Source organism: Pseudomonas rossensis (assembly GCF_039888995.1).
GTDB classification, from domain to species: Bacteria; Pseudomonadota; Gammaproteobacteria; order Pseudomonadales; family Pseudomonadaceae; genus Aquipseudomonas; species Aquipseudomonas rossensis.
Genome location: NZ_JBBWCB010000045.1, coordinates 1 through 43237, shown reverse-complemented (window position 1 = coordinate 43237; position 43237 = coordinate 1). Strand labels below are relative to the sequence as shown.

Annotated in this window: 44 protein-coding genes, 2 tRNA genes and 2 pseudogenes; 16 read left to right on the top strand and 32 right to left on the bottom strand. The window is 59.4% G+C overall.

Going from position 1 to position 43237, the window contains the following annotated elements; translation table 11 throughout:
• Positions 1 to 605: carbonate dehydratase (can, locus tag WLY71_RS14405; RefSeq protein ID WP_347804075.1), on the top strand; the 605-nt coding region annotated here is incomplete at its 5' end.
• A 6-nt stretch (positions 606 to 611) separates the two neighbouring features.
• Here the strand turns inward: can and WLY71_RS14400 are convergent.
• From WLY71_RS14400 to WLY71_RS14385, 4 genes are all read right to left on the bottom strand, one after another.
• A complete protein-coding gene (locus tag WLY71_RS14400; RefSeq protein ID WP_149628911.1) occupies positions 612 to 1136 on the bottom strand; it encodes an SET domain-containing protein-lysine N-methyltransferase in 525 nt (174 codons plus the stop codon).
• Between the two features lie 144 nt (positions 1137 to 1280).
• Entirely contained in the window at positions 1281 to 2453 is a 1173-nt protein-coding gene (locus WLY71_RS14395) for a hypothetical protein (RefSeq protein ID WP_347804074.1), read from the bottom strand.
• Between the two features lie 184 nt (positions 2454 to 2637).
• Positions 2638 to 2958, bottom strand: coding sequence for a hypothetical protein (locus WLY71_RS14390; RefSeq protein WP_008153466.1), 321 nt, complete (start codon positions 2956 to 2958; stop codon positions 2638 to 2640).
• Between the two features lie 213 nt (positions 2959 to 3171).
• A complete protein-coding gene (locus WLY71_RS14385; RefSeq protein ID WP_134423164.1) occupies positions 3172 to 4590 on the bottom strand; it encodes a short-chain fatty acid transporter in 1419 nt (472 codons plus the stop codon).
• 201 nt (positions 4591 to 4791) lie between these two features.
• On the opposite strand from WLY71_RS14385, the gene WLY71_RS14380 reads away from it, so the two are divergent.
• From WLY71_RS14380 to WLY71_RS14370, 4 genes and pseudogenes are all read left to right on the top strand, one after another.
• The gene (locus tag WLY71_RS14380) at positions 4792 to 6105 is read left to right on the top strand and encodes an MFS transporter (RefSeq protein ID WP_347804073.1); all 1314 of its coding nucleotides are present in this window, start codon (positions 4792 to 4794) and stop codon (positions 6103 to 6105) included.
• 129 nt (positions 6106 to 6234) lie between these two features.
• Positions 6235 to 6963, top strand: a pseudogene (locus WLY71_RS31350) (PAS domain-containing protein); the annotation flags it as partial.
• Complete coding sequence (locus tag WLY71_RS31345) at positions 6943 to 7551, top strand: methyl-accepting chemotaxis protein (protein WP_425589927.1); 609 nt, start codon at positions 6943 to 6945, stop codon at positions 7549 to 7551. The pseudogene WLY71_RS31350 and the gene WLY71_RS31345, both read left to right, overlap by 21 nt.
• Before the next feature lie 57 nt (positions 7552 to 7608).
• Positions 7609 to 8208 (top strand): flavin reductase family protein, encoded by a 600-nt coding sequence (locus WLY71_RS14370; RefSeq protein WP_347804071.1) that lies wholly within the window; start codon positions 7609 to 7611, stop codon positions 8206 to 8208.
• A 12-nt stretch (positions 8209 to 8220) separates the two neighbouring features.
• Here the strand turns inward: WLY71_RS14370 and WLY71_RS14365 are convergent, their stop codons facing one another.
• On the bottom strand, positions 8221 to 8589 hold the full coding sequence (locus tag WLY71_RS14365; RefSeq protein WP_111451254.1) for a cupin domain-containing protein: 369 nt from the start codon (positions 8587 to 8589) through the stop codon (positions 8221 to 8223).
• 76 nt (positions 8590 to 8665) lie between these two features.
• Positions 8666 to 9475, bottom strand: coding sequence for an AraC family transcriptional regulator (locus tag WLY71_RS14360; protein WP_347804070.1), 810 nt, complete (start codon positions 9473 to 9475; stop codon positions 8666 to 8668).
• Positions 9476 to 9625: 150 nt separating this feature from the next.
• On the opposite strand from WLY71_RS14360, the gene WLY71_RS14355 reads away from it, so the two are divergent.
• The 3 genes and pseudogenes from WLY71_RS14355 to WLY71_RS14345 all read left to right on the top strand — a co-directional run.
• The gene (locus WLY71_RS14355; RefSeq protein WP_347804069.1) at positions 9626 to 10267 is read left to right on the top strand and encodes a LysE family translocator; all 642 of its coding nucleotides are present in this window, start codon (positions 9626 to 9628) and stop codon (positions 10265 to 10267) included.
• Positions 10268 to 10277: 10 nt separating this feature from the next.
• The gene (ddlA, locus tag WLY71_RS14350) at positions 10278 to 11372 is read left to right on the top strand and encodes a D-alanine--D-alanine ligase (protein WP_347804068.1); all 1095 of its coding nucleotides are present in this window, start codon (positions 10278 to 10280) and stop codon (positions 11370 to 11372) included.
• Positions 11373 to 11594: pseudogene (locus WLY71_RS14345) on the top strand (TOBE domain-containing protein); the annotation flags it as partial.
• A 24-nt stretch (positions 11595 to 11618) separates the two neighbouring features.
• Here the strand turns inward: WLY71_RS14345 and WLY71_RS14340 are convergent.
• The 3 genes from WLY71_RS14340 to ggt form a co-directional block, all read right to left on the bottom strand.
• Positions 11619 to 11990 carry a helix-turn-helix domain-containing protein gene (locus WLY71_RS14340; RefSeq protein ID WP_347804067.1) on the bottom strand — a complete coding sequence of 124 codons (372 nt, stop codon included), beginning with the start codon at positions 11988 to 11990 and terminating at the stop codon, positions 11619 to 11621.
• Positions 11991 to 11993: 3 nt separating this feature from the next.
• Positions 11994 to 12296 (bottom strand): type II toxin-antitoxin system HigB family toxin, encoded by a 303-nt coding sequence (locus WLY71_RS14335; protein ID WP_347804066.1) that lies wholly within the window; start codon positions 12294 to 12296, stop codon positions 11994 to 11996.
• A gap of 275 nt (positions 12297 to 12571) precedes the next feature.
• Positions 12572 to 14404, bottom strand: coding sequence for a gamma-glutamyltransferase (gene ggt / locus WLY71_RS14330; RefSeq protein WP_347804065.1), 1833 nt, complete (start codon positions 14402 to 14404; stop codon positions 12572 to 12574).
• A 165-nt stretch (positions 14405 to 14569) separates the two neighbouring features.
• Between ggt and WLY71_RS14325 the strand changes: the two genes are divergently transcribed.
• Positions 14570 to 15679 carry a DUF2817 domain-containing protein gene (locus WLY71_RS14325; protein WP_347804064.1) on the top strand — a complete coding sequence of 370 codons (1110 nt, stop codon included), beginning with the start codon at positions 14570 to 14572 and terminating at the stop codon, positions 15677 to 15679.
• Here the strand turns inward: WLY71_RS14325 and WLY71_RS14320 are convergent.
• From WLY71_RS14320 to WLY71_RS14310, 3 genes are all read right to left on the bottom strand, one after another.
• Positions 15583 to 16491, bottom strand: coding sequence for a bestrophin-like domain (locus WLY71_RS14320; protein ID WP_347804063.1), 909 nt, complete (start codon positions 16489 to 16491; stop codon positions 15583 to 15585). The two genes, WLY71_RS14325 and WLY71_RS14320, sit on opposite strands and share 97 nt — an antisense overlap.
• A 144-nt stretch (positions 16492 to 16635) precedes the next feature.
• Positions 16636 to 16712 (bottom strand) — tRNA-Met (locus WLY71_RS14315).
• Positions 16713 to 16828: 116 nt separating this feature from the next.
• Complete coding sequence (locus WLY71_RS14310) at positions 16829 to 18886, bottom strand: methyl-accepting chemotaxis protein (RefSeq protein WP_347804062.1); 2058 nt, start codon at positions 18884 to 18886, stop codon at positions 16829 to 16831.
• Between the two features lie 332 nt (positions 18887 to 19218).
• Here WLY71_RS14310 and WLY71_RS14305 point away from each other — a divergent pair, with 332 nt between their 5' ends.
• Positions 19219 to 20436: an MFS transporter gene (locus tag WLY71_RS14305; RefSeq protein WP_347804061.1), complete on the top strand. Its 1218-nt coding sequence runs from the start codon at positions 19219 to 19221 to the stop codon at positions 20434 to 20436.
• Between the two features lie 107 nt (positions 20437 to 20543).
• Here the strand turns inward: WLY71_RS14305 and ychF are convergent, their stop codons facing one another.
• The 8 genes from ychF to WLY71_RS14265 all read right to left on the bottom strand — a co-directional run bounded on the left by ychF (position 20544) and on the right by WLY71_RS14265 (position 27465).
• Entirely contained in the window at positions 20544 to 21644 is a 1101-nt protein-coding gene (gene ychF, locus WLY71_RS14300) for a redox-regulated ATPase YchF (protein WP_347804060.1), read from the bottom strand.
• 23 nt (positions 21645 to 21667) lie between these two features.
• Positions 21668 to 22252, bottom strand: a complete 585-nt coding sequence (gene pth, locus WLY71_RS14295; RefSeq protein WP_008153430.1) for an aminoacyl-tRNA hydrolase — start codon at positions 22250 to 22252, stop codon at positions 21668 to 21670.
• A gap of 169 nt (positions 22253 to 22421) precedes the next feature.
• The gene (locus tag WLY71_RS14290) at positions 22422 to 23024 is read right to left on the bottom strand and encodes a 50S ribosomal protein L25/general stress protein Ctc (RefSeq protein ID WP_129445115.1); all 603 of its coding nucleotides are present in this window, start codon (positions 23022 to 23024) and stop codon (positions 22422 to 22424) included.
• A gap of 141 nt (positions 23025 to 23165) precedes the next feature.
• Positions 23166 to 24107, bottom strand: a complete 942-nt coding sequence (locus WLY71_RS14285; protein ID WP_003208392.1) for a ribose-phosphate pyrophosphokinase — start codon at positions 24105 to 24107, stop codon at positions 23166 to 23168.
• Between the two features lie 45 nt (positions 24108 to 24152).
• A tRNA-Gln gene (locus tag WLY71_RS14280) sits at positions 24153 to 24227 on the bottom strand.
• A gap of 37 nt (positions 24228 to 24264) precedes the next feature.
• Positions 24265 to 25116, bottom strand: a complete 852-nt coding sequence (gene ispE, locus WLY71_RS14275; protein WP_123365634.1) for a 4-(cytidine 5'-diphospho)-2-C-methyl-D-erythritol kinase — start codon at positions 25114 to 25116, stop codon at positions 24265 to 24267.
• Between the two features lie 2 nt (positions 25117 to 25118).
• Positions 25119 to 25736, bottom strand: coding sequence for a lipoprotein insertase outer membrane protein LolB (gene lolB, locus WLY71_RS14270; RefSeq protein WP_347804059.1), 618 nt, complete (start codon positions 25734 to 25736; stop codon positions 25119 to 25121).
• Positions 25737 to 25740: 4 nt separating this feature from the next.
• A complete protein-coding gene (locus WLY71_RS14265; protein ID WP_347804058.1) occupies positions 25741 to 27465 on the bottom strand; it encodes a tetratricopeptide repeat protein in 1725 nt (574 codons plus the stop codon).
• 282 nt (positions 27466 to 27747) lie between these two features.
• Here WLY71_RS14265 and hemA point away from each other — a divergent pair, with 282 nt between their 5' ends.
• The 6 genes from hemA (at position 27748) to WLY71_RS14235 (ending at position 33112) form a co-directional block, all read left to right on the top strand.
• Positions 27748 to 29037 (top strand): glutamyl-tRNA reductase, encoded by a 1290-nt coding sequence (hemA, locus tag WLY71_RS14260; protein WP_347804057.1) that lies wholly within the window; start codon positions 27748 to 27750, stop codon positions 29035 to 29037.
• Complete coding sequence (gene prfA, locus WLY71_RS14255) at positions 29034 to 30116, top strand: peptide chain release factor 1 (RefSeq protein ID WP_347804056.1); 1083 nt, start codon at positions 29034 to 29036, stop codon at positions 30114 to 30116. Before hemA ends, prfA begins: the two co-directional genes overlap by 4 nt.
• Positions 30117 to 30947, top strand: a complete 831-nt coding sequence (prmC, locus tag WLY71_RS14250; RefSeq protein WP_347804055.1) for a peptide chain release factor N(5)-glutamine methyltransferase — start codon at positions 30117 to 30119, stop codon at positions 30945 to 30947.
• Complete coding sequence (locus WLY71_RS14245; protein WP_008153418.1) at positions 30941 to 31696, top strand: molybdopterin-synthase adenylyltransferase MoeB; 756 nt, start codon at positions 30941 to 30943, stop codon at positions 31694 to 31696. The genes prmC and WLY71_RS14245 overlap by 7 nt, the downstream gene beginning before the upstream one ends.
• The gene (murI, locus tag WLY71_RS14240) at positions 31689 to 32480 is read left to right on the top strand and encodes a glutamate racemase (protein ID WP_347804054.1); all 792 of its coding nucleotides are present in this window, start codon (positions 31689 to 31691) and stop codon (positions 32478 to 32480) included. The genes WLY71_RS14245 and murI overlap by 8 nt, the downstream gene beginning before the upstream one ends.
• A 113-nt stretch (positions 32481 to 32593) precedes the next feature.
• Complete coding sequence (locus tag WLY71_RS14235) at positions 32594 to 33112, top strand: acyloxyacyl hydrolase (RefSeq protein WP_347804053.1); 519 nt, start codon at positions 32594 to 32596, stop codon at positions 33110 to 33112.
• A 58-nt stretch (positions 33113 to 33170) separates the two neighbouring features.
• On the opposite strand, the gene WLY71_RS14230 is transcribed toward WLY71_RS14235, so the two are convergent.
• From WLY71_RS14230 to WLY71_RS14175, 12 genes are all read right to left on the bottom strand, one after another.
• Positions 33171 to 33476, bottom strand: a complete 306-nt coding sequence (locus tag WLY71_RS14230; protein ID WP_008153413.1) for a YkgJ family cysteine cluster protein — start codon at positions 33474 to 33476, stop codon at positions 33171 to 33173.
• A 53-nt stretch (positions 33477 to 33529) separates the two neighbouring features.
• Positions 33530 to 34033: a DUF2878 domain-containing protein gene (locus WLY71_RS14225; protein WP_347804052.1), complete on the bottom strand. Its 504-nt coding sequence runs from the start codon at positions 34031 to 34033 to the stop codon at positions 33530 to 33532.
• Complete coding sequence (locus WLY71_RS14220; protein ID WP_347804051.1) at positions 34026 to 35297, bottom strand: class I SAM-dependent methyltransferase; 1272 nt, start codon at positions 35295 to 35297, stop codon at positions 34026 to 34028. The genes WLY71_RS14225 and WLY71_RS14220 overlap by 8 nt, the downstream gene beginning before the upstream one ends.
• On the bottom strand, positions 35284 to 36099 hold the full coding sequence (locus WLY71_RS14215) for a DUF1365 domain-containing protein (protein WP_347804050.1): 816 nt from the start codon (positions 36097 to 36099) through the stop codon (positions 35284 to 35286). The genes WLY71_RS14220 and WLY71_RS14215 overlap by 14 nt, the downstream gene beginning before the upstream one ends.
• On the bottom strand, positions 36096 to 37343 hold the full coding sequence (locus tag WLY71_RS14210; RefSeq protein ID WP_347804049.1) for an NAD(P)/FAD-dependent oxidoreductase: 1248 nt from the start codon (positions 37341 to 37343) through the stop codon (positions 36096 to 36098). The genes WLY71_RS14215 and WLY71_RS14210 overlap by 4 nt, the downstream gene beginning before the upstream one ends.
• Positions 37340 to 38122, bottom strand: a complete 783-nt coding sequence (locus tag WLY71_RS14205; protein ID WP_347804048.1) for an SDR family NAD(P)-dependent oxidoreductase — start codon at positions 38120 to 38122, stop codon at positions 37340 to 37342. Before WLY71_RS14205 ends, WLY71_RS14210 begins: the two co-directional genes overlap by 4 nt.
• Positions 38119 to 38541 (bottom strand): nuclear transport factor 2 family protein, encoded by a 423-nt coding sequence (locus WLY71_RS14200; protein WP_347804047.1) that lies wholly within the window; start codon positions 38539 to 38541, stop codon positions 38119 to 38121. The genes WLY71_RS14205 and WLY71_RS14200 overlap by 4 nt, the downstream gene beginning before the upstream one ends.
• Positions 38534 to 39979, bottom strand: coding sequence for a deoxyribodipyrimidine photo-lyase (phrB, locus tag WLY71_RS14195; protein ID WP_347804046.1), 1446 nt, complete (start codon positions 39977 to 39979; stop codon positions 38534 to 38536). The genes WLY71_RS14200 and phrB overlap by 8 nt, the downstream gene beginning before the upstream one ends.
• Before the next feature lie 20 nt (positions 39980 to 39999).
• Positions 40000 to 40941 carry a MerR family transcriptional regulator gene (locus WLY71_RS14190; protein ID WP_347804045.1) on the bottom strand — a complete coding sequence of 314 codons (942 nt, stop codon included), beginning with the start codon at positions 40939 to 40941 and terminating at the stop codon, positions 40000 to 40002.
• Between the two features lie 10 nt (positions 40942 to 40951).
• A complete protein-coding gene (locus tag WLY71_RS14185; protein WP_347804044.1) occupies positions 40952 to 41911 on the bottom strand; it encodes a YbgA family protein in 960 nt (319 codons plus the stop codon).
• Positions 41912 to 41991: 80 nt separating this feature from the next.
• The gene (locus WLY71_RS14180; RefSeq protein ID WP_347804043.1) at positions 41992 to 42255 is read right to left on the bottom strand and encodes a TIGR02450 family Trp-rich protein; all 264 of its coding nucleotides are present in this window, start codon (positions 42253 to 42255) and stop codon (positions 41992 to 41994) included.
• On the bottom strand, positions 42252 to 43237 hold a 986-nt coding region (locus WLY71_RS14175), incomplete at its 5' end, for an NAD(P)/FAD-dependent oxidoreductase (protein ID WP_347804042.1). The genes WLY71_RS14175 and WLY71_RS14180, both read right to left, overlap by 4 nt.

Below are 43237 nucleotides of genomic sequence, written 5' to 3'. Positions count from 1 at the left end.
GGGCTGACGCAATCACCAAAGAAGATCCTGATTTCTTCGCCAAGCTGGCCCGTCAGCAAACCCCGGAATACCTGTGGATCGGTTGCTCCGACGCCCGGGTGCCGGCGAACGAGATCGTCGGCATGCTGCCCGGCGATCTGTTTGTACACCGCAACGTGGCGAACGTGGTGCTTCACACCGACCTCAACTGTCTGTCGGTGATTCAGTACGCGGTCGACGTGCTCAAGGTCAAACACATCCTCGTGACCGGTCACTATGGCTGCGGCGGCGTGCGCGCCTCAATGCAGGACCGTCAGCTGGGCCTGATCGACGGCTGGCTGCGCTCGATTCGCGATCTCTATTATGAGAAACGCGAAGAACTCGCCAAATTGCCCACTGAAGAAGAGCGGGTCGACCGCCTCTGCGAATACAACGTGATCCAGCAAGTGGCCAATGTCGGGCACACCAGCATTGTGCAAAACGCCTGGCATCGCGGGCAGAGCCTGTCTGTTCACGGCTGCATTTATGGCATCAAGGACGGTCGCTGGAAAAGCCTGAACGCCACCATCAGCGGTTTCGAGCAATTACCGCCGCAATACCGTCTGCGTCCGGTCGAGGCGTTGTAACGCCCTTCAGCATAGACTTCGCCGGCGCCAGTGCTGCAGAAACAACTGGCCGTCGGCGTTCGGCGATTCATCGTAGCCGGTGATCCAGCCACGGCAGTCGAACGAGCCACACTGGCAGGCGAACTGACGCATGAGTTTGTCTTCGGTGGTGGCGTAGTCCATCGTCAGTCGGTCGCCTTTTTTGATGTCCTTCAGCGCCCATAGCCACAGCTCGCTCATGTCGAGAAATACGTTTGGGTCGCAGGAGTGTCGCAGCAGCCCGCAGAAGCGCGGGTCGTAGACATGGATGCCACGGGCCAGTTGCCGGGTATGCCGACACCGATAAGGCAGCAGATGCCCCGACGCCCGACAAATTCGGCTGATGCGTGGAAAGTCCCGAAGTACTGCGACGGCTGCCGCCGATCCGTTGGTGTTGTCGATAATCTCGAAGTCGGCCCTGGAGGGGAATCCAAGGCGAACGGGCAGCTCCGCAAATGGATAAATCCCATCGGGAGGTTGTGCAAGCGTCTCGTGCAGGGCGTGGGTTTTCATAACGATCCTTGTCGGCTGGGTGCTGCGACCTCCATCAGCTGACAATCCTGTCAGCACTGCAACACATGGGAACGACTCAAGCCTCTCGCAAATGAAACGGCGGGTCTACTGTCAGTTATGACAGTAGACCCGCCGGTCATCGTTTTACAGAGGCGGGACAGGGATCGCAGTCGCAGGTACCGGGGCTTTCAGCTGTTTAAGCTGAGCTTTGATCGGTGCCGTCGCGCACTTGGCCATGGCTTTTTCGGGAGTCAGGTTGCGGATCGAGGTATAGAACAGCTCGCAGGTTTTTTCTGCCTGGGCCGCTTGCCAGGTTTGGGTGCAACTTTTCAGTTCAACGTCGGGATTACTGTCCGGTTGGCGGCCCATGGCGGCCTGCCAGCACGCGGCACTCAAATCCTGGCCCATGACTTTAAGGCCAGCCGCGTCGGCCTTGGCCTGGGCATCGTTGCCGGTATAGCTTTCCGGGTCGGCGGCGTACCAAATGTAGCTTGGGTGGTTGGAACCCAGCACTGGCACTTTCACTCCGTCGCTCGGACTGATGCTGACCAGGCCCAGCACGTTCACGGTCGGCCCGTATTGCTGCTTGATCCAGTTACGCACTGGCGCGCCGAAGGCGACCATCGGCAACGCCGCACCACTGGCGTTCTGGCTGAGTTGCTTGACCATGGTGGTCTGGTAGTCCTTGAAATAGTCGTAGACGCCTTCGAGATCCTTGCCGGCGTTGGACGGCGCGGCAATCGGTGCGATGTCGATGATGGTCTGGTAGCCCGGCGTCTGGTCGCCAGGAATACCGTTGGCGGTCAGCAGCGTGGCCCAACGGTCGGTGGTCTTGGACTCCAGATAGTCTTGGGCCTGGGTCAGCGAATAATCCGGCGGGAAGTGCAACAGTTCAACGCTTTTGCGGTTTTCCAGGGCCATGCCCAGTGGCAGGAACAGATACCAGCTGTAAGCCCACTTGCCATCGGCATTCAGCTTGCTGGCGCCGGTATAGGCCAGATCACCGGCATCGAGCAACGCCGCCAGCGGTTTTTCATAGCCACGGGGTACGCCGCTGATTTCGGCGTAGAGCTGATCGTTATCGGTTTTGACCAGCACTTTCGCCGCGCTGTAACCATCGCGCTGCACGCTTTGGGTCAGGTAATGCTCGACCGTTTGCTCCAGCGTCCAGTTGCGAAAGCAGATCACGTTGCAGTTGTTGGGATAGGCGAACAGGCGGGTGACGCGTTCGGTACTGCCCAGCTTCAGGTCGACATCAGCATGGGCGGCGGCGCTCAGGGTGAGGGCCGCGAGGGTGAGTCCTGCGAATTTGAACATGCTCAGATCCTTTTCAGCGTGGTCCCGTTGATTGGGTTACGCGCCATACTGGATCAGCGGCGTTACACAGAACAGTGTTTGCGTGTAGTTTTTTGCGTAGAGCCTGCGGTGTGTATGCCAGGAACTCTCGGTTATGGAGTCCGGCCCGGGCTTAATGTCTATGGGCCGGACGGAGGTTGAAGCGTTACAACAGTTTTAGTGCCAGATGAGTACCGGCGCGCAAGTACTCGACCTGTGCAAATACGGCATCCTTGACGATGGCCTCTCCTGTATCGGTCAGTTTGGCTTTTTTGGCATCAATGATGGACGTTTGCGTTAATTGCATTACTACATCCATCGCTTTTTGAAGGGCGGTCAAATTGTTGTGCTGGCCGAACTCGCGGACGACAGCGTCCATACGGCGATCTGCATCATCACGCAGCTTTTTATATTCAACGACTGAAACCCTACCGTCCTGGTAAATCTCGTTAATCATCTCTTCCAGCGTTTTCGATATTAAAGACATGTGTTTGTTCATCCTTGGTCAGTGCTGTCTTGCTTTAAAAGTTTGTGAGCTGTCGGAGTTTACTCAGCGATTTATAGGTTGGAGATAAGAACTCTCCGGGTTTCATGTCAGGCGCAATCGAGCCTGTATGTAGGATAAATCTAGGCGTTTGTTTCATGCTCAAGCAGGGTGAACGGATTGCACCTGCCCGCAGCGGGTGCAATCACTTACGTGTTACGGCATGACCGGTGCCGTATACGTCAGCGTCGTCCCCAACGCCCACAGCAGAAACAGCACCAGCGGCGTGTGCACCAGCAGTTGCACGAACGAAAACCCGATCAAGTCCCGCGCCTTCAACCCGAGCACACCCAGCAGCGGCAGCATGTAGAACGGGTTGATCAGGTTCGGCAGGGCTTCGGCGGCGTTGTAGATCTGTACGGCCCAGCCCAGGTGGTAGTTCAGGTCGGTGGCCACTTGCATGACGTACGGCGCTTCGATGATCCATTTGCCGCCGCCGGACGGGATGAAGAAACCGAGGATCGCCGAGTACACGCCCATCAGCAGTGCGTAGGTGTCGTGGGACGCGATTTGTACGAAAAAGGTCGAGATGTGGTGAGCCAGCGTCTGAGCGTCAGTGCCTTTGACGGTGGTCATCAGCGCCGCGATCGAGCCGTACAGCGGGAACTGAATCAGTACGCCCGTGGTGGTCGGTACCGCGCGGGACACAGCGTCAAGGAAGCTGCGCGGGCGCCAGTGCAGCAGGGCACCGAGCATGATGAACAGGAAGTTGTAGGTGTTCAGCCCGGAAATCGCGCTGATAGCCGGTTTGGTCGAGAACTCGTGGAACAGCCATCCGGCCGCCAGCAGCACCAGCAAAATCGTCAGCAGCGGGCTGTGCTCCAGCCATTCGCCGGGTCGGGTGCGCGGTTGCAACGGCGGCAGGTTAAAGCTCGGATCGATGCCGCAGGCTTCGGCATCGCGGGCCGAGTTCGGGCCGGGTGCAGTGGCGTAGGCGATGATCAGCGAGATCACGATCAGCGCCAGCAACATCACGCCGGATTGCCAGAGAAAGATTGTTTGCGTGAAAGGAATCACCCCGGTGATCGACAGAATCGACGGCGGCAGACTGGCCGGGTTGGCCTGCAATTGCGCGGCGGACGAGGACAAGCCCAAGGCCCACACCGCGCCGAGACCCAGATAGGCGGCAGCACCGGCAGCGCGGTAGTCCATTTTCAGATCGGTACGGCGGGCGAGGGCGCGCACCAGCAATCCGCCAAACACCAGCGACAGCCCCCAGTTCAGCAGCGAAGCGACCATGGAGATCAACGCAACCCAGGCCACGGCCGAGCGGCCGTTTTTCGGGATCCGCGCCAGCCGGTCGATCAGTTTCACTGCCGGTGGCGAGCTGGCGACCACATAACCGCCGATCACCACGAAAGCCATCTGCATGGTGAACGGGATCAGGCTCCAGAAGCCGTCACCGAAGGCCATGGCGGCGTCGGTGGGTTTGGCGCCCATGAACAGGGTGGCCACGGCGACGATAATCACCGCCAGTGCGGCAAACACCCAGGAGTCGGGGAACCAGCGTTCGGCAAAACTTGAGCAGCGCAGGGCAAAGCGGGCAGAGCGGGTATCTTCGATATCAGCGGCCACGGGTGTACCTCGAATTTTTATGTTTGTTGTGGTCTTCAGGACCGCAAAGGCCCGTCTAGACAGGTGGCAACAGTAAAACAATCGGTTCTATTTTGTGACGAGGTTTTACGCGTCTAGGACTTTGGTCTAACGGGTTGTCCGTTGGCGCGTTTGCGTAGACCATGGGCGCCTTGGTTTTTTGCCTATGCCAGAGTTCTTTTCATGACCGCCAACACCCACTCGCGCCCGGCGCCGTTCACCCGCTCGGATTACAAGACCCTCGGCCTTGCAGCCCTTGGCGGCGCGCTGGAAATCTACGATTTCATCATTTTCGTATTTTTTGCCCTGACCCTCAGCCAGCTGTTCTTCCCGCCGGAAATGCCCGAGTGGCTGCGACTGCTGCAAAGCTTCGGGATCTTCGCAACCGGTTATTTGGCGCGGCCGTTGGGCGGGATTCTGATGGCGCATTTCGCCGACCGGCTGGGCCGCAAGAAGGTCTTCAGCCTGAGCATCCTGATGATGGCGCTGCCGTGCCTGTTGATCGGCATCATGCCGACCTACGCCCAGATCGGTTATTTCGCACCGCTGCTGCTGTTGGCCCTGCGAATCCTCCAGGGCGCGGCGGTGGGCGGCGAAGTGCCGAGCGCCTGGGTATTCGTCGCCGAACATGCACCGGCCGGGCATCGCGGTTATGCCCTCGGTTTCCTGCAGGCCGGGTTGACGTTTGGTTACCTGATCGGTGCGCTAACGGCGACTTTTCTGGCACAGGCGTTCTCCCCGGCAGAAATCCTTGATTACGCCTGGCGCTACCCGTTCCTGCTGGGCGGCGTGTTCGGCGTAATCGGCGTCTGGCTACGCCGCTGGCTCAGCGAAACCCCGGTGTTCATGGCCATGCAGGCCCAGCGGGATGCAGCTGTCGAACTGCCGCTGCGCACGGTCTTGCGTGAACACCGTCTGGCCATGCTACCGGCGATGATCCTCACCTGCGTACTGACCTCGGCGGTGGTGGTGTTCGTGGTGATCACCCCGACCATGATGCAGAAAACCTTCGGTATGACCGCCAGCCACACCTTCGCCCTGAGTGCCTTGGGCATTGTCTTTTTGAACATCGGCTGCGTACTCGCCGGGCTGCTGGTCGACCGCATTGGCGCCTGGCGCACGGTGATGCTCTATAGCCTGCTGCTGCCACTGGGCATCGGCGTGCTCTATACCTGCCTGATCATCGGTGGCAACTGGATCGGCCTGGCGTACGCGGTGGCCGGTCTCGGTTGTGGGGTGGTCGGCGCGGTGCCGTCGGTGATGGTCAGCCTGTTCCCGGCGCGGATTCGTGTCTCGGGGATTTCCTTCACCTACAACATTGCCTACGCCGTCTGGGCGAGTATCACACCGTTGTTGCTGATCGGCCTGATGCCGTGGAGCCCATGGATCTGCGTGATCTTCTGCGCGGTGATGGGGGCTGTGGGTGTGGGCAGTGCCGCGTATTTCGGGACGCGGATGCCAAGAGTTGGCAGTTGCTCGACTGCTGGCGCGATGTAATCGAAGGTAGCACCGTACGTGTAGCAACTATTTTTGTAGGACAACCCTGAAACACTCTTCAGAAAATATCCCCCAGGCCGATGGTTAGGCTGCATACCGCTTTCTATCCCTGTCCATCGGTGTATCCCCATGTTCAACAAACGCTTGAAGCAGGAGCTGTCGGCTCTTCGCGAAGAACTCTCCAGCCTCCAGCAAGTGAAGGAAAGTCTGGAAAGCGAGATGCTGGTCCTGACCCTCGATGTCGATGGGCGGATTCAATCGGTCAACCAGAACTTCATCGGCGAGATGCTCTACAAAAGCAGCGACCTGATAGGGCGACACATCGAAGACATCGTCCCGGCCCATGTGAAGTCGGACGAATTCCACCAGCGCTTCAAGGTCGCGTTGACCCGTGGCGAGCACTTTGCCGGCACGGTGCGTTTGTTGCGCGGCAATGGCCAGGAAGCCTGGCTGCGCTCGATCGTGCAGCCGGTTCGGTCCGCGGACGGCCGAATCAAACACTTCTCGATTTACTCCAGTGACCTGACCCGCACCATCGAGGCGTCACGTGAGCATGAGAACCTGATCGGCGCGCTCGTGCGTTCCACGGCAGTGATCGAGTTTGACCTCAATGGCAACGTGCTGGCGGCCAACGACCGGTTCCTCAGTGGCATGGGTTGCAGCCTGGCGCAGATCAAGGGCAAACATCACCGCACCTTCTGCGAACCCGAGGAATACAACAGCGCCGGGTATCAGGACTTCTGGCGCCGCTTGAATGCAGGCGAGTTCGTCGCTGGCCGTTTCAAGCGCATCGACAGCCACGGTCGCGTGGTCTGGCTGGAAGCTTCCTACAACCCGGTGGTCGATGCCAACAACAAGCTCTACAAAGTGGTGAAGTTCGCCACGGTGATTACCGATCAAGTCAATCAGGAGCAAGCCGTCGCCGAAGCGGCCAACATTGCCTATAGCACCTCGCAGCAAACCGACAGCAGCGCGCAGCGCGGTAACGCTGTGGTGACTCAGGCGGTCAACGTGATGCGTGACCTTGCCACGCACATGCAGACCGCCGGTGAAGGCATCGAAGCGCTGAACGAGCAGTCGCTGGTGATCGGCACCATCGTCAAAACCATCAGCGGGATTGCCGAACAGACCAACCTGCTGGCGCTCAACGCGGCCATCGAAGCGGCTCGGGCCGGGGAACAGGGGCGTGGTTTCGCGGTGGTGGCGGATGAGGTCCGGCAATTGGCTTCGCGCACCAGCCAGGCAACCGATGAAATTGTCGGCGTAGTGCGTCAGAACCAGGACATGGCGCGCAACGCCGTGGCGCTGATGACCGAGGGCAAACTCCAGGCTGAACAGGGGCTGGCGCTGGCGGCAGAGGCGGGGACGGTGATTGTCGAGATTCAGGACGGGGCACAGAAAGTGGTGAATGCGGTCGGGCAGTTTGCCAATCAGTTGACGACTTGATGACTGCCATCGCGGCGTAAATCGCTACAATCGGCGTTTTCTCCAGGAGCAGCCATCATGAGCGTTTCTCACCGCCGTCCGGTTCCCTTGGCCAAGGCTTATCGTCTGCTCAATCACGGCCCGACCGTGCTGGTCAGCGCGGCTCATGACGGCCAGCGCAACATCATGGCGGCGGCCTGGGCCATGCCGCTGGATTTCGAGCCGCCGAAAATTGCCGTGGTGCTGGACAAGTCCACCTGGACACGGCAATTGCTGGAGGCTTCGGGCACGTTTGTGCTGAATGTTCCCTGCGCCGCCCAGGCCGATATCGTCCAGACCGTGGGTTCGACGTCGGGACTGGAATTGACCCGGGACCAAGGCCGGGACAAATTCCAGGTCTATGGCTTGCCGACCTTCAGCGCTGAATTGATCGATGCGCCGATGCTCGAGGGCTGCGTCGCCTGGCTGGAATGCCGACTGCTGCCGGAGCCCGACAATCACCAGCAGTACGATCTGTTCCTGGCCGAAGTGATTGCCGCTCAGGCAGACGAGCGGGTGTTCAGTGACGGTCGCTGGCACTTCGAAGGGCAAGACGCGTTGCGCACCTTGCACCATGTGGCGGGCGGGCATTTCCTGAAAATCGGCGATCCAGTGGACGGCAAGACCTTGCAGCCGTAAGCAGCCCGCCTTTCACACCCAGACGTCATTCTGCGCAGTGCGCTCGCCACCTTCGTTGCCTGTGTTCAGCACACCCTTGGGTTCGATCAGCAGGAGTTTCACCTCCTGCTCGGCGAACGGTTTGTGCTCGACACCTTTTGACACCACATACATTTCGCCAGCGTTCACCAGCACGTGGCCATCGCGAAAGTCGATGCGCAGTTGTCCTTCGAGGACGATGAAGGTTTCGTCGGTATCCAGGTGATCGTGCCAGATGAAATCCCCCAGCAGTTTCACCACCTTGAACTGATAGTCGTTCATCTCGGCGATGACCCGAGGCGTCCAGTACGGGCCGATCCTGGCGATTTTTTCAGCGAAATTCAGGCTTTCGTAAGCTTTCATGAAGCAGCTCTCGTGGTTGATCGTAAATCCACGATAGCCCGCGCATCGGCGTGCTTCTTGAACGATTGTGCGTGGCTCAGCGGCGGTGCATTTTCATCCAGCGGGCCGGTGACAGGCCGTAGGTTTTGCTGAACTGCCGGGTCATGTGGCTCTGATCGGTGAAGCCGGCGATCAACGCGGCGCTGACCAATGACTGGCCCTGGATCAGCAGCGAGCGGACCAGGTCCAGGCGGCGCATGGTCAGGTATCGATAAGGGCTGGTGCCGAACAACAGGCGAAAATCCCGTGACAGGCTCCAGCGATCGCGACCGCTGTGTTGCGCCAGTTCTTCCAGCGTCACGGTGCGATCCAGCGCGCTGTGGATGAATTCCCGCGCGCGTTCGGCGGCCACGTAGTCGAAGCTCTGGCGGGTAGCAGGCACTCCGGAAACGCCGTTCAAGGCTTGGGCCAGATCGAACAGCGCATCCTGCTCTTCGAGAGGGTCGAGGGGACAATCGAGGCTTCGCAGCAGCACGGCAGTGGCGGCGAACAAACGTGGATCCGTCGACAGACCGGTCTTGATAAATGGCAGTGGCTGGCCGCCGAGCATCTGCTGGATCAGCGCCGGTTCGATGTACATCATTCGGTACTGGAACCCGGTCTCGGTGCCGGCTTCGCCATCGTGAACTTCGTCCGGGTGCAGCACCATGGTCCCGCCCGGCAGACTGTGGCGCCAGCCACCGCGGTACTGAAAACTCTGCACACCGGCCAGCGTGTGGCCGATGGCATAGGTGTCGTGGCGGTGAAGGTCGTAGCCGTGGCCAGCAAAAAAAGCCTCGAAACGCTGAAGCCCGCCGACGTCGGGCGCGCGGTGGAACCAGTCGATGGGGGGCGTGTGCTTGGCCATGGTGGTGTTGCCTTGAACTCGATGCTGAACACGTTACCCCACTGACCAACCGCCTGTCTGCTGCCGATCGAATCACCCGGCCGGTAGAAAATCCCGGACTAATGTTGCAAGGTGTTGCATATTTGTTAAGCCACGAAGGCGCCCCACATCATGGAAATATCCCACCTGAGCTACGCTGCTCCGTTGTTGTCGTTGGCGCTGTTGTGGACGGTTGCGGTGGTGACGCCGGGGCCGAACTTCTTCAACACCGCGCAACTGGCTGCCAGTTGCTCCCGGCGCCACGGTGTCGTCGCCGCGCTGGGCGTGGCCACGGGCACGGTGCTTTGGGGGTTGGCGGGTGGCTTGGGCATCAAGTCGCTGTTCAGCGCAGCGCCGACGCTCTATCTGAGCTTCAAGATTGCCGGCGGTTGTTACCTGATCTATCTGGGATTGAAGCAGTTCAAGCGCAAACCACCGAGTGTGCCGGGCGATAGCGGCTCGCTGAATGGGGCCGGCCGCACGCTGCTATCGGCTTATGGCCGGGGCTTTGTGGGCAACATGACCAATCCCAAGGCCGCTCTATTCGTCGCAACGATTTTCGCCACGGCCATGCCAGCTTCACCGCCACCGATGTTGCTGGTGCTGGCCGTGCTGACCATGGCGACCTTGTCATTCAGTTGGTATTGCAGCGTGGCGCTGCTGTTCGCCAGCCGTCGGGTCGCGGGTGCTTATGATCGTTCGCGTAAATGGCTGGATCGCTTCGCCGGCAGTTGCTATCTGCTGTTCGGCGCACATCTGGTGGCCAATCGTTGAGGAGTTCTGAATGAGCAAACTGCGGGTAGGCATTATTTTTGGTGGTCGTTCGGCTGAACACGAAGTGTCGCTGCAATCGGCGAAAAACATCGTCGATGCATTGGATCGGTCGCGCTTCGAGCCGGTGCTGATCGGCATCGACAAGCAAGGTCACTGGCATCTGAACGACCCTTCGAACTTCCTGCTCAATCAGGAAAACCCGGCGCTGATTGCCCTTAACCAGTCCAACCGCGAGCTGGCCGTCGTGCCGGGCAAGGTCAGTCAGCAATTGGTGGAAACCTCCGGTCAGGAACTGCTGGGTCACGTCGATGTGATCTTCCCGATTGTCCACGGCACCCTGGGCGAAGACGGTTGCCTGCAAGGCTTGCTGCGCATGGCCGATCTGCCGTTTGTCGGCTCCGACGTGCTCGGTTCCGCCGTCTGCATGGACAAGGACATCAGCAAGCGCCTGCTGCGTGACGCCGGGTTGGCGGTCACGCCGTTCGTCACCCTGACCCGCGCCACCGCGGCGCGCACCGGGTTCACCGAGGTGCAAGGCAAACTCGGTCTGCCATTGTTCGTCAAACCGGCAAACCAGGGATCTTCCGTGGGCGTCAGCAAGGTGAATGACGAAGCCGAGTACGCGGCAGCAGTGGAGCTGGCCCTGGGTTTTGATGAGAAAGTCTTGGTCGAGTCCGCCGTCAGTGGCCGCGAGATTGAATGCGCGGTACTCGGCAACGAAGACGCCATCGCCAGCGGTTGTGGCGAGATCGTAGTGCGCAGCGGGTTCTATTCCTACGACAGCAAATACATCGACGCTCAAGCGGCTGAAGTGGTGGTGCCGGCAAATATCAGCATCGAGGCCAGTGAACGCATCCGTGCCCTGGCCGTCGAGGCGTTCCAGGTGCTGGGCTGTTCCGGACTGGCGCGGGTCGACGTGTTCCTGACCGAGACTGGCGAAGTGCTGATCAATGAGATCAACTCGTTGCCCGGCTTCACCCGCATCAGCATGTACCCCAAGCTATGGCAGGCCACCGGTATGACGTACAGCGAGCTGGTCAGCCGTTTGATCGAGCTGGCGCTGGAGAAGCATCAGGCTCGACAGGCGCTGAAGATCTCTCGCTAGTCCAGCGACATTCGCCTGTCGGCGCGCAACTGCCTCGAAGGCAAGGTCACCAGTGTCATGGATGGCGCCGTGAACTCCGAAGTCGTCATCCAGCTCGACGGCGGCACCGAAGTCTATTCGATCGTGACACGCCAGGCTGTGGCAGAACTGGGCCTGGCGCCGGGCGTGAGTGCTACGGCGGTGATCAAGGCGTCACATATCATTTTGGGTGTGCCGGCCTGATTTCAGGAGTCGACTGACACCTGATCAAGCCTGCTTTATCGGCTTGATCAGGCTTTGCGCGGGTATCCCGAACAAATCGTGAAGTTTCCAGATCATCGGAAGCGTCAACGCACGTTTGCCATTGAGCACTTCATACACTCGGTTTGTGCGGCCAATAGCGGGTGCGAGGTCAGCAGCAGTTAGCCCAGACTGCTCCATACGAAACTTGATCGCATCGATCGGATTGGGCAGGTCCACCGGAAACTGCTTCGATTCATAAGCTTCGATAAGCGTGATCATGATGTCGAAGTAATCACCTTCAGGAGTGCCTGGCTCTGGTTCGTTGTCGAACAGCGCTGACACGTTCTTGAGGGCTGCACGATAGTCCTCGTCGGTGTGAATGGGGCGAATGTTCATGGGTTACTCCATCTCGACGGTATCGGCGTCGATTGCGTCGTACTGCTTATGAGTGCCGACAAATTTTATGTATACGGCGCCGAAGCGATAGGCCACAGCGACTACCAACCGAAAGTCATTGCCCTTGATGTTGAACACGACTCTGCGGCTTTTGAGAATACTGGCGGTAGCAAAGTGCGCCTTGATGTCTATTGGCGTTTTCCACTCAGCATTTCTTGCCTCGTCAATCCAGGCCAGAAAGGATTGTTCCGAGTCTGGGTATTTCTCCCAAAACCTTTTCAGCTGACTGATAGCGATGATTCTCATGGAGTGATCCTAGTCCCGTGGTGGGACTTGTGCAAGTCTGTGGAGGCGCATCCGAGGTGCGGGGGAGCGAGTTCGACCTCTGTAATCAAGTACTGCCGACAGCTGATCTGATGAGCTGGGGTGACGCGGCGATGGGAAAGACTGAGCTTCAAACTCTATCCAAGAAACAATCATTTGCGGGTAGGAAAAGGCTACGCGAGATAGCCGATCAGGATCTGTTACCTATAAAAAAGGGCCTACCTCCCGGTAAGCCCTTCCTCATTCCCACGTAGGACTCAATCCCCCAACGCTGCCCCCTCACGCCGCGGATCGGCCCCACCTGCCAGAGACGTTTTCCCTTGTGCATCCTTCACCCGAACAATCGCCTGGGTCCCGCTGGTCATGTCGATCTCGTTCACGGTGTGCCCTTTGTCTTTCAGCGCCTTAATCAGCGCCGGGCTGAACTGCCCCTGTTCCAGTTCGGTCGGGCCGTTGCGGCTGCCAAAGTTGGGCAGGCTGATGGCGGCTTGTGGGTCGAGGTTCCAGTCGAGCAGGCCGATGGTGGATTTGGCGACGTATTCGATGATCTGCGAGCCGCCGGGGGAGCCGATGGTGGCGAGGAATTCGCCGCTCTGACGGTCGAAAATCAGGGTCGGTGCCATGGACGAGCGTGGGCGTTTGCCGGGTTCGACCCGGTTGGCAACCTTCTGGCCATTCTCTTCGGGGATGAACGAGAAGTCGGTCATCTGGTTGTTCAGCAGGAAACCCTGAACCATCAGGTGCGAGCCAAACGCGGATTCCACGGTGGTGGTCATGGACACGGCGCCGCCTTCGTCATCCACCGCCACCACTTGCGAGGTGGAGATGCGCAGCGGCGAACGGTCCGGTGCGTAGGCGACCTGAATGCCCGGTGGAGTGCCGGGTTTGGCCGTGCCCATGCTGCGATCGCCGATCAGGGCCGCGCGGTCGGCCAGATACGCAGGGTCCACCAGACCTTTGACGGGGACGGGCACGAAATCTGCGTCGGCCACGTACAGCGCGCGGTCGGCGTAGGCCAAGCGTTCGGCTTCGGAGATCAGGTGCACGGCTTCAGGCGCCGGTTCGACGCCCGCAGGTTTGTTTGTCTTGACCGGTTTGAGCGGCGCCAGGGCAAAATGCGGGTCGCGGGTTTCCAGGGCCTGCAAGGTGCCGAGGATCTGCGCCACGGCGATCCCGCCTGACGACGGTGGTGGCATGCCGCAGACCTGCCAGCGTTTGTAGTCGGTGCACAGCGGCGCGCGCTCCTTGGCGCTGTAGCCGTTGAGGTCGTTCAGCGACAGGCTGCCGGGGTTGGCGTGGCCCTGAACCTTGGCAACGATCTCCTGTGCGATGGGGCCTTTGTACAACGCATCCGGTCCTTCTTTGGCGATGCGTTTGAACACCGCGGCCAGTGCCGGGTTTTTCAGTTGCGTGCCTGCGGCTTTCGGGCTGCCATCGGCATTCAGGAAGTAGGCCGCCATGTCCGGCGAGCGTCGAATGGACGAGTCCGAGGCGATCAACCGGTGAAGGCGTGGCGAGATGGCGAAACCTTGCTCCGCGAGTTTGATCGCCGGTTCGAACAGCTGCGCCCACAGCAGACGACCGTGTTTCTGATGGGCCAACTCAAGCGCGCGCAACACGCCCGGTGTTCCCACCGAACGACCGCCAATCTGCGCCTGGGTGAACGGCATCGGTTTGCCGTCGGCCTGCAGGAAAAGCTTCTCGGTGGCGCCGGCAGGAGCGGTTTCGCGACCGTCATAAGTGCGTACCGCCTTGCCATCCCAGAGCACGATCAACGCACCACCGCCAATGCCCGAGGATTGCGGCTCGACCAGGGTCAGCACGGCTTGCATCGCAATCGCGGCATCGATTGCCGAACCGCCCCGGCGCAACATCTCCCGCCCGGCCTCGGCCGCCAGCGGATTGGCCGCGGCTGCCATGTGTTTCGAGGCGTGTTGGGTCTGCAGATCGGCGCGATAACCCGACGCGACTTCCGGCGCAACAGGCAACGTCGAAGAGGTCGGGGCGCTACAGGCTGCGAGGGTTAAAGCAGCGGCGATCAGCGAAATGGCTGACAGGCGATAGTGGCTCAAGTGGAAGGCTGAGAACACGTTGGGGGCACTCCGTCCGTGGGAAAGATCAGCGGACTTTATCGGCCGAAAGGAAGTGACGCAAACCAAGGCCTACAGCAATGATGCTTTTGTCCTTCATGACTCCACGGATTTTCTGTAGGGTCGAGGGCAATAGACTGGCCAGAAGATCAACAAGAGGCAGACATGCAGACCGAGTTCCCCACCCAGCCAAGTTACCGCACCCAGCGCGATAAATTCCTGGCCGTCGCGACCGCGGCCGGTGCGACGCTGACCGAGTACCCGCATCCGCTCAAAGGGCCGTTCGGTGAGCCGTTGAGCACCGATGTGGCCGTGCTGGGTGATCCGGGCGCCAAGCGTTTGCTGATTGCGCTGAGTGGCACTCATGGCGTCGAAGGCTTCTATGGTTCGGGATGTCAGATCAAGTGGTTGCAGGAGTTGGGCAAGCGTTCGCTGCCGGCCGATGTCGCGGTGGTGATGATCCACCTGATCAATCCGTGGGGCACTGCGTGGCTGCGTCGGGTCAACGAAGACAACATCGACCTGAACCGCAATCACCTGAACTTCGACCACGCATTGCCAGATAATCAGGCCTACGCAGCGCTGCATGAAGTCTATGCCTGCACGCAGTTGCAGGGCCCGGAGCGTGATCGCGCCGATGCCTTGCTCGACGAACAGATTAGCGAACACGGTTGGCCAGCGGTGATGTCGATTGTCGAGGGTGGCCAGCACCGTCATCCCGATGGTTTGTTTTTCGGCGGACTGGCACCGAGCTGGTCGAACCGCACGTTGCATCAGATCATTCAAAAGCATGTTTCCCATGCCGAAGTGGCCATGTGTTTCGACTTGCACACCGGTGCCGGGGAGTACGGTCATCCGATGTTGCTGACCATTACCGAGGCGGCATATCCAGCACTTGCAGATGCGCAGGCGATTTATGGTCCTTGGCTCTATACCTTGCACACGGGCGCCGACACGCTGAGCGAAACCGGCGTCGCGGCCACCGCCACCGGCTACACCTCGCAAGCGTTGATCAATGCGTTGCCGCACGTGCGGTTGATGCCGTTTGTGATCGAGTGTGGGACGTATCCCGGCGCCGAGGTTCATCGTCATCTGCGCGATGATCACTGGCTGCACCAGCACGGCAATCCGAGTGATGCCGTGGGGCGCGGGATCAAACTGAATCTGGTTGAGCAGTTCTATCCCGCCGACAGCGACTGGCAGGCGATGGTCTGGCTGCGCACCTGGCAGATTTGGGAACGGGCGTTGTCAGCCTTGCCGGCAATTCGTTCCTGACGTGAGTTACGGGGACGTGGCCTCTCGTTGCCCGAACTCATGCGGTTCAAATCTTCCTGCAACCGCAGCATGCTTTCTTCGCCCACGCGGATGAAGCCGCTGCGGGGCTGATCCAGGTCGAGGGTGATGGTGAAGACCATGGCAATCAGGATCGCGAAGATGGCGGTCGAGCCGTGCCGTCGACGGTGGCCCAGGCCATAGCTGTAAGCGATGAAACCCAACGCGCCGATGGCCACGACGAACAGCAGATTGATGACGGTTGCCGGGACATGATTGTCCTGCTCGGCGCGGCGCTTTTCATTGACGTTGTAGACGTCGGTCAACGACTGGATCACCAGGTTCATGGCGGCTGTCGCTTCGCCCTGGGCCTCGGCGGCGGCAGCCAGATTCCATAACTTGTCCTCGATCGTCCGGGACGATTCGCTGGCGGCCTTCAACAGTTTCTCGTCCGTGCCGGCGCGCATGAATTCAATCCGCGCCGAGACGTAATCCTTGAGCAGCGCCGACACCTTCCCGCGCAGATCAGACGGCAGCAGCTTCGCCCGCAGATAGGTTGAGCCGATCACCGTGACTTCATCTTGAATCAGTGTTTTGCGCGCTTCGAAACGTGAGGTGGCCAGGGCGAAGTTGAAACCCAGCAACAACGCGAGCAGACCGAGGAGGGCGGTTTGCAAAACGCTGAGGTGGGATCGGGTCGAATCGCTGCTGTGGGTTCGGTGATGACGGCCGAGACGAAAAGCGAGTTCCAGCACCATGCAGAAGATGGCGACCACGATGAAAAACAGAATGATCTCGTCCACGCCCCAGTGCATACAGTGGTCTCTCTGCATTCAAGCTTTGGCATTAACTGTAGGAGAGAACCGCAAAGAGCGGGCATTAACTGCCCTGCGGGCCGGGAGCACTTTTCTCGAGGCATAAAAAAACGGCCTACCTTTCGGTAAGCCGTTTTTAGTACTTGGTGGCTACACAGGGACTTGAACCCCGGACCCCAGCATTATGAATGCTATGCTCTAACCAACTGAGCTATGTAGCCAAGTGGCGCGCATTATTGGCTCGTAACAGAGATGTGTCAAGCGTAAATCTAAAATATTTCTCTACGCTTTCAACCGCTTATCCGCCTGACCCGAAAAAACGGGCCAGGGGAGGGCATCAACTGAGCTGAAATCTCCCGGTATTGGCACTCAAGGCCTTGCTGCCCTGGCTCAAGGTGTCCGCTGCCAGGTTCACCGCCCGCGCGCCTTCGAGCAAGCGTACCGCCGCCTGATCGACTTGCTGGATGTTGCCGCTGACCTCGTCGGCGGTGGTCGCTTGCTCGTCGACCGCTGTGGCGATCTGCGCCAGGGTATCGGTGACGCTCTGCACGGCACTGGCAATTTCCCCCAGACGTTCGCCGAGGCCGGTGACGGCTTGCGCATCGGATTGTGCCTGGCCGCAAGCGGCTTCCATCAGGCTCACCGCTTCGTTTACGGTGCTGCGCAGGCTGTCGACAGTGCCGGCAATCTGCGCGGTGGAGGACTGGGTGCGTTGTGACAGGCTGCGCACTTCATCGGCCACCACCGCAAAGCCACGACCTTGCTCGCCGGCGCGAGCGGCCTCGATGGCGGCGTTAAGTGCCAACAGGTTGGTCTGCTCGGCAACCCCGCGAATGGTATCCACCACCAACTGAATCTGCTGCCCTTGTTCACTGACCCGGCCCAGTGCTGCAGCGGTGTCGTTCAAGCGCTGATTGAGTTGCTGAATACTCGCCGTCGTGCGCTGGCTGTCACGGCTGCTGTCGGCGGCGATGCGCTGGGTGTGCTGAGCGCTGCCGGAGGCCTGTTCGCAACTCTGTGCGACCCCTTGAGAGGTCGCGGCCAATTGCGTGGCTGCCGCCGCGATCTGGCTGATCTGCAACTGCTGGGCTTCGACTTCCCCAAGGGCACCGCTGGAGTGATGGTTGAGGGTGCGCACCGCGTTGCTCAACTGCAAGGTTTCATGATCGACCCCCAGCAGGCTGTTACGCAGTTGCACCACCGCGACATTGAGGGCGGTGCTGATGGCGGCCAGTTCGTCGCGGCCTTGCACCGGTACTTGCAGGCTCAGATTGCCGTCGCGCAAGGCTTCGGCCAGCAGGGTAATGCCGCTGGCGCTGCGACGGATCGAGGCCTGCAAGCAGATGAACAGGTACAGCGCGGCCAGCAGCAGGCAGCCAAAAATGGTCGCTACCAGGATGAACTGGCGGATGGCAGAACCGTGGTAATAGTCCAGACGCTGATCCAGCGACACCAACGACTGCTGACGCAACGAAGCGAGGTCGGAGAGCAGGGCGTCGAGGCTGCGTTCGAACTCTTCCGGCTTGAGCTTGATGCTGCCGCCGAACACTCCGTCATCAAGGACTTTCAACTCGGCGTCCAGATGCTTGAGGCTGTCATGGTATTGCCCGGCCCAGGCTTGCAACGCGCTGGGCAGCCGCGCTTCCAGCAGGCTTGCGGTTTTGACCAGCTGCTCCCGGGCGTCACCGATGCGGCTGCGCAAGTCCCGCAGTTGCAGACGGCTTTGCAGGGTGAACTGTCCGGATACCACTGACGCCTGGCCGACGCTGGCGAGACGGCCGACTCGCTCAATCAGGTCTGGCGCGTGCTGCGTGGAGATCTGCGTCAGCAAATAGGTCTCCAGCCACGGCGCCAACGTCAGGCGATTGTCCATGGCGATTTGCTCGCGCAAGGCTTGCAAGGCACTCAAGGCATTGGTGAAACGATCGTAACCGTCCGGCCACCAACCGACGCTGCTCAGACTTTTAGAGTCGAGGCCGTTGAGGGCGGTTTGCAGGGCTTGATAACGGGCCAGGGTTTCGCCCTCGGCGCCTTCGGTTTGCAGTGCGTTGCCGAGGTCCGAGGTGGCTTGGGCGATGGCTGGCTGAACCGTATCGAAAGCAGCCATCGCCGCGATCGTCGCGGGTGTCGGCTGACGATTGGTTTCCGTGGCGCGCCAGCGAGCCGCGCGGTCACGCTGGGCGGCGAGCAGGTTATCCAGAGCATCGAGGGCGAGGAGTTGCCGAACCCCGGCACGTTCGCCGGAGATCAGGTTCAGTTTGTCGCGATAGTCCTGACCGATCATCCACAGACTGCCCGTCAACGGCAGGATAAACAGCAGAAACAACAGCTGAAATTTGCGTGCGAAGCCAAAACGCCCCAGCAACCCGATCCCCGGTGATAAAAAAGCCTGCATGCCCCATGACTCCTCTGGACACCACGCGCCATTGGCGTGCGTCGCAACCGTTGCGGTCGCGACCTGTGCCCTTTTAAAAGGCCTCGAAAGTTCACCCTCGCCAGCTCTGTAGGCCGGCTCTGTAGCGAAACTTCCCATTCTCGGTCCCCTTTGTAAGGGGCCGCGTTGAAGCGGATTACCAAGGCAAGATTCAGACCATGGCGTTGCGCTATCACCTTTTCAGCGATGAAAACCGAGGTCGTTAGCAGGCTAAGGGGATGGCGCTGCTGCACCGAAAAATGGCACATTGACGCACCTGCCCGTGTGCACCCATCTGTTGTACGGAAACTCTTATGGCTATCAGCAATGTCCAGACCGGCGCGCAGCCGGCATCCGCGACTTCACAAAGCAGCCCTTTGGTCATGCGCATCATCGGTGCCGTGGCGCTGGCGCATTTGATCAACGACTTGATCCAGTCGGTGCTGCCGTCGATCTATCCGATGCTCAAGGCCAACTATGGCCTGACCTTCACCCAGGTTGGCTTGATCACTTTGACGTTCCAGCTGACGGCTTCGCTGTTGCAGCCGTGGGTCGGTTACTACACCGATCGGCACCCCAAACCCTGGCTGCTACCCGCCGGGACGGTTTGCACATTGATCGGTATTTTGATGATGTCGGTGGTCGCAACTTTTCCGTTGATCCTGCTGGCGGCAGGGCTGATCGGTATCGGCTCCTCGACCTTTCACCCGGAAGCTTCTCGCGTGGCGCGATTAGCGTCTGGCGGGCGGTTTGGTTTGGCGCAGTCGACGTTTCAGGTCGGCGGCAATGCAGGCTCAGCCTTCGGTCCGTTGCTGGCTGCGGCGATCATCATTCCGTTCGGTCAGGGCCATGTGGCCTGGTTCGGACTGTTCGCGGTGTTTGCGCTGTTCGTGCTTTATCGGATCAGCCGCTGGTACGCCAATCACTTGAGCCTGTTCAAACTCAAGCAAGGCCAGGCGGCGACGCATGGCTTGTCGAAGAACCGCGTGATCAGTGCACTGGTGGTACTCGGGCTGCTGGTGTTCTCCAAGTATTTCTACATGGCCAGCTTCACCAGTTACTTCACCTTTTACCTGATCGAGAAATTCGACCTGTCGGTGGCCAGTTCACAGTTGCACCTGTTCCTGTTTCTCGGAGCGGTAGCGGCGGGGACCTTCTTCGGTGGGCCGATCGGCGACAAGGTCGGGCGTAAGGCGGTGATCTGGTTCTCGATCCTCGGCGTAGCGCCGTTCACCCTGATCCTGCCTCATGTGGACCTGTTCTGGACCAGCATCCTCAGCGTCGTGATTGGCTTCATCCTGGCGTCAGCTTTCTCGGCGATCGTGGTGTATGCCCAGGAACTGGTGCCGGGCAATGTCGGGATGATTGCCGGGGTGTTCTTCGGATTGATGTTCGGCTTTGGCGGGATTGGCGCGGCGTTGCTAGGGCATTTGGCGGACATACACGGCATCGAATACGTGTACTTGCTGTGTTCGTTCCTGCCGTTGTTCGGTGTGCTGGCGATCTTCCTGCCGAGAACCAAAAAGGCCTGACCCCCACACAAATCCCACATTGGTTTGGTGGATGATTATTACAGGCACAAAAAAGCCGCGTATCAAACGCGGCTTTTTCTTGGGCGGGTGCTTCGTTGTGAATAAAGTTACACGTTGAAACGGAAGTGCATCACGTCGCCGTCTTTAACGATGTAGTCCTTGCCTTCCAGGCGCCATTTACCGGCTTCTTTGGTGCCGGCTTCGCCCTTGTACTGGATGAAGTCGTCGTAGGCGATGACTTCGGCGCGGATGAAGCCTTTTTCGAAGTCGGTGTGGATCACGCCAGCGGCTTGTGGTGCGGTAGCGCCCACGCGGACGGTCCAGGCGCGGACTTCTTCGACACCGGCGGTGAAGTAGGTCTGCAGGTGCAGCATTTCGTAGCCGGCGCGAATTACACGGTTCAGGCCAGGTTCTTCAAGGCCCAGGGCTTCGAGGAACATGTCTTTCTCTTCGCCGTCATCCAGCTCGGCGATTTCGGCTTCGATCTTGTTGCAGACCGGAACCACCATGGCGTCTTCTTCTTCGGCGATGGCTTTGACGATGTCCAGCAGCGGGTTGTTCTCGAAACCGTCTTCAGCAACGTTGGCGATGTACATGACCGGCTTGGTGGTCAGCAGGTGGAAGCCACGAATCACCGCTTTGTCGTCGGCGCCCATGGTCTTCATCAGCGTACGAGCAGGCTTGCCGAGGGTGAAGTGAGCAATCAGTTGCTCCAGCAGGCCTTTCTGGACCACGGCGTCCTTGTCGCCACCCTTGGCGTTGCGGGCGACTTTCTGCAGTTGCTTCTCGCAGCTGTCGAGGTCGGCAAAGATCAGTTCCAGATCGATGATTTCGATGTCGCGTTTCGGGTCGACGCTGTTGGAGACGTGAATCACGTTCTCGTCTTCGAAGCAGCGGACTACGTGCGCGATGGCATCGGTTTCACGGATGTTGGCGAGGAACTTGTTGCCCAGGCCTTCACCTTTCGAGGCGCCGGCTACCAGGCCTGCGATGTCGACGAATTCCATGGTGGTCGGCAAGACGCGCTTTGGATTGACGATGGCCGCCAGGGCTTCCAGACGCGAATCCGGCATCGGCACGATACCGGTGTTCGGTTCGATGGTGCAGAAGGGGAAGTTCTCGGCCGCGATCCCGGATTTGGTCAGGGCGTTGAACAGGGTGGACTTGCCGACGTTAGGCAGGCCGACGATGCCGCAATTGAATCCCATGGTGTTTTCCCCGAGGAGTAGAGTCAGGCCTTCTGGCTGTGCAGGTTTTTCATCGCGCGGTTCCATTCACCGGCGAGGATATCCGGCAGCACGCCGAGGGCAAAGTCGATGCTGGCATCGAGTTTTTCCTGTTCGGCGCGTGGCGCACGACCCAGGACGAAATTTGAAACCATACTGGCAACGCCCGGGTGGCCAATGCCAAGCCGCAAGCGGTGAAAGGTATTCTGATTGCCCAGTTGCGCGATGATGTCGCGCAACCCGTTGTGACCGCCATGGCCGCCGCCCTGTTTGAGCTTGGCTACACCCGGTGGCAGGTCGAGTTCGTCATGCGCCACCAAAATTTCTTCAGGCGTAATGCGGAAGAAGCCGGCAAGTGCCGCGACGGCTTGGCCGCTGCGGTTCATGTAGGTGGTGGGAATCAGCAGACGAACATCCTGACCCTGATGCGAGTAGCGCCCGGTCAGGCCGAAATATTTGCGATCCGCCACAAGGTTTACGCCTTGTGCGTTCGCGATGCGCTCAACAAAAAGGGCCCCTGCGTTATGCCGGGTCTGTTCGTATTCAGCGCCTGGATTTCCCAGGCCAACGATCAGTTTGATGGCAGTCACGATAGGGGCCCTTCCTTGGAGTGGTGGATAACATCGCCGCGACAGTTGTGTGCGGCGAAAGTGGACGACAAGTGCTCATTTACCATTATGTAAACTCCGCGTTCTCGCCCGCTTTCTCGCTACGCTCTAGTCCGCGATGTTTCCGGTCACTCCGGCGAACAGAGTGAAATTACTCTGCTGCGCCTTCTTCGGTAGCTTCTGGAGCAACACGTGGAGCGTGGACGTTGGCAACAGCCTTGTCATCACCGTGTGCCAGAGCAACAAACTCAACGCCTTTAGGGGCTTTGAGGTCAGACAGGTGAATGATCGAACCGATTTCGGCGTTAGCCAGGTCGACTTCGATGAACTCAGGCAGGTCTTTTGGCAGGCACGAAACTTCGATTTCAGCAACAACGTGCGAAACTTCGCCGCCTTTCTTGATCGGCGCTTCTTCACCAACAAAGTGTACAGGCACGATAGCGGTCAGTTTCTGGCCAGCTACAACGCGTACGAAGTCAGCGTGCATCACGTGGCCTTTGGCCGGGTGACGCTGCAGAGCTTTGATGATTACGTTTTGCTTGGTGCCGCCAACGTTCAGCTCGATGATGTGGCTGTAAGCCGCTTCGTTTTCGAGCAGTTTGGCAACTTCTTTAGCCAGCATGCTGATGGATTCAGGGGCTTTTTCGCCACCGTAAACTACAGCAGGTACCAGGCTTGCGAGACGACGCAGGCGGCGGCTCGCACCTTTCCCCAGGTCGGAACGCACTTCAGCATTCAGAGTAAAATCGTTCATGTTGTATCTCCAAAATAACCACATTCGCCCCAGCGTTTGCGACCAGCGCTAAAGGCGATATGGGCAAAAAAGCCCCGCCCCGACAGGAATGCCGGGGCGGGGCGCTTTTCGTCAACGAGATATTCGAGAAGGGCAGGGCCCTTAACGGAACATCGCGCTGATCGATTCTTCGTTGCTGATGCGGCGAACCGCTTCGGCAACTACCGGCGCGATATCCAGTTGACGGATACGCGAGCAGGCTTGAGCAGCAGCGGACAACGGGATGGTGTTAGTCACCACCAGTTCGTCCAGCATGGAATTTTCGATGTTTTCGATCGCCCGACCGGACAGCACAGGGTGTGTGCAGTAGGCGAAAACCTTGGCAGCGCCATGCTCTTTCAGGGCCTTGGCCGCGTGGCACAGAGTGCCGGCGGTATCGACCATGTCATCGACCAGAATACAGGTACGCCCTTCGACATCACCGATGATATGCATCACTTCAGAGTGATTGGCTTTCTCACGGCGTTTGTCGATGATCCCGAGATCCACGCCCAGGGATTTGGCAACAGCACGTGCACGCACGACGCCGCCAATGTCCGGGGACACGATCATCAGGTTTTCGAAGCGCTGATCTTCAATGTCATCCACCAATACCGGGGAGCCGTAGATGTTATCTACCGGAATATCGAAGAAACCCTGGATTTGGTCAGCATGCAGATCAACCGTGAGAACACGGTCGATGCCGACTACGGTAAGCATGTCAGCAACGACTTTCGCGCTGATAGCCACACGTGCGGAACGCGGACGGCGATCCTGACGGGCATAACCAAAGTAAGGAATAACAGCAGTGATACGAGTAGCCGAGGAGCGGCGGAAGGCATCAGCCATCACTACCAGTTCCATCAGGTTATCGTTGGTCGGAGCGCAAGTCGGCTGAATAATGAAGACATCTTTACCGCGGACGTTTTCATTGATCTCGGCAGTAATTTCGCCGTCGGAGAACTTACCGACAGAGATGTCACCGAGAGGGATATGCAGCTGACGTACAACACGCCGAGCCAGATCGGGGTTAGCGTTCCCCGTAAAGACCATCATCTTGGACACGCGCAGTACCTAGAGGCTGAGGGTAACCTGGATGAGTATAGAAAATGGCAGGGGCGGCTGGATTCGAACCAACGCATGGCAGGATCAAAACCTGCTGCCTTACCGCTTGGCGACGCCCCTGTATCTGTTGCAACGAGTACCCAGTACTCGATTCCTTTTAGAGCAGACTTTGCAGCTTGCGATGCAACATCGAAATGTTGCTTCCCTTTGCTACAAACCCTGTAAGGGTCTCTGTAAGAAGGGCCGAGACTTTATCAGCTTCAGCTTTGCTTGGGAAGCCCCCAAACACACAACTTCCAGTTCCGGTGAGTTTTGCTTCGGTAAATTTACCTAACAAATTCAATGCGTTACGTACATCTGGATAACGCCTTGCTACCACCGGTAAGCAGTCATTTCGACTGTTTCCCTTGGGAACGGGGCGCACTTTAATGGGAGAAGAGTTACGTGTCAACAACGGATCTGAAAAAATTTCTGCTGTACTTACAGAGACTTGCGGCACAAGCACGAGATACCACGGTTCTTCGGGGTCTACAGGGGTCAGTTTCTCCCCCACGCCTTCGGCAAAAGCCGCGTGCCCACGCACGAAAACCGGGACGTCGGCGCCAAGCGTCAGGCCCAGCACGGCCAGTCGATCCTCATCCCAACCCAATTGCCAAAGATGATTGAGGCCCAGCAAAGTGGTCGCTGCATTTGAACTGCCGCCACCGATTCCACCGCCCATGGGCAGAATTTTTTCGATCCAGATGTCGATGCCGAGCGAACAACCGGATTGCTCCTGAAGTTTTTTTGCAGCTCGAACAATCAGATTGCTGTCGTGAGGAACGCCATCGAATTCGGTGTGCAGTCGAATCACACCGTCATCACGAACGGCGAACGTGATTTCATCGCCGTAATCGAGAAACTGAAAAATAGTCTGCAACTCGTGATAACCGTCTTCACGGCGACCGAGGATGTGCAGCATCAGATTGAGTTTGGCCGGGGAGGGCAGCGTCAAGCGCGGAGCGGTCATGTTCACTGCCCCAATTTGCGAGGTTGCCATTCCTTGATCACCAGCGTGACGTCAAGGTCGGTGCCGTGCAGTTTGATCCGCTCGGGTAGCCAAAAGCCGTTTTGCTCGGCATAGCTGAGGTATTCGATCTGCCAGCCATCCTGCTCAAGATTGGCCAGGCGGCTGTCGGCATCCAGCGTCAGACGGCTTTTGCTATCCGGAGCCGGGAGCCCGCGAACCCACCAGGCCAGATTGGACACCGGTAACTTCCAGCCCAGTTGTTCTTCGACCAACACTTCAGGCGTCGACGCTTCATAGCGGCCCTGGTTGGCGACTTCCAGCGAGACCTTGCCGGGGCGGCCGGTCAGGCGTGCTGCGCCGCGACCCAGGGGGCCGGAGAGGCGAATGTCGTAGTAATCCTGTCGCTGCAGCCAGAACAACGTGCCGCTGCCCGAGTCTTTCGGGGCGCGAATGCCGATCTTGCCGTTGATCTGCCAGCCGTCGAGGCTGGTCAGTTGCTGTTTGTACTCGCGCCATTGGGCCGTGTTGCCTTTACCCTGGACTGATTCGCGGGCACCGAAGCCCGCGCAACCGGCGAGCAGGGCGATAAAGCTGAAAACAATGAGGTGGCGCAAAAACATAATCTTAAAGAGTCTCTGATCCGGTCAGGCGCTTGATGGTGCTGCGCAGGATGGGGCTGTCGGGCTGCTCCTTGAGGAACTTGCTCCAGATTTGTTTGGCTTCCCGTTGCTTGCCGTTGGCCCACAGGACTTCGCCCAGGTGCGCGGCGACTTCCTGATCGGGGAAACGATCCAGCGCCTGGCGCAGCAGGCGTTCGGCTTCGTCGAGATTGCCCATGCGGAAGTTCACCCAGCCGAGACTGTCGAGTACCGCCGGGTCTTCCGGATTGATCTGGTGTGCCTGTTCGATCAAGGCCTTGGCTTCGACGTAACGCGTTGTACGGTCGGACAAGGTGTAACCGAGGGCGTTCAAGGCCATCGCGTTGTCCGGATCGCGTTTGATGATCAGCCGCAGGTCTTTTTCCATCTGCGCCAGGTCGTTGCGTTTTTCCGCTTGCATGGCGCGGGTGTACAGCAGATTCAGATCGTCCGGGTACTTCTGCAAGGCTTGCTCCAATACATTCCAGGCTTTGTCGGGCTGTTTATTGGCGGACAAGGTTTCGGCTTCGATCAAATACAACTGAATCGCGTAATCGGGCTGCTCATCGCGCTCCGCAGCCAGACGGCTTTGGGCTTCGGCGGTCTTGCCGTTGTTCATCAGGATATCGGCCTGACGCAATTGCGCTGGCAGGTAATCGTTGCCCGGGCCGACCTGGGCGTACTCGATCAGCGCGCCTTGAGGGTCGTTGCGCTCTTCAGCGATACGACCGAGGTTCAGGTGCGCCGAATCGACGTGGCTTTCACGGGCGATCAGGTCTTCCAGATAGCCCTTGGCCTCGTCCCAGGCCTTGGCTTCCAGGCAGACCAGCGCCAGGGAGTAACGCAGTTCATCGTCTTCCGGGTATTGCTGAACCAGGCTTGAGAACTCGACTTTGGCATCGTCCATGCGATCCTGTTCAACCAGCATGCGCGCGTAAGTCAGGCGCAGGCGTTTGTCGTCCGGGTACTTCTTGATGCTTTTTTGCAGCAGCGGCAACGCTTCATCGCCACGACTGAGGGTTTGCAGCAGGCGCGCGCGCAGCAGGATTGGCGCTATTTCGCCGTCGTCCGGCGGATTGTCTTCCAGCAGGCCCAGCGCACCCTTGGCGTCACCGTCCTGTTGCAGCAGCAAGGCTTTGCCGAAAATCAGCTGACTGTTGTTCGGATGGCGCTGTAATAAACGGTCAAAACTTTTCATCAAGCCGTTGCGCGTGTCCTGGTCGGTATCGGCCGCAGACAGGGCGAGGAAGTCGAAATGCGTGTCGCCCTTGCCTTGCAGGACTTTCTCCATATAGACCATGGAGTCGTCATAACGCCCGGCACGAGCCAGTTGCACGGCAGCGGCCCGTTGCGCCTCAAGGTCGTCCGGGGCGTTTTTCGCCCAGATCAAAGCGGTGTCCAGAGCAGCCTGATCGGCGCCCAGGTATTCGGCGATACGGAATGCCCGCTCGGAGATACCCGGATCCTGAGTATTGATCGCCTGGGTCACGTAGTTGTCCAGGGCAATGTCGAAACGATTTCGCTGGCCAGCCAGTTCGGCGCTCAACAGACTGAAGACGGTTTCTTCACTGAATGAGCTGTAAACCTTGGGCTTTTCAGGGGCTGGAGTGCTGTCTTCGACCGGCGGCGTACCGTCCGACGAAACGGGTGCCAAGGCCTGGCAGCCGCTGAGGAAGACAAAAGCGAGGAGCAACGCGGAAGATCTATTCATATAGGAAGAGGACGACTAACCTGCGGTCGGATCATCATGACACAAGCCTTCGGCCAAACATAACCGAGTCTCAATTGGCGCCTTTATAGAGGCAGGTCATTGGGACAATCGTAGGAGCTGCCGCAGGCTGCGATCTTTTGATCTTGGCTGTGCGGCACCTTTGAAACCTGAAAAGATCGCAGCCTTCGGCAGCTCATACAGGGGCGATAGATATCGAATAGTTGTTCTGGCTCTGTCGAAGTAGGACAATTGCCGGCTTCACGTCACCATCAGCGACCTTGAATGGCCTTCCTTGCACTCGGTATTAACCACAAGACTGCTTCAGTAGACGTCCGCGAGCGCGTGGCCTTTACCCCTGAGCAGCTGGTGGAGGCCTTGCAGCAGCTCTGCCGACTCACCGACAGCCGCGAAGCTGCGATCCTCTCCACCTGCAATCGCAGTGAACTCTATATAGAACAGGATCACCTTTCGGCTGACATCATATTGCGCTGGCTGGCCGATTATCACCATTTGAGCCTCGAAGAGCTGCGCGCGAGTGCTTATGTGCACGAAGATGATGCGGCAGTTCGTCACATGATGCGGGTGGCCTCCGGGCTCGATTCGCTGGTGTTGGGCGAACCACAGATTCTCGGTCAGATGAAATCGGCCTACGCCGTGGCCCGGGAGGCCGGCACCATCGGTCCGTTGCTCGGGCGGCTGTTCCAGGCCACGTTCAATGCGGCCAAACAGGTGCGCACCGACACCGCCATCGGCGAGAACCCGGTGTCCGTGGCGTTTGCCGCGGTCAGTCTGGCGAAACAGATTTTCAGCGACCTGCAACGTAGCCAGGCCCTGCTGATCGGCGCCGGCGAGACCATCACCCTGGTCGCCCGCCATCTGCACGAATTGGGTGTAAAGCGCATCGTCGTCGCCAACCGCACCCTGGAGCGCGCGAGCATTCTGGCCGAGCAGTTCGGCGCCCACGCGGTGTTGCTCTCGGACATCCCGGCGGAACTGGTGCGCAGCGACATCGTTATCAGCTCCACCGCCAGCCAGTTGCCGATCCTGGGCAAGGGCGCGGTGGAAAGCGCCTTGAAACTGCGCAAGCACAAGCCGATCTTCATGGTAGACATCGCCGTCCCCCGGGATATCGAGCCGGAAGTCGGCGAACTGGACGACGTTTACCTGTATAGCGTCGACGATCTCCACGAAGTGGTCGCCGAGAACCTCAAGAGTCGCCAGGGCGCAGCCCAGGCGGCGGAAGAGATGGTCTCGGTCGGTGCCGAAGATTTCATGGTTCGCCTGCGTGAACTGGCGGCGGTGGATGTGCTCAAGGCCTATCGCCAACAAAGCGAGCGCATGCGCGACGAAGAATTGCAGAAGGCCCAGCGCATGCTGGCCAACGGCAGCAGCGCCGAAGACGTGCTGGTGCAACTGGCGCGGAGCCTGACCAACAAACTCCTGCACGCACCGAGCGTGCAGTTGAAAAAGCTCTCTGCCGAAGGCCGCCTCGATGCGCTGGCCATGGCCCAGGAACTCTTTGCCCTGAATGAGGGCTCATCGGATAGCTTTTCGGATAAAAAACCGCAATGAAAGCGTCACTGCTCAATAAGCTGGACATCCTCCAGGACCGTTTCGAGGAATTGACTGCCTTGCTTGGCGACGGCGAAGTCATTTCCGATCAGAACAAATTCCGCACCTATTCCAAGGAATACGCGGAAGTCGAACCGATTGTCGAAACCTATAAACAGTTGCTCAAGGTACAAGGCGATCTCGAGGGTGCACAGGCGCTCCTCAAGGACAGCGACCCGGACATGCGCGAAATGGCCGTGGAAGAAGTCCGCGAAGCCAAAGAGCAATTGATCGACATCGAAGCCAGCCTGCAACGCATGCTGCTGCCCAAGGATCCGAACGATGGGCGCAACGTGTTCCTCGAGATCCGCGCCGGCACCGGCGGTGACGAGGCGGCGATTTTCTCTGGTGACCTGTTCCGCATGTATTCGCGTTACGCCGAGCGTCGTGGCTGGCGGGTGGAAATCCTCTCGGAAAACATCGGTGAACACGGCGGCTTTAAAGAGGTCATCGCCCGCGTCGAAGGCGACAACGTCTACGGCAAGCTGAAATTCGAATCCGGTGCCCACCGCGTACAACGGGTTCCCGCTACCGAATCCCAGGGTCGCATCCACACCTCGGCCTGCACCGTAGCCGTGTTGCCCGAGCCGGACGAGCAAGAGGCGATCGAGATCAACCCCTCGGATTTGCGCATCGATACCTACAAATCCTCCGGTGCCGGTGGTCAGCACGTTAACAAAACGGACTCGGCGATCCGCATCACGCACTTGCCGTCCGGTATTGTCGTCGAGTGCCAGGAAGAACGTTCCCAGCACAAGAACCGGGCCCGGGCGATGTCCTGGCTGTCGGCCAAGCTCAACGATCAGCAGACCAGCGCCGCCGCGAACGCTATCGCTAGCGAGCGTAAATTGCTGGTCGGTTCGGGCGATCGCTCGGAGCGAATCCGCACGTATAACTTTGCCCAAGGGCGGGTCACCGACCACCGGGTCAACCTGACGCTGTATTCCCTCGACGAAATCCTCGCGGGCGGTGTCGATGCGGTGATCGAGCCGTTGCTGGCCGAATACCAGGCCGATCAATTGGCAGCGATAGGTGAGTAAATGACGATCATTGCCAGTTTGTTACGCGCCGCCGACCTGCCCGATTCGCCCACCGCGCGCCTGGATGCCGAATTGTTGCTGGCCGCGGCGTTGGGCAAGTCCCGCAGTTTTCTGCACACCTGGCCCGAGCGCATCGTTCCGAGCGAAGCGGCGCTTAAATTTGCCGAGTATTTGCAGCGCCGCCGTGGCGGTGAGCCAGTGGCTTACATCCTCGGTCAGCAAGGTTTCTGGAAGCTTGATCTGGAAGTTGCGCCTCACACGCTGATCCCGCGCCCGGACACCGAGCTGTTGGTGGAAGCGGCGCTTGAACTCCTGCCTGCCACACCTGCCAAGGTCCTCGATCTCGGCACCGGCAGCGGCGCCATTGCGTTGGCCTTGGCCAGCGAGCGTCCGGCCTGGAAGGTTACCGCCGTGGATCGCGTGCTCGAAGCCGTGGCCCTGGCCGAGCGCAATCGCCAGCGACTTCACCTGAACAACGCCACCGTGCTGAGCAGTCATTGGTTCAGTGCGCTGGAAGGTCAACGTTTTCAGCTGATCATCAGCAACCCGCCTTACATCGCTTCCGCCGACCCGCATCTGGTGGAAGGTGATGTTCGCTTCGAACCGGCCAGTGCCTTGGTGGCCGGCGTCGATGGGCTCGACGATCTGCGTCTGATCGTCGCTCAGGCGCCGGATTACCTTGAAGCGGGCGGTTGGTTGATGCTCGAACACGGTTACGATCAAGCCAAGGCAGTACGCGATTTGCTACTGACCCGCGGCTTTGAAGAAGTCCACAGCCGCACCGATCTGGGCGGTCACGAACGTATCAGCCTGGGGCGCCTGCCGTGCTGAATGATCAGGAATTGTTGCGCTACAGTCGGCAGATTTTGTTGCAGCACGTCGACATCGACGGCCAGTTGCGACTGAAAGAAAGCCGCGTATTGATCGTCGGTCTCGGCGGCCTCGGCTCGCCGGTTGCGCTGTATCTGGCAGCCGCCGGCGTCGGCGAGTTGCATTTGGCGGATTTCGACACCGTCGACTTGACCAACCTGCAACGCCAGATCGTCCACGACACCGACAGCGTCGGCCTGAGCAAAGTCGACTCGGCGATCCGCCGACTGACTGCAATCAATCCCGAGATTCAGTTGATCGCCCATCGCACCGCGCTGGACGAAGATTCCCTGGCTGCCGCCGTGGCTGCGGTGGATCTGGTGCTGGACTGCTCCGACAATTTCTCCACCCGCGAAGCGGTCAACGCAGCGTGTGTCGCCGCCGGCAAACCTCTGGTCAGCGGCGCAGCGATTCGGCTCGAAGGTCAGTTGTCAGTGTTTGACCCGCGCCGTCCGGAAAGCCCGTGCTACCACTGTTTATATGGTCACGGCAGCGAAGCCGAACTGACCTGTAGCGAAGCCGGCGTCGTAGGGCCATTGGTTGGCCTGGTTGGCAGCCTCCAGGCGCTGGAAGCCATGAAATTGCTGGTGGGTTTCGGCGAGCCGCTGGTGGGGCGTCTGTTGTTGATCGATGCCTTGGGCTCGCGCTTTCGCGAATTGCGGGTCAAGCGTGATCCGGGCTGCAGCGTCTGTGGTTCGAAGCATGCGTGAAGCGCCGATTGGCGTGTTCGACTCCGGCGTCGGTGGGCTTTCGGTGCTGGCCGAGATCCAGCGTTTGCTGCCCAACGAGTCACTGTTGTACGTCGCCGATTGCGGCAATATTCCCTACGGCGAGAAAACCCCGGAATTCATCCGTCATCGCTGCAGCGTGATGGCCGGTTTTTTTCAGCAGCAGGGCGCCAAGGCCTTGGTGCTGGCCTGCAACACAGCGACTGTCGCTGGCGTTGCAGACTTGCGGCGCGATTATCCCGAGTGGCCCATCGTCGGCATGGAGCCGGCGGTCAAACCGGCCGCTGCCGCCACCCGCAGCGGTGTGGTCGGTGTGCTCGCCACCACCGGCACCTTGCAGAGTGCCAAGTTCGCCGCGTTACTCGACCGATTCGCCACCGATGTGCGAGTCATCACTCAGCCGTGCCCCGGCCTGGTGGAGCTGATTGAAAACGGTGATCTGCACAGTCCGGCCCTGCGCCAGTTGCTTGCCAGATATGTCGAACCGCTGCTCGGCGCCGGGTGCGACACGATAATTCTTGGCTGCACGCATTACCCCTTCCTAAAGCCGTTGCTTAAGCAGATGATCCCCGATGACATCAGCTTGATCGACACCGGCGCCGCTGTAGCGCGGCAACTTCAGCGCCTGTTGGCCGAGCGTGAATTGCTCGCCGAAGGACCTGCTCGTGCCGCACAGTTCTGGACGAGTGCCGATCCGGAGCATTTCAGAAATATCTTGCCGATACTGTGGAATACCGCTGGCGTTGTGCAAAGCTTCAAAGGGTAAGTTAAATCCTGGGGCAAGCGAGTAATTGGGGTGAACTTCTGATTAAGCGTCGACTTCTATAGCGTCAAGCAACAAAAAAACCATACGAAATCGTTCGGAAAAGGATGTTTCTAATGAAGCGACTATTCTGCTTGGCCGCGATTGCGGCCGCACTGATGGGGCACAGTTTTACCGCACAGGCGGCAGGCGTGGAGTTCGCGGTCGGTCAGACTAGCGAGTCGACCATGACCTACCGACTGGGCATGCAATTCGATTGGGACAAGAGCTGGTTGCAGAGTGATATCGGTCGTTTGACTGGTTACTGGAGCGGTGCCTACACCTATTGGGAAGGCGACAAGACCTCCAGCAACCACAGCCTGTCGTTCTCCCCGGTGTTGGTTTACGAGTTTGCCGGGCAGACCGTCAAACCCTACCTGGAGTTGGGGGTTGGCATAGCGTTGTTCGCCAATACCGAAGTCGAAAACAACAACCTCGGCAATGCCTTTCAGTTTGAAGACCGGTTCGGTTTTGGGCTGCGCTTTACGGGCGGACATGAAGTCGGGATTCGTGCGACGCACTATTCAAATGCCGGGCTGAGCAGCCCGAACGATGGTGTAGAAAGCTACGCGCTGCATTACACGATGCCGTTGTAAGCCTTGGCGCTTTAAATGTGGGAGCAGGCTCGCTCCCACATTAGATCCTCATTCAGATTCAGCGATACGCCGTGGTAATCCCTTGGCGTTCGTCGATGCATTCTGGTGCGCCCATCTCGAACTCCCGGCAGATCAACGGGCGTTTTTCATAGATGGTGCACATCATCGTGTTGCGATCCAGCGCGGCGCACCAGCCGTCATCCAGACGCAGCATGACCTCCCCGCCCCAGTCATCGGTATCGATAAAACGTTCGGGCACGCCCGTGTCCGTGATCAGCATGACTTCGAGCTGACAGCAGCATGCTGCGCAGGTCGAGCAGGTGACCGCAGGCTCGGCGATTTGCGTATGGGGAATGGTTTTCATGGCGCCCAGTGTAAGGCAGTGAGCCGGTACTGTGTGAAAGGCCTGACGGACGCTCAGCTGCGGTTATCCTCAGCTCGCCGCTGAGCCATGAAATGCAGCAGCGGAAACAGCAGTGCCCAGAGCAGGCCGATGCCGATCAGTGTCGGCAGGTGTCCGTAGGGAAATTGCACCCCCGCCAGTTGTCCACCGGCGTAGTACGACAGCGGTCCACCCACCGCTCCCAGCAGACTCGCCCGCCACCAGGGTTCGGCGCTCCACAGCAGGCAGTGGCGCAGGGTAGTTGCCAGCAACGCCCAAAGCAGCATCAGCCACAGCGGAATCAATGGCGGGAGATCCATGAACTCGAACACTCCCAGCCAGCGCAATGCACTGTCCACCGCCGTGCCGATGAGTACCACGCTGAGGATCAGCCGACCTTCTTGCTCCCAGCTGCTTATCCACAGCAGATGAATCACCAGCGCCCCTACCGCCACCAGTAACCACAAGCTGTTGCCGCCCACCACGCAAACAAACCAGCCGAGCTGGAACAACGCGGCATTGGCCAGCTTTTCAAGCATCGAAACGTCCCAGCAGCGGCGCGGTGATGGCTGCGGGTTTGGCCAGCAGCAACTGCGCAGTACCGATGGTGCGCTCCAGGAACCCGCCTTCGCAGTAACACAGGTAAAACTCCCACAAGCGCAGGAAGTGATCGTCGTAGCCCAATTCACTCAAGCGGCCTTGGGCTCGACGAAAATTTTCATGCCAGAGGCGCAAGGTTCGCGCGTAGTGCAGGCCGAAATCTTCCATGTGCAGCAGGTTCATGTCGGTGTCGCGGCTGACGATCTCGAGCATCTTCTGCACACAGGGCAGGGCGCCGCCAGGGAATATGTAGCGCTGAATGAAATCGACACTGCGCTTGGCCTGTTCGTAGCGCTGCTCGCGGATGGTGATCGCCTGCAACAGCATCAAACCGTTGCTTTTGAGCAGGTGTGCGCATTGTTTGAAGTAAGTGGGCAGGAAGCGATGGCCCACGGCTTCGATCATCTCGATCGACACCAGTTTGTCGTACTGGCCGGTGAGGTCGCGGTAATCCTTGAGCAGCAGTGTGACCTGGTCTTGCAGGCCTAGGGCTTCGATTCGCTGTGCGGTAAAGGCGTACTGCTCCTTGGAGAGCGTGGTGGTGGTGACCTTGCAGCCGTAATTCTGCGCCGCGTAAAGCGCCATGCTGCCCCAGCCCGTACCGATTTCCAGCAGGTGATCGCTCGGTTTAAGGGCGAGTTTCTGGCAGATCCGCTCCAGTTTGTTCATCTGCGCCTGTTCGAGACTGTCCTCTGGCGTAAGGAACTGCGCCGCCGAATACATCATGGTCGGGTCGAGGAACTGTTCGAACAGGTCGTTGCCCAGGTCGTAGTGGGCGGCGATGTTTTTCTGTGAGCCCTTGCGCGTATTGCGATTGAGCCAATGCAGCCCCTGTACGAAAGGCCGGCCGAGTTTCGCCAGACCGCCCTCCATTGCATCCAGCACTTCAAGGTTGCTGACGAACACCCGGACCACCGCCGTCAGGTCCGGCGAACTCCAATAACCATGGATAAAAGCCTCACCCGCGCCGATCGATCCGTTGCTCGCCACCAGGCCCCACGCCGCCGCGTCGAGGATATGAATCTCCCCCAGCAAATGACTGCCCGCAGTTCCAAATACATGCCGTTCGCCGTCTTCGACGACCACCAACTGCCCGTGTTTGAGCTGCGCCAGTTGCCGCAATACGCCCCGGCGCAGGAGCGATCCGGTGAGGCCGTTGGTGCTGAACAGGTTGGCCTTGACCGAGACACTAGAGGATTTCATGACGGCGATCCTTGGGCGGAACGGTGGCGGTTTGAAAGCTGCCATCGGCAGCCTGATGAGCAAATATCGGTGTGCGTTTGAGCAGCAGGCGCAGAGCTTGCCAATAAATCGCCAGACAGGTTTTCGCGGTCATCCACGGAAAGCGCCGCAGGTAACCGTGCAGGCTGGCGCGATCGAGGGCTTCGCGTTTCAGGTTGAGCGTGGCGTCGAACAGTTTCAGTTCGCCTTGCCAGTCGGCCATGTGCACGCCGAGTTTTTTTGCGGCGGGGCTGAAGCTCATCCGGTACTCGAGATCGCGCGGTAAAAACGGCGACACGTGAAAGGCCTTGGCCACGGCGAAATGTTGATGAAAGTCGCGCAGGTCTTGCGCGGCTTTGGCGGGTAACACGTAGTGATATCGCTCGCGCCATGGGGTGTTGGTGACTTCGGCGAGAATCGCCGCCAGTTGTCCGTCGGCTTCATGGCAATAGAAAAAACTCACCGGGTTGAACGACAGGCCCCAACTGCGGGGCTGGGTCAGCAGGCAGATCGAGCCTTGTGGCACGTGCCCGATAGCCTCGCCGACCTGTTGGCGCACCGCGTCGATCAGGCGCATGCCGCTTCCGGTGAAGGCCTTGAGGTAATCACTTTCGCGAAACGAAAAGGGCGAAAATCGGCTGTTGCCCGACAGTGGCGATAACCCGAGCACCGCGTCCTGTTCGTCGAGGTCCAGGTACAGCAGGCCGATCCGGTAACTGAATTCGTGAGGCCTTGGGGCAAATCGTCGATGGGCGATCCAGCCGCTGTAGAGGGCGCTGTTCACAGGGATTCCCCGAACGACCGGGCAACACGCAGGGCGCTGACCACGCCGTCTTCGTGGAAACCGTTGGCCCAATAGGCGCCGCAATAATAGGAGTGTTGTGCGCCATTCAATTCTTCCCAGCGTTCCTGCGCGACAACCGCTGCCAGGCTGTATTGCGGATGGGCATAGGTGTATTTGGCGAGCACCTTGAACGGGCTGATACCGGCGCTCTGGTTGAGGCTGACGCAGAAGGTGGTATCGCTCTGAATGCCTTGCAGGATGTTCATGTCATAGGTGACCGCAGCCAGCGTGTGGCCGGCGCCCCCGAGGCGATAATTCCAGCTGGCCCAGGCGAGTTTTCGCTCGGGCAACAGCCGCGTGTCGGTGTGCAGCACCACTTCGTTGTCGGCGTAGGGCAGGGCGCCGAGGATCGATTGTTCGGCGTCGCTAGATTCGGCCAACAGGTTCAGGGCCTGATCGCTGTGGCAAGCGAACACGACTTTGTCGAAGCGCTCGCTGCCGGCGGCGCTGTGGATCACCACGCCATCCGCATCGCGCTCGACCCGAGTAACCGGGCAGTTGAGACGAATCTTCTCGCGAAACGAGGCGGTCAACGGTGCAACGTAAGCGCTTGAACCACCCTCGATCACACACCATTGCGGGCGATTGCTGACGGACAGCAGACCGTGATTCTTGAAGAACCTGACGAAGAATTGCAACGGGAAACCCAGCATGTCGGCCATGGACATCGACCAGATTGCCGCGCCCATGGGCACTATGTAATGCAGGATGAAACGCTCGCCGTAGCCGCCGGCCTTCAGGTATTGATCCAGCGTGGTGTCGGCGGCGATTCGCCCTTCGGCCAGGTCGCGCTGTGCTTCTTTATTGAAGCGCAAAATGTCCCGCAGCATGCCCCAGAAGCCCGGCGACAAAAAATTGCGGCGCTGGGCAAAGAGGCTGTTGAGGTTGTTGCCGTTGTATTCAAGACCGGTGTCCGGGTCGGTGACAGAGAAGCTCATCTCCGTGGGCTTGAAACTCACGCCGAGCTCACCCAACAGACGAATGAAGTTGGGGTAGGTCCAGTCGTTGAACACAATGAAGCCGGTGTCCACGGCATAGCGCTGGCCCTCCACGGTCACATCCACGGTGTGGGTATGACCGCCGACCCAGTCGCTGGCCTCGAACAGAGTGATCTCGTGGCTGCGATTGAGCAGGTAAGCGCTGGTCAGCCCCGAGATGCCGCTGCCGATGATGGCAATGTTCACGGCACATCCTTGATCGGCGGATTGCTGCGCACCATGCGCTTGCCGATGGCGAGCTTCACGCGGTTGGGCATTTTCGACAGTGGCCAGAGGGCTGCCATGAACAGCGCCGGGAAAGCGATCTCCAGTGGACGATTCTTGAGTTTGGCAAAGATGTGCCGCGCAGCTTTGCCAACTGGCCAGCTGAGTGGCATCGGGAAGTCGTTTTTCGCCGTCAGCGGCGTGTCGACAAACCCAGGGCTGACCACGGTGACTTCGATGCCTTCCGGCGCCAGGTCAATGCGCAACGATTCGAACAGATATCGCAGCCCGGCCTTCGACGCACCATAGGCTTCGGCCCGCGGTAGCGGCAGGTAGGTCACCGAGCTGGCGACGCCCACCAGATGCGGCGCGGTGCCGGCCCGCAACAGGGGCAGGGCGGCTTCAATGCAATAACTGCTGGCCAGTAGATTGGTGCGCACGACGTGCTCGACGAGCGACGAATCGAACTGCTGAACGTCGACATACTCGCAAGTCCCGGCATTGAGGATCACCGTATCCAGCGAGCCCCAGTCTGCAGCAATCTGCTCGCCGATTTCACGCACGGTCTGGCTGTTGGTCAGGTCACCGGCCACCACCATCACTTGCCCGGGATAACGCTGCGACAAGGCTTTCAGTGGCGCCACCGAACGTGAACTGACGGCCAGGTGGGCGCCGGTTTTCAGTATTTCTTCGGCCAGCGCGGCACCAATGCCGCTGCTGGCACCGGTCAGCCAATATCGTCGTGGAGGTGTAAAACTCATCCCATTCTCCTTTTCAGCCAGGCAATCGCCCGACCCAATACGGGTAAATGTTCATAAAGCAGTGCCCCGGCATCGAAGTAATCCCGGTGGCGATAAACCTTGTCGCGCCAGAGCAGGTGCGAGCAGCCGTCGACCTGAATCAACCGGCCACCGGCCAGGTGTGGATGGCGGTAGCTCATGACCCAGCGCAGATAACCTTCGCCTTCGCCGATCTGGTCGAAGCCGTGAAAATCGAAACGCAGTTCGCTGACGTTGGCGTAGAGCCCGGCGAAGTAGCCGCGCAGTTGCCCAAGCCCCTGCACTTCGTGCAGCGGATCGGTGAAGTGAATGTCGGCGGTGTACAGCTCATTCAGGCGCTGAAGGTTGTCTTTGTTCAGGTCTGCAAACTGCCGGGCAAAGCGCCGCAGGAAATCACTCATAGGCACCACCCGCGTTCTGTCGCGAGGGCAGGTTCTTGAACGCGGCCAAGGCGCGCACGCGGGAAGTGCTCAGGTTGACGATCGGCGATGGATAATCCGCCACACCGAACAACCCGCCCACGTCCGCCGGGTTGTGCACTTCTTTTTTGTTGAGCCCGGCCAGCTCCGGCAGCCAGCGCTTGATGAACACGCCTTCTGCATCAAATTTTTCCGACTGGCTCAGCGGGTTGAAAATCCGGAAGTAAGGCGCTGAATCGGTACCCGTGGACGAGCTCCACTGCCAGCCGCCGTTGTTCGCGGCCAGGTCGCCGTCGATCAGATGCCGCATGAAAAAGCGCTCGCCTTCACGCCAGTCGATCAGCAGGTTCTTGGTCAGGAACATCGCCACCACCATGCGCAAGCGGTTGTGCATCCAGCCGGTTGCGAGCAATTGGCGCATGGCCGCGTCGATAATCGGCAGGCCGGTACGGGCCTCTTGCCAGGCCAGGAGATCTTCGGGGGCATCGCGCCAGGCGAGGGCTTCGGTTTCCGGGCGGAAGGCGCGGTGACGGGAGACCCGAGGGTAGCCCACCAGAATGTGTTTGTAGAACTCGCGCCACAGCAGTTCGTTGATCCAGGTGACGGCGCCGACCTTGCCGCTTTCGAACTCGCCCTGATTGCTTTGCAGGGCGGCGTGCAAACACTGGCGGGGGGAAATGACGCCGGCGGCGATATAGGCCGAAAGCTGACTGGTGCCGGGTTTCGCCGGGAAATCCCGTTCGCTTTTGTAGTAGTCGATGTGGGCGTCGGCGAAGGTGTGGAGCCGGCGACGGGCTTCGGTTTCACCGGCCGGCCAGAGAGCGCGCAAGGTTTCTTCGGGAGTTTCGAACCCGTCGATATGGTTTGGAATCTTGTCGCTGTTGGTCGTCAGCGAAGCCTGGACGCCGGGTGCCACGATCAGCGGCGGTAGTGAGCCACGCAACCGGTCGTAGCAAACCTTGCGGAACTGACTGAAGACCTGGAAGCAAGTGCCGGTCTTGGTCAGCACCGTGCCGGGCTTGAACAACAACTGGTCGAGGTAGCTGTGAAACGTTATGCCCTTGGCCTTTAGCGCTTGGGCCACTGCTGCATCGCGACGGGTTTCATGAATGCCGTACTCCTCGTTGACGTGCACCGCGTCGATATTCAACTGCTGACAAAGATCAAGCAGCACGGTCGGCGCGTCATCCCAGCGTGCTGCTTTGCGGATCAGCAGGGGGATATTCAGCTCGCCCAACGCGCGACTCAACTCACTCAGGTTACGCAACCAGAAATCCACTTTGCACGGCGCGTCATCGTGCTCCAGCCATTGCTGCGGACTCACCAGAAACACCGCGACAGTCGGGCCGCGGGCTGCGGCGGCCGAGAGGGCGGTGTTGTCGTGTAGGCGCAAGTCGCTGCGCAGCCAGATCATTTGCATGGTGGTGTCCGCACGCTTCATTAAATAAGCCCACGCTGAACCAGGTCCTGATGAGCCGACAACGAATCTTCGGCCAGGAACAGATCAGCGATCTCGCAAGTTATTACGGACAACTCGGCGTGGTGGATGCACACCGTCGGTCCGACAATCATTTTTGGGCATATGACGCCATTCAAAAGTTTCGGCAGCTGCGAAAGGTTCATGGCTTTGCTGGAATACAGCAGTACGCCGCGGGCTTTCAGGTGATCGACCGCCAGCGCGAGTTCACCGGCGGGCAGTGGCCAGTCGAATACCTCCACCGGGCAATCGACGCTGCTGATCAGCCACGCGGTGAGCCACAGGTGAGGTTCCAGCGGCAGGTCCGAGTGATTGATCAACAGCAGCGGCGTGGTGCGCAACTGACGGTTGTTATGGTAGATGCGTGCGCCGAATTTGCTGCGCAACCAGGAATGGAAAAACACCCGCTCCATCTGTGCGCCGAACTGGCCCTGCCAGCGTTTTTCCAGTTCTGCCAGCAAAGGCATCAGCAGTTGTTCGCACAAGGTTCGCGGCGGATACAGCGCCATCGCCTGATTGACGGTGTCATCGAGGGGGCGTTCGCTCAGTTGAGTGACCGCTTGCAGCAGCGTATGGCGCAGCACTTGCCAATCGTTTTCGACCGATTCGGTAAACGCTTGCGGGGTGTCGAGCAGTTGCTTGACCTGGCTGACGGCCACGCCGCGATTGAGCCAGGTGAGGATCGTCAGGATGCGTTGAACGTGTTCGGCAGAGAACAGCCGATGACCCTTGGGCGTGCGTTGCGGCACGATCAGGCCATAACGTCGTTCCCAGGCCCGCAGGGTGACAGCGTTGACGCCGGTCTGCCGCGCGACCTCACGGATCGGCAGCCAGCCTTCGTCGAGGGCTTTCTTGAAGTCGGCGCCGAGGTCTTCGCTGGCGCTGGTGTCGAGTGGGCTTTTCATTAGATTGTCATTAGATCGCGTTTCGCAGGCTGAGATTTTCCGGATGCGGTTGCAGGTAAACCTGTTGTGCAATGTACGGATCCGGATGTTGACGAAAGTAGTGTTTGAGCAGCGTCAGCGGCACCACCAGCGGCACGATACCGTGGCGATACTGGCCGATGACGTGCTGCACTTCCTGTTTGTCTTCAGGGCTGATCGTCTGTTTGAGATAGCCACTTATGTGTTGCAAGACGTTGGTGTGGGTGCGGCGGGTGGCGCATTTTTTCAAGGCCGCCATTAGCTCGCTGAAATAGCGGGGGCCGAGTTCGTTCGGGTCGGTCTGGCCCATGTTGCCCAGCAGGTTGCCCAAGGTTTTGTATTGCACCGGGTTGTGGGCCATCAGCAGGTATTTGTAGCGCGAGTGAAAATTCGTGAGGCTGTGGCGAGTCAGGCCTTCTTGCAGTAACTGCTGCCAGGCACTGTAGGCAAACACGCGGGTAAGGAAGTTTTCCCGCAGTACCGGGTCGTTGAGTCGGCCATCCTCTTCCACCGGTAAATCCGGATGCAGGGCGCAAAAGGCCTGGGCGTAGATGCCGCGACCGCCGCCGTCCACCGGCGCTCCGTTGGCGTGGTAGACCTTGACCCGGTCCAGGCCGCACGACGGGGATTTCTGCATGAATATGTAGCCGCAAATATCGCCCAGCTCGGCCGCCATTTTCTGACCGTACTCAGCGAGTGGCCGGGTGACATTGATCGCGGGGTCGACCGTGCCGATGGCTTCGGGGTGTTCGGGGTTACCCACCAAACGGATGGGTTCGCGAGGAATGCCCAGGCCGATGGCGACTTCCGGGCACACCGGGACAAAATCGAAGTAGTCAGTGAGGGTGCGGCTGCACAGCCGCGACTCCTTGTGCCCGCCGTTGAAGCGCACCTCGGCGCCCATCAAGCAGGAGCTGATAGCGATTTTCGGTTTCACGCTGGCGTGGGGCATCGGAGCACCTCGAATCTAAACCTGTACAGAGTGTTGATTCTGTACAACATGACTTCATCATAGATTCAAAGGTGTACAAGTCAAATATTTTGTATAGGTTTTATTTGGGGCGAAGGTGACCCCTGTAGGAGCTGCCGAAGGCTGCGATCTTTTTGGTCGTCGCGCCGAAGATCAAACGATCGCAGTCTTCGGCAGCTCCTGCCACCAGCCCAGCCATCAACTTCCAGCACCGTGCCTTGCTCGTCGCGGAACAGTTCGGTGATCAGAAAATGTTTTTCGCGGTTTTGCGGATGGGCTGCTGTCCATTTCGACAGCAGCAACTTGATCGGATTAATGCGGTTCACTGCAGGTGTGCATGCAAGCGGCGAGCGGCTTCCTGGCCGCTGAGCCAGGCGCCTTCGACACGGCCGGACAGGCACCAGTCGCCGCACACATAAAGGCCCAGGTCGGCATCGGCCAGTACACCCCATTCATGGCTCCCGGCGGGGCGGGCGTAGAGCCAGCGGTGGGCGAGGCTGAAGGTCGGGGCGGGCATGGCGTCGTGCAGCAGCTCGGCAAATGCGCCGTGCAATTGCTCGATCACCGCTTCCTTGGACAGGTCTATATGTTGCCGGCTCCAGGCGCTGGTGGCGTGCAAAACCCAAGTGTCGAGTGTGTTGTCTCGCCCGGGTTTGCTGCGGTTGCGAGCCAGCCAGTCGAGCGGGCTGTCCTGTACGAAGCAGCCTTCCATGGGCGTATCCAGCGGTGTCTCGAACGCCAGCGCGACAGCCCAGGTCGGGTCCATTTTCACCCCGGCGGCGGCACCGGCGAGTTTCGGCGCGGAGGCCAGCAGTGCAGTCGCCTGAGGCGCCGGCGTGGCGATAATCACATGACTGAACGGGCCGTGGGTGAAGCCTTCGGCGTCCTGCAGATGCCAGTGCTCCTCGCCGCGATAGACCTCGGTAATGCGGCAGGCGAAATGCACTTCCAGGTCGCCGAGCAGGCCGCGGGTGATGGCGCTCATGCGCGGCGTGCCGACCCAGCGCGTCTGTTCGTCCGGCGACAGACTGAGCTGGCCGCCATGGTAGGTGTAGAGCTGCGGCATCCATTCAGCGACCCAGCCGTTGCCTTGCCAGCGCTGGACTTCAGTGACGAAGCGGCGATCGCGGGCGGTGAAATATTGCGCGCCCATGTCCAGAGCACCCGCATCGCTGCGCTTGCTCGACATGCGTCCGCCACTGCCGCGGCTTTTATCGAAAAGTTGAACGACATGCCCGACCTCTGTCAGGGCATGGGCGGCGGAGAGCCCGGCGATGCCGGTGCCGATGATTGCGATAGGTACAGTCA

Coding starts and splice junctions, on each gene's coding strand:
- WLY71_RS14400 (WP_149628911.1), bottom strand. CDS start 1,136: ATGAAAACCCACGCCCTGCACGAGACGCTTGCACAACCTCCCGATGGG.
- WLY71_RS14395 (WP_347804074.1), bottom strand. CDS start 2,453: ATGTTCAAATTCGCAGGACTCACCCTCGCGGCCCTCACCCTGAGCGCC.
- WLY71_RS14390 (WP_008153466.1), bottom strand. CDS start 2,958: ATGTCTTTAATATCGAAAACGCTGGAAGAGATGATTAACGAGATTTAC.
- WLY71_RS14380 (WP_347804073.1), top strand. CDS start 4,792: ATGACCGCCAACACCCACTCGCGCCCGGCGCCGTTCACCCGCTCGGAT.
- WLY71_RS14370 (WP_347804071.1), top strand. CDS start 7,609: ATGAGCGTTTCTCACCGCCGTCCGGTTCCCTTGGCCAAGGCTTATCGT.
- WLY71_RS14365 (WP_111451254.1), bottom strand. CDS start 8,589: ATGAAAGCTTACGAAAGCCTGAATTTCGCTGAAAAAATCGCCAGGATC.
- WLY71_RS14360 (WP_347804070.1), bottom strand. CDS start 9,475: ATGGCCAAGCACACGCCCCCCATCGACTGGTTCCACCGCGCGCCCGAC.
- WLY71_RS14355 (WP_347804069.1), top strand. CDS start 9,626: ATGGAAATATCCCACCTGAGCTACGCTGCTCCGTTGTTGTCGTTGGCG.
- ddlA (WP_347804068.1), top strand. CDS start 10,278: ATGAGCAAACTGCGGGTAGGCATTATTTTTGGTGGTCGTTCGGCTGAA.
- WLY71_RS14340 (WP_347804067.1), bottom strand. CDS start 11,990: ATGAACATTCGCCCCATTCACACCGACGAGGACTATCGTGCAGCCCTC.
- WLY71_RS14335 (WP_347804066.1), bottom strand. CDS start 12,296: ATGAGAATCATCGCTATCAGTCAGCTGAAAAGGTTTTGGGAGAAATAC.
- WLY71_RS14325 (WP_347804064.1), top strand. CDS start 14,570: ATGCAGACCGAGTTCCCCACCCAGCCAAGTTACCGCACCCAGCGCGAT.
- WLY71_RS14320 (WP_347804063.1), bottom strand. CDS start 16,491: ATGCACTGGGGCGTGGACGAGATCATTCTGTTTTTCATCGTGGTCGCC.
- WLY71_RS14310 (WP_347804062.1), bottom strand. CDS start 18,886: ATGCAGGCTTTTTTATCACCGGGGATCGGGTTGCTGGGGCGTTTTGGC.
- WLY71_RS14305 (WP_347804061.1), top strand. CDS start 19,219: ATGGCTATCAGCAATGTCCAGACCGGCGCGCAGCCGGCATCCGCGACT.
- ychF (WP_347804060.1), bottom strand. CDS start 21,644: ATGGGATTCAATTGCGGCATCGTCGGCCTGCCTAACGTCGGCAAGTCC.
- WLY71_RS14290 (WP_129445115.1), bottom strand. CDS start 23,024: ATGAACGATTTTACTCTGAATGCTGAAGTGCGTTCCGACCTGGGGAAA.
- ispE (WP_123365634.1), bottom strand. CDS start 25,116: ATGACCGCTCCGCGCTTGACGCTGCCCTCCCCGGCCAAACTCAATCTG.
- lolB (WP_347804059.1), bottom strand. CDS start 25,736: ATGTTTTTGCGCCACCTCATTGTTTTCAGCTTTATCGCCCTGCTCGCC.
- WLY71_RS14265 (WP_347804058.1), bottom strand. CDS start 27,465: ATGAATAGATCTTCCGCGTTGCTCCTCGCTTTTGTCTTCCTCAGCGGC.
- hemA (WP_347804057.1), top strand. CDS start 27,748: ATGGCCTTCCTTGCACTCGGTATTAACCACAAGACTGCTTCAGTAGAC.
- prfA (WP_347804056.1), top strand. CDS start 29,034: ATGAAAGCGTCACTGCTCAATAAGCTGGACATCCTCCAGGACCGTTTC.
- prmC (WP_347804055.1), top strand. CDS start 30,117: ATGACGATCATTGCCAGTTTGTTACGCGCCGCCGACCTGCCCGATTCG.
- murI (WP_347804054.1), top strand. CDS start 31,689: ATGCGTGAAGCGCCGATTGGCGTGTTCGACTCCGGCGTCGGTGGGCTT.
- WLY71_RS14235 (WP_347804053.1), top strand. CDS start 32,594: ATGAAGCGACTATTCTGCTTGGCCGCGATTGCGGCCGCACTGATGGGG.
- WLY71_RS14230 (WP_008153413.1), bottom strand. CDS start 33,476: ATGAAAACCATTCCCCATACGCAAATCGCCGAGCCTGCGGTCACCTGC.
- WLY71_RS14225 (WP_347804052.1), bottom strand. CDS start 34,033: ATGCTTGAAAAGCTGGCCAATGCCGCGTTGTTCCAGCTCGGCTGGTTT.
- WLY71_RS14220 (WP_347804051.1), bottom strand. CDS start 35,297: ATGAAATCCTCTAGTGTCTCGGTCAAGGCCAACCTGTTCAGCACCAAC.
- WLY71_RS14205 (WP_347804048.1), bottom strand. CDS start 38,122: ATGAGTTTTACACCTCCACGACGATATTGGCTGACCGGTGCCAGCAGC.
- WLY71_RS14200 (WP_347804047.1), bottom strand. CDS start 38,541: ATGAGTGATTTCCTGCGGCGCTTTGCCCGGCAGTTTGCAGACCTGAAC.
- phrB (WP_347804046.1), bottom strand. CDS start 39,979: ATGCAAATGATCTGGCTGCGCAGCGACTTGCGCCTACACGACAACACC.
- WLY71_RS14190 (WP_347804045.1), bottom strand. CDS start 40,941: ATGAAAAGCCCACTCGACACCAGCGCCAGCGAAGACCTCGGCGCCGAC.
- WLY71_RS14185 (WP_347804044.1), bottom strand. CDS start 41,911: ATGCCCCACGCCAGCGTGAAACCGAAAATCGCTATCAGCTCCTGCTTG.